The sequence below is a fragment of the Enterobacter sp. ZOR0014 genome, assembly GCF_000798855.1.
Classification (GTDB): Bacteria; Pseudomonadota; Gammaproteobacteria; order Enterobacterales; family Enterobacteriaceae; genus Enterobacter; species Enterobacter kobei.
The window spans coordinates 1-57307 of sequence record NZ_JTLF01000168.1 but is presented as its reverse complement, the minus strand read 5'-3'; the positions used below and the strand labels follow the sequence as shown (position 1 = coordinate 57307).

Genomic DNA, 57307 nt, shown 5'->3' with positions numbered 1-57307 from the left:
CCGGAGTTAAAGAAGATCAGGTCTTCGGCAAAGCGCGACAGATGCACCATCCCGATAGACGCATTGGAGAGCAGCTCCAGTACATGGTCACGGTCAGAGACGCTGTCCAGGCTGTTACGGGTGGCGGACGCAAAGCCCAGCCAGCCTGCGAGCTGTTCACGGTCGATTTCATACGCTGTACCAGCCAGCGCGCCGCTACCCAGTGGACTGACATCCAGACGTTTCAGGGTGTCCTGCAGACGGCTTTCGTCACGCGCCAGCATCTCAACATAGGCCAGACACCAGTGGGCAAAGGTCACCGGCTGCGCGCGCTGCAGGTGGGTATAGCCCGGCATCACGGCTTCCTGGTTGTTCTGCGCGGTCTCTACCAGCGCGCTCTGCAGCTGACGGTTAGCTGCCAGCAGCTCGCCAACGGTCTCTTTACACCACAGCTTCAGGTCGGTCGCAACCTGGTCGTTACGGCTCCGGCCGGTGTGTAGCTTTTTACCCAACTGACCGACTTTGTCGATAAGTTTGCCTTCCACCCAGCTGTGAATATCTTCGGCATCGCTCTGCAGGATTTGCTGCGGATCCAGACGCACCTCTTCCAGAAGGTTATTCAGCGCCTCTTCCAGTTGTAGCTGCTCCTCTGCGGTCAGCACGCCAACGGTCACCAGCGCTTTGGACCAGGCCACAGAGCCGACAATATCCTGTTCGGCCAGGCGGTAGTCGAAGCGCAAAGAGTCATTGAACTGTTTGAACCGCTGATCCGCTGCCTGTGTAAAACGCCCACCCCAAAGTGCCATAACATGCTTCCTTAATATCTTTGAATTTCATTGCCCGGTGGCGCTGCGCTTACCGGGCCTACAAAACATTAAATCGATTACGCTAAAATACGCGTGCCAATCGGCGTTCCGTTAAACAGCGCCGGCAGTTGTTCCGCGTGACGCCAGGAGGCGATATCCACCGGGCGACCCAGCGTGCGAGCGGCATCCAGCGCGGCGTTCACTTTGACGATCATGCCGTCAGTAATGATGCCCTGCGCGATCAGCTGTTCGGCTTTGGCCGCGGTCATTTCCGCGATGCGCTGGCCTTTGCCGTCCAGAATGCCGCTCACGTCGGAAAGCAGGATCAGGTCTGCGCCCAGCGTAGCCGCCAGAGCCGTTGCCGCCTGATCCGCGTTAACGTTCATTAGCTCGCCCTCTTCGGTCACGCCGATAGAGCTCACCACTGGCAGGAAACCACCTTCCAGCAGCGTGTTAATCAGCTTAGGCGAACCCGGCTGCGCCAGTCCAACGTGGCCGAGCTCTTCATCGAGCTGGGTCACTTTTACGCTGTCGCCATCCCCCAGACAGAGGCCAACGGAGGCAATATGATGTTTCTTCGCCCATGCCAGCAGCGTTTTGTTCGCCGTTCCCGCCAGCGCGCCGGTAATGATGTCAATCTGGTCAGCGGGCGTGACGCGCAGGCCGTTTTTCTTTTTCACCGGCAGGTTGAGCCCTTTCATCAGCTCATCTACCACGCAGCCGCCGCCGTGCACAATCACCAGCGGACGTTGGTGTGATTCACGATAGTTCACCAGCGCGGTAAACAGACGCTCCAGCGCTTCTTCGCTGTCCAGCAGTACACCACCGAGTTTGATAATTAATGGGTTCATCATCACACCTTAAATAAGAGCCTGCGTTTCAGGGAAGCCGAAACGAATATTTGCACACTGCATTGCCTGTGCGGCAGCGCCTTTGAGTAAGTTATCTTCTGCAGCGACCACAATCAGGTGCTCGCCCTGTACGGCAAAGCCGATGTCGCAGAACGGCAGCCCGACCACGTTTTTCAGCGCCGGCACGCCTTTGTCATACAGACGCACCAGCGGTTTATCCGCATACGCCTGCGTGAAGACCTCGCTCACCTGCTCTTTGGTCACTCCCGGTTTCAGGCGGCAGGTGATGGTTTCGAGGATGCCGCGCGGGAAGCTGCCCAGATGCGGCGTGAAAATGACGTCCGTACCCAGATGCGTCGTGATTTCAGGGTGATGGCGGTGATTAAACACGCCATACGGCTGAAGGCTCACTTCGCAGAAGCTATTAGAGATCGCCGCTTTGCGCCCTGCTCCGCTCACGCCGCTGGTGGCGTTGATCACCGGCCACTGGTTCAGATCCAGCAGACCTGCGTCGATCAGCGGTTTCAGGGAAAGTTGCGCCGCCGTCGGGTAGCAGCCCGGCACGGCAATCAGATCCGCTTCTTTCAGTTTGTCTGTGCTCCACTCCGCCAGGCCGTAAACCGCTTTTTCAAGCAGATCGGGGTGCTGATGGGTGAAACCGTAATATTTTTCGTAGAACGCGCCGTCGTTAACGCGGAACGCGCCGGAGAGATCGAACACCACGCAGCCGGCTGCCAGGAACTGCGGTGCCAGGTCATGACTGACTTCGTGCGCAGTGGCTAAAAACACCACGTCAACGCCGTCGGTGAACTCACTGATGTCAGACATCGGCTGCAGCGGCAGATCGACAATGCCCTTAAGCCACGGATGCAAATCGGAAATTAACTTTCCTGCATCATTGCTTTGCGCTGACACGGTCAAAGCGGTTATGGTCATATGTGGATGGCGATTCACGTAGCTTACAAGCTCTGCGCCCGCATAACCGCTAGCGCCTACAATCAGCGTATTCAACATCGGGTTCCTTTATGCTCAACGTTAATGTATTTTTATTCACATTTATTGCATGAATATTGATACTATCACGACCTAAGGTGTGTCAACAATGAAAATGAACTTACCGCCATTTATCGAGATCTACCGCGCCCTGATTGCCACACCGTCCATCAGTGCAACGGAAGAAGCGCTGGATCAAAGCAATGAGTCTTTAATCAATCTGCTGGCGGGTTGGTTTAGCGATCTTGGGTTTAACGTTGAGGTACAGCCCGTTCCCGGAACCCGTCATAAATTTAACCTGCTGGCCAGCACCGGAACCGGTGCGGGCGGCCTGCTGCTTGCCGGTCATACCGACACCGTGCCGTTTGACGATGGCCGCTGGACCCGCGATCCGTTCACCCTGACCGAGCACGACAACAAACTCTATGGTCTCGGCACCGCCGACATGAAAGGCTTCTTCGCCTTTATCCTCGACGCGCTGCGTGAAGTGGACGTGACAAAACTGAAAAAGCCGCTCTACATTCTGGCGACCGCCGACGAAGAGACCAGCATGGCGGGCGCGCGCTACTTCTCTGAAAACACGTCGATTCGCCCGGATTGCGCCATTATCGGCGAGCCGACGTCACTGCAACCGATTCGCGCGCACAAAGGTCATATCTCGACGGCCGTGCGCGTGCTGGGCCAGTCCGGTCATTCCAGCGATCCGGCGCGCGGCGTAAATGCGATTGAGCTGATGCATGACGCCATCGGCCGTATCATGACCCTGCGCGACTCGCTGAAAGAACGTTATCACTATGACGCGTTCACCGTGCCGTATCCGACCCTAAACCTCGGCAGCCTGCACGGCGGCGATGCCTCCAACCGTATCTGCGCCTGCTGCGAACTGCATATGGATATCCGCCCGCTGCCAGGTATGACGCTGAGCGATCTCGACGGCTTGCTGAATGAAGCACTGGCCCCGGTGAGCGAGCGCTGGCCGGGCCGCCTGACGGTCTCCGAACTGCATCCGCCGATCCCGGGTTATGAGTGCCCTCCGGATCACCAGCTGGTTGAAGTGGTGGAAAAACTGCTTGGTGAAAAAACCGACGTGGTGAACTACTGCACCGAAGCGCCGTTCATTCAGACGCTGTGTCCGACGCTGGTCCTTGGCCCTGGCTCCATTAACCAGGCGCACCAGCCGGATGAGTATCTGGAAACCCGCTTCATCAAGCCCACTCGCGAGTTGATTACCCAGGTTGTGCACCACTTCTGCTGGCATTAAAAACTGCCCCTCACCCTACCCCTCTCCCCTTTGGGGAGAGGGCAGGGTGAGGGGAGTAAATCCCGCGATCTCCGTCACATTCCCATAAGCATCTCTTATCTGACGCAATGCGAATTAAATTTCGTAAATTGCCCGCATTTATTCGTTTGCTGAACCGTTTTCGCAGCAATTGACGACGGGGGTTTTACGTGGCTTTATAAAGGGAGATGACAAAATATTGTCCAGCAGATTTTCGCATGGGCATAAACAAAAATGATGGGGTGACTGGGTTTTTATGAACGAACAATATTCCGCGTTGCGTAGTAATGTCAGTATGCTCGGCAAAGTGCTTGGAGATACCATCAAAGATGCGTTGGGGGAAAACATCCTCGAACGCGTTGAAACCATCCGCAAGCTGTCTAAATCTTCCCGTGCCGGTAACGAGGCCAGCCGTCAGGAACTGCTCACCACCTTGCAGAACCTCTCCAACGATGAGCTGCTGCCCGTTGCCCGTGCCTTCAGCCAGTTCCTGAACCTGGCCAACACCGCTGAGCAATACCACAGCATTTCGCCTAATGGCGAAGCTGCCAGCAACCCGGAAGTGATTGCCCGTACGCTGCGTAAACTGAAAGACCAGCCCGATCTCACCGAAGCCACCATCAAAAAAGCGGTGGAGTCTCTCTCGCTGGAGCTGGTTCTGACCGCTCACCCAACCGAGATCACCCGTCGTACCCTGATCCACAAAATGGTGGAAGTGAACAACTGCCTCAAGCAGCTGGATAACAAAGACATCGCCGGCTATGAACGCAACCAGCTGATGCGCCGTCTGCGCCAGCTGATTGCTCAGTCCTGGCACACCGACGAAATTCGTAAGCAACGCCCCAGCCCGGTCGACGAAGCCAAATGGGGCTTTGCGGTGGTGGAAAACAGCCTGTGGGAAGGGGTGCCGAACTACCTGCGCGAGCTGAACGAACAGCTGGAAGAGAACCTCGGCTACCGCCTGCCGGTCGACTTTGTGCCGGTACGCTTCACCTCCTGGATGGGCGGCGACCGCGACGGCAACCCGAACGTCACTGCGGAAATCACCCGTCACGTTCTGTTGCTGAGCCGCTGGAAAGCGACCGATTTGTTCCTGAAAGATATTCAGGTGCTGATTTCCGAACTGTCAATGGTCGAAGCGACGCCGGAACTGCGCGCGCTGGCCGGTGAAGAAGGTGCCAGCGAGCCGTACCGTTTCCTGATGAAAAAACTGCGCGGTCAGCTGATGGCGACTCAGGCCTGGCTGGAAGCGCGCCTGAAAGGCCAGCGTCTGCCGAAGCCGGAAGGCCTGCTCAGCCAGAACGAACAGCTCTGGGAACCGCTGTACGCCTGTTATAAATCACTCCAGGCCTGCGGGATGGGCATCATCGCTAACGGCGAACTGCTCGACACCCTGCGCCGCGTGAAATGTTTCGGCGTGCCGCTGGTGCGTATCGACGTACGTCAGGAAAGTACCCGCCATACCGAAGCGCTGGGTGAACTGACCCGCTATCTCGGCATCGGCGACTATGAAAGCTGGTCCGAAGCCGACAAACAGGCATTCCTGATCCGCGAACTGAACTCCAAGCGCCCTCTGTTGCCGCGCAACTGGGAGCCAAGCAACGAAACCCGCGAGGTGCTCAACACCTGTAAAGCGATCGTGGACGCACCGAAAGGATCGGTGGCCGCCTATGTGATCTCCATGGCGAAGACCCCGTCCGACGTGCTGGCCGTTCATCTGCTTCTCAAAGAAGCGGGCATCGACTATGCCCTGCCGGTGGCGCCGCTGTTTGAAACCCTCGATGACCTGAACAACGCCAATGACGTGATGACCCAGTTGCTGAACATCGACTGGTATCGCGGCTTTATTCAGGGCAAGCAGATGGTGATGATTGGCTATTCCGACTCCGCCAAAGATGCGGGCGTGATGGCGGCATCCTGGGCGCAGTATCAGGCGCAGGATGCACTGATTAAAACCTGCGAGAAAGCCGGTATTGAGCTGACGCTGTTCCACGGACGCGGTGGCTCAATCGGCCGAGGCGGCGCGCCTGCACACGCGGCACTGCTGTCGCAGCCGCCAGGCAGCCTGAAAGGCGGCCTGCGCGTGACCGAGCAAGGTGAGATGATCCGCTTCAAATACGGCCTGCCGGAAGTGACCATCAGCAGTCTGTCGCTTTATACCAGCGCCATTCTGGAAGCAAACCTGCTGCCACCGCCGGAGCCGAAAGCGTCCTGGTGCCATATCATGGACGAACTGTCGGCGATCTCCTGCGATCTTTACCGTGGCTACGTGCGTGAAAACAAAGATTTTGTGCCTTACTTCCGCTCGGCAACACCTGAGCAGGAACTGGGTAAACTGCCGCTGGGCTCGCGTCCGGCGAAGCGTCGCCCGACCGGCGGCGTAGAGTCACTGCGCGCGATTCCATGGATTTTCGCCTGGACGCAGAACCGTTTGATGCTGCCTGCCTGGCTGGGTGCCGGTGCCGCGCTGCAGAAAGTGGTGGAAGACGGTAAACAGAACGAACTGGAAACCATGTGCCGCGACTGGCCATTCTTCTCTACCCGTCTGGGTATGCTGGAGATGGTCTTCTCGAAAGCTGACCTGTGGCTGGCGGAATACTACGATCAGCGTCTGGTTAAGCCTGAGCTGTGGGCGCTGGGTAAAGAGCTGCGCGAACTGCTGGAAGGCGACATCAAAGTGGTGCTGGATATCGCCAACGACTCACACCTGATGGCGGACCTGCCGTGGATCGCCGAGTCTATCCAGCTGCGTAACATCTACACCGACCCGCTGAACGTCCTGCAGGCAGAGCTGCTGCACCGTTCTCGTCTGGCGGAAGAAGAAGGCAAAGAGCCGGATCCTCGCGTTGAGCAGGCGCTGATGGTGACGATTGCGGGCGTTGCGGCGGGTATGCGTAACACGGGCTAATCCGCTATGCCGGGGGGGTGCTTGCGCCCACCCGGCAATACCCCGGTATCCAAAACATGTTTCACGATATTACGCACATCCTCACGGCTCTGATTAAAGGCGCATTCCCCATGGATCAAGTGCACTTTGTCACGCCTGCCGAGAATAACCGCACATCACCTTGTCTCTCAGTTATCCTGGAAACCCGCTGCGAAGCCTTCTTTTCCGCATCCGGGAACGTCCCGCTGCATTCTTCAAACTCGCTCAGAATAAGCTTCGGCAAACAGCAGCTGGCGCTTCAGTTCTACCGGGGCAACGCTCTTATACAACAGCAGCAGATTGCCAGAAGAGGACCCCGGACGGGCGCGTTTCTCCTGCAAACGCTCAATGAGCTGCAGATGCAGCCAACTGAGCAGGACACGGCCAGGCTGGTGATATTAAGTCTGCTCAGCCACTGCCGCGATCTGCTTGGCAGTGATATCCACACTGATAGCCGCAGCCGCGCATTATTCGAAGCCGTTCGTCGCTTTATTGATGAAAACCATGCCTCGGCGCTGACCCGGGATTCCGTTGCCGGGGCATTTTATATTTCCCCTAACTATCTCTCTCACCTTTTTCAGAAGACCGGGAACGTCGGGTTCAATGAATACCTGACGCAGACCCGTCTGGAACACGCCCGCCAGCTGCTGAAAGGCTATGACCTCAAAATTAAAGATATCGCCGCACGCTGCGGATTTACCGACAGCAACTACTTTTGCCGTCTCTTTCGTAAGCACACCGAGCGCTCCCCTTCCGAATATCGTCGTCAGTATCACAGCCAGCTGATTGCCAAAAAATAGCATTGTGATCGTTCTCTCACTTCACTAAGGACATTACATTTGTCCAGTATTTGGCAAAATTGACCTGTATCCGCCGTACTCTGCCGCGCCTTATCCTTTATTCAACCTTTCTGACTTAAGGAAAAATAATGGAACTGTACCTGGACACCGCCAACGTGGCGGAAGTTGAGCGTCTGGCGCGGGTATTCCCGATCGCGGGTGTGACCACTAACCCGAGCATTATTGCCGCCAGCCGGGAGTCCATCTGGAGCGTGCTGCCGCGCCTGCAAAAAGCCATCGGTCCCCGGGGCACTCTGTTTGCCCAGACCATGAGCCGTGACGCTGGGGAAATGGTAGCGGAAGCCAAACGTCTCAGTAATGCCCTGCCGGATATCGTGGTGAAAATCCCTGTAACGGCAGAAGGACTTGTAGCGATTAAGGCATTGAAAAACGAGGGGATCACTACACTCGGGACGGCCGTATACAGCGCCGCACAGGGTCTGCTGGCTGCACTGGCGGGCGCGTCGTATGTCGCACCGTATGTGAACCGCGTCGACGCCCAGGGCGGTGATGGTATCCGCATGGTCCAGGAGCTGCAGTCTCTTCTGGAAATGCATGCCCCTGAGAGCAAGGTGCTGGCCGCCAGCTTCAAAACGCCACGTCAGGCGCTGGACTGCCTGCTGGCCGGATGCGACGCAATCACGCTTCCTTTAGATGTAGCGCAACAAATGCTCGGCACGCCGGCGGTAGAGTCAGCCATAGAGAAGTTCGAGCAGGACTGGAAAAACGCGTTTGGTAACCTCAACCTCTAAGGGAGAAATGTTATGGACCGTATCATTCAATCGCCCGGAAAATATATCCAGGGCGCTGATGTGCTTACCCGTCTCGGCGACTACCTAAAACCGCTGGCAACGCGTTGGCTGGTTGTCGGCGATAAATTTGTGCTGGGTTTTGCTGAAGAAACCTTGCGCCAGAGCTTTAAAAACGCAGAGCTGCATGCAGAAATCGCACCGTTTGGTGGCGAATGTTCACAAAATGAAATCGATCGTCTGAAAAAACTGGCCGATAGCGCCGACTGTCTGGCCGTGCTGGGTATCGGCGGCGGGAAGACGCTGGACACCGCCAAAGCGCTGGCACACTTTATGGACGTGCCGGTTGCGATTGCCCCGACCATTGCCTCCACCGATGCACCGTGCAGCGCACTTTCCGTAATCTATACCGACAGCGGCGAGTTCGATCGCTACCTGATGCTGCCGCACAACCCGAACATGGTGATTGTGGATACCAAAGTCGTCGCGGGTGCGCCGGCTCGTCTGCTTGCCGCGGGGATTGGCGATGCGCTTGCGACCTGGTTTGAAGCGCGCGCCTGCTCGCGTAGCGGTGCCACGACGATGGCGGGCGGTAAATGCACGCAGGCGGCACTCGCGCTGGCGGAGCTGTGTTACAACACGCTGCTTGAAGAGGGTGAGAAAGCCATGCTGGCGGCGGAACAGCATGTCGTAACGCCTGCGCTGGAGCGCATTATCGAAGCCAACACCTATCTCAGCGGCGTAGGTTTTGAAAGCGGTGGACTGGCTGCGGCACATGCGATTCACAACGGTATGACGGCGGTGCCGGATGCGCATCACTTCTATCACGGTGAAAAAGTAGCGTTTGGTACGCTGACGCAGCTGGTGCTCGAAAATGCGCCGGTAGAAGAAATAGAGACCGTCGCGGCGCTTTGCCACAGCGTGGGACTGCCGATCACGCTGGCGCAGCTGAATATTAAAGAGGATATTCCGGCCAAAATGCGGCTGATCGCAGAAGCGTCCTGTGCAGAAGGGGAAACTATTCACAACATGCCGGGCGGAGTAACGCCAGATCAGGTGTATGCGGCGCTGCTGGTGGCTGACCAGTATGGACAGCGGTTCCTGCAGGAGTGGGAGTAATAAAAAAGCCGGGCGGCGCTACGCTTACCCGGCCTACGAATGACATGCTTTTGCAAGCCGGGTAAGGCGTGGCCGCCACCCGGCACACTGGTTACTTCACGTCAAACCGATCCAAATCCATCACTCTCGCCCAGGCGGCAACAAAATCACGCACAAACTTCTCGTGTGCATCGCTGCTGGCGTAGACTTCAGCCAGCGCGCGCAGGACGGCGTTTGAACCAAACACCAGGTCCGCGCGGGTCGCGGTGTATTTCACTTCGCCACTGGCGCGATCGCTACCGGCAAACAGCTCGTTTGAGTCGTCGGTCGCCTTCCACTGGGTATTCATATCCAGCAGGTTCACGAAGAAGTCATTGCTCAGCACGCCCTCACGGTCGGTGAACACGCCATTCTTGCTGCCATCGAAGTTTGCCCCGAGTACGCGCAGACCGCCGACCAAAACCGTCAGTTCGGGTGCGGTCAGCGTCAGCTGCTGCGCTTTGTCGATCAGCAGTGATTCGGTGGTTGACGTATCCACCTGCGCACGGTAGTTGCGGAAGCCATCGGCAATCGGCTCGAGCAGGTTAAACATCTCGATATCCGTCTGGTCCTGGCGCGCATCCACGCGACCCGGCGTGAACGGTACGGTAACGTAAACGCCTGCCGCTTTCGCCGCCTGCTCAACGCCTACCACGCCCGCCAGCACGATGATATCGGCCAGGGAGGCTTTATTGGTGGTGCGCTGGATGGCTTCCAGAGCCGGTAATGCACGTACGGCAGCGGCGTTAACATCCCAGTCGCGCTGAGGCGCAAGCGCCAGACGCGCACCGTTGGCGCCGCCACGCTTGTCGCCACCGCGGAAGGTCGACGCAGACGCCCAGGCAACGGAAACCAGCTCACTCACGGAGAGACCCGAGGCAATGATTTCCGCTTTCAGGCTTTCAATGTCTTCTTTCGAAGGATTGAACACCGGCTGAGGCAGCGGATCCTGCCAGATCAGATCTTCTTTCGGCACTTCCGGACCAATGTACCGCGCTTTTGGGCCCATATCGCGGTGAGTCAGTTTGAACCACGCGCGCGCAAAGGCTTCGTTGAAAGCCTGCGGATCGTTCAGGAAGCGGCGAGAAATTTTCTCGAATTCCGGATCAAAACGCAGCGTCAGGTCGGTGACCAGCATCGTTGGTTTGCGTTTTTTCGACGGGTCGAACGGGTCCGGCATAATTTCTGGCGCATCCACGGCTTCAAACTGAATGGCACCTGCCGGGCTGCGGGTCTGGATCCACTCATATTTGAACAGGTTCTCGAAGAAGTAGTTGCTCCACTGGGTCGGTGTTTGTGACCAGATAACTTCCAGACCGGACGTAATGGCATCTGCACCAACGCCTGTACCGTGCGTACTCGCCCAGCCCAGGCCCTGCGCTTCAATCGGTGAGGCTTCAGGGTCGGTGCCCACATGTGCGGCTTCACCTGCGCCATGGGTTTTACCGAGCGTATGACCACCGGCGATCAGCGCCACGGTCTCTTCGTCGTTCATGCCCATATTGCCAAAGGTCGCGCGGATGGCTGCCGCCGCGGACAGTGGTTCACCACTGGCGTTTGGCCCTTCCGGGTTAACGTAGATCAGGCCCATTTCGGTTGCGGCCAGAGGACGCTTCGCCAGCGCTTCCGGGTCGCGGTGGGTCAGCCAGGCTTTTTCATCGCCCCAGTTCACGTCCAGATCCGGTTCCCAGACGTCTTCACGACCGGCACCGAAACCAAAGGTGCGGAAACCGGAGTTTTCCAGCGCCACGTTCCCCGCCAGGATGAACAGGTCAGCCCAGGAAATTTTTTGCCCATATTTTTGCTTGATGGGCCACAGCAGACGGCGCGCTTTATCCAGACTGACGTTATCGGGCCAGGAGTTCAGCGGTGCAAAACGCTGTTGGCCGCGTCCTGCCCCGCCGCGTCCATCAACGGAGCGATAAGTACCCGCGCCGTGCCACGCCATGCGAATAAACAGGCCAGCATAGCTGCCCCAGTCAGCAGGCCACCACGGCTGAGAGTCGGTTAAAAGCGCCTTGAGATCGCCTTTGAGGGCAGAGTAGTCGAGTTTGCTAAATTCTTTGCGGTAGTCGAAGTCTTCACCCAGCGGGTTTGAACGGTTGGAATGTTGGTTAAGAAGGTCAATGCGGAGTTGCTTTGGCCACCAGTCACGGCTGCTTGTACCTGCTCCCGCGCTGTGATCGGCGCCGCCGTGATGGAACGGGCATTTGCCGGCTGATGCTGCGTTATTGGTCTCGTCTGACGTGCTCATCGCTATGCTCCCTTTTACAGTGTTACCGTTACGATATACACCACTAGCAATAAGATATAGTTGAAATAATCCACAGATTCGATAGTTAATACCTTTTAACTATCTGTTTGATTAAAAAGCCCTCAATTTATAAGGGCTTTCTGTTTTTTTATGCCGGACGAACGCCCAGGGTGTGACAGATGGCATAGCTCATTTCCGCGCGGTTGAGCGTGTAGAAGTGGAAATCCTTCACCCCTTCGCGGCTTAAAATCTTCACCATGTCCATCGCGATGTTAGCGCCCACCAGCTTGCGGGTCTCCGGGTCATCGTCCAGCCCTTCATACATTTTGGACATCCACAGCGGAATGCGCACGTTGGTCATATCAGCAAATTTCTTCGCCTGTTTGAAGTTAGAGACCGGCAGGATCCCCGGGATTATTTCAACGTCGATGCCCGCGGAAACGCAGCGGTCACGGAAACGCAGGTAGCTTTCCACATCAAAGAAGAACTGGGTAATCGCGCGATTGGCACCCGCATCCACTTTACGCTTCAGGTTGAGCAGGTCCGCCTGGGCGCTTTTCGCTTCCGGATGAACTTCAGGATACGCGGCGACGGAGATATCAAAGTCGGCCACGTCTTTCAGCAGCGCGACCAGGTCGGCGGCATACATTTCCGGCTTACCGCTTCCCGGCGGCAGATCGCCGCGCAGGGCGACAATATGACGGATACCGTTGTTCCAGTAGTCCTGGGCAATGGCACGTAACTCGTCACGGGTGGCGTCGATACAGGTGAGGTGCGGCGCAGCTTCCAGACCGGTACGGTCTTTAATGCCTTTGATGATGCTGTGCGTACGGTCGCGCTCGCCGGAGTTCGCACCGTAGGTCACGGAGACAAACTTTGGCTTCAGGCTGCTCAGGCGATCGATAGAGCTCCACAGGGTTTGCTCCATTTCACTGGTGCGCGGCGGGAAAAATTCAAAAGAGACGTTAATCTGGCCGTTTACTTCGGCCAGGCTCTGATTCAGTGCTTCCCGCTGGTTGGCGTGAAAAAAGCTCATACCTTACCTCTATCTGTCGCGTGTCATTGTTTGTTGTATTGTGAACTTCTATACGTTTAGACGTCCAGATGTAAAAATGACGGAAAAGCGGAGGGACGTCAACATAAATAATCAACAATAACGGTGAGGTTTGCTCAGGGAAGATGAAGGAAATTCATGATGGGGTGAGCGCGGTCCGATGCCCTCTCCCACAGGGAGAGGGAAATGTAGACGTTACAGCAGTTTAGCCAGACGGTTGATGTCAGACTGGATCGCTCCGGCGGTGACATCGCGCCCCGCGCCCGGGCCACGGATCACCAGCGGGTTATCGCGGTACCAGCGGCTTTCGATCGCGAAGACATTATCGCACGGCAGCAGCGCCGCCAGCGGATGGTCAGGTCGCACCGCCTCGACGCCGACACGGGCTTTACCGTTGGCCTCAAAACGCGCCACATAGCGCAGCACCAGTCCCATCTCGTTCGCCGCTTCCAGACGCTGCACCATCTGCTCGTTAAGCTCTTCACCATTTTCAAAGAAATGGTCCACAGACCCTTCTTCACAGCCAGCAGGCACCAGGGACTCGACGCGAACGGCATCCGGCTCGATGTCGTAACCCGCTTCGCGCGCCAGAATCACTAGCTTACGCATCACGTCTTTACCGGAGAGGTCGACACGCGGGTCAGGCTCGGTTAAGCCCTGCTGCCACGCCTGATCCACCAGGTCGGTAAACGGTACGGTGCCGTCAAACTGCAGGAACAGCCAGGAGAGCGTGCCGGAGAAGATCCCGCTCAGCGCCAGAATGCTGTCGCCGCTTTCAATCAGGTCACGCACGGTGTGGTTAACCGGCAGGCCAGCCCCAACGGTCGCGTTATACAGCCAGTGGCGTCCTGTTTTTTCAAACGCGTCGTGGATCTGACGGTATTTATCGGTGCTGCTCGCCCCCGCCAGCTTGTTCGCACTGATAACGTGGAAACCGTGGCTGGCGAAATCAAGGTACTGATCCGCAAGCTGTTCGCTGGCGGTGACGTCCAGCACCACCAGATCGTCATACGGGTGCGCGCGCATCCACAGGAACAGCGACTCTTCATCCTGCTCGACGGCCTCATCGTTAAAGAAGGCCAGCGCCCGGCTGGCGTCCAGCCCTTCGTAATTCAGCAGGCTGCGGCGGCTGTCCACCACGCCTGCGAGAATGAATTCAAACCCGGTACGTGCCGAAAGCGTCACCTGCTCACGGGCGAACAGCTCCAGCCAGCGGGAACCGATGTTGCCTTTACCAAACAGCACCAGGCCGATGCGTTTTTCCGCGCGGAACAGGGAGGTGTGCAGACCCTGAATCAGGCTTTCGGTTGGCCCTTTACGCAGCACGGCGACCAGGCTGATGCCCTCTTCTGACTGCCAGGTAAATTCAACCGGCTGGCCTTTCAGCTGCTGCCAGAAGCGGTGGCAGTGCAGCGGGTTACGGGTGACGCCCGCCCCCACCATCGCCACCAGCGCCAGCCCCTGACGCAGGCGAAGCTCGCCCGGCAGGCCCGCTTCATCCAGAATCTTCAGGGCGCTGTCCGCCACTTCAGCGGTATAGCAGAACTGCAGCAGCTGGCGGTCGTTATGCACGCCAACGGCCAGCGGACGCACCTGGGCACGCTTTAACACCAGGTCGATATCTTTATGCGCCAGCTTGAAATCCTGACCCGCGGGCACCTGGAACTCAATCAGACAGATGTCATCATGACTGGTGACAATACGCGCCCCGGTACCGGACGCCAGCACGCGCTCGATACGCGTAGAGCCTTGATCCGGGGTATAGCTGCAACGCAGCTGCAGGTCTATATCGCTGCCGGACACCGGCTGCAACGTGCGCGCGTGCAGCACGGGCGCGGCCAGGCGAGCGAGCTCGCTGGCTTCGTCCAGACGCAGCAATGGCAGCAGGCAGGCATCTTTCACCTTGCGTGGGTCCGCGCTGTAAACGCCGGCCACATCGCTCCAGATGGTCACGCGGGACACGCCCGCCAGCGCACCGATTTGCGTTGCCGAATAGTCAGAACCGTTACGGCCCAGCAGCACGGTTTCGCCCGCGTTGCTGCGGCTGATAAAACCGGTGACAACAATACGTTTGCCGGGATGCTGCACCAGGAGCTGTTGCAGCAGCGGATAGGATAACCCTTCATCCACCTGCGGCTGTGCGGCGCGTTCGGCGCGGAGGAAATCACGGGCGTCGAGCCAGGCGGCATCCACACCCAGATGTTGCAGCACGGCAGCCATCAGACGTGCAGACCACACTTCACCGTGGCCCACCACTTCGGCATACACCGCGTCGGTGATCCCGCTGTCCAGCAGGGCCGCCAGACGTTCAAGATCGTGCGTAAAAGCGCTGATCAGCCCGTCGGCAACGTCCGCTGGCAGCAGGCCAGCAATCAGTTCGCTCTGATAGCGGCGTAAGGACTGTTGCACCTGATGCGCAGAAAGGCGATCGGTCTGGCTCAGTTTCAGCCAGCTAATCAACTGGTTGGTGGTGCTGCCCGCCGCGGAGACAACCATCATGTCACCCGGCTGTGAATACTCCGTCATGATCCCTGCAACGCGCAGATAACATTTCACATCAGCAAGACTACTACCACCAAACTTGTGCAGCTGACGACCCTTCGCCCCTGCCTGCGCTATCACACTCATGATTACCCCTTGGCTGCGACCCGGAAGCCATTTTCCAGATCGGCAATTAAATCTTCAGAATCTTCAATACCGGTCGAGATACGCAGCAGCGTCTCGGAAATCCCGGCGGCGGCACGTGCTTCCGGTGCCATACCGGCGTGCGTCATGGTTGCGGCGTGGGAGATCAAGCTTTCAACCCCACCTAATGATTCCGCCAGCGTAAACAATGACAGCCCGCTCAGGAAGCGACGCAGCGTTTGCTCGTCGCCGTCCAGTTCAAAACTTAACATCGCGCCAAACCCTTTCTGCTGGCGCGCGGCAATCTCGTGCCCCTGGTTTTCCGGCAGCGACGGGTGATAAAGCTTCTTCACCAGCGGCTGGGTTTTCAGGAAATCGACAATGGCCTGGGCATTGCGCTGCGCCACTTCCATACGCGGAGAAAGCGTACGGATGCCGCGCAACAGCAGGTAGCTATCGAACGCCCCGGCGGTGACGCCAATGTTATTGGCCCACCATGCCAGTTCCGTGACAACGTCGGGATCTTTTGCAATCACCACGCCCGCTACCACGTCAGAGTGGCCGTTCAGATATTTAGTGCATGAATGCAATACCAGATCAGCACCCAGTGCGAGTGGGTTCTGAAGGGCCGGACTGAGGAACGTATTATCCACTACACTTATCGCTCCCGCATCCCTTGCGAGCTGACAAATTTTCGCAATATCGACAACGCGCAACAATGGGTTGCTTGGACTTTCCACCAGAACGAGCTTTGGTTTCTCTGCCAGCGCCTGTTTCAGCGCCTGTTCGTCGTTTTGATCGACAAACAGCACGCGATAGCAGCCGCGTTTCGCCAGGCTATCAAACAGGCGATAGCTGCCGCCATAGCAGTCGTGCGGGGCTACCAGCAGGTCGCCCGGCTTCAGAAATACCGTCGTCACCAGGTGAATCGCAGACATCCCGGTGTTGGTCAATACGGCCCCTGCGCCCCCTTCCAGCTCGGCCAGCGCACGCTGGGTCACATCACGCGTAGGGTTGCCACGACGCGAGTAGTCGTGCGCGCGGGGTTCATTAAATCCGGTGAAATTGTAGGTACTGGAAAGATGAATCGGCGGGACAACGCAGCCGTACTGCTCGTCATCATTTAATCCGCTACGCACTGCAATAGTGGCCTGTTTACGCGTCATGGTGAGGGCTTCCTGGCGAATGAGGTGAAAAGTCAGGCACCAGAGTAAACATTCAAATTATGGACGTCAATACATCTGGACATCTAAACTTCTTTGCGTATAGATTGAGCAATGCGCAAATAGCCGTTAAAATTATATGCTTTAGTGCACGCTGCAGCGGCAATATCCGTGCCACGGTATCGTCTCTACGGTAAACTACGCAAGATTACGGTTCCAAACGGGCAGTGACCGGTTTGCACCTTTAGATTAATGACTGAGAGGATTAAAGGTATCTCATGGCTGAATGGAGCGGCGAATATATCAGCCCATACGCTGAGCACGGTAAGAAGAGTGAGCAAGTAAAGAAAATTACGGTTTCCATTCCTCTGAAGGTGTTAAAGATCCTCACCGATGAACGTACGCGTCGTCAGGTGAACAACCTGCGTCACGCGACCAATAGCGAACTGCTGTGCGAAGCGTTCCTGCATGCGTTTACCGGTCAACCGTTGCCGAACGATGACGATCTGCGCAAAGAGCGTAGCGACGAAATCCCGGAAGAGGCGAAGGTGATCATGCGTGAACTGGGTATTGACCCGGATACGTGGGAATACTGAGAAGCGGATACAAAAAAGGCACCTTGCGGTGCCTTTTTTTCGGGAAACTTATTTAGCGCCCGGGATGCTGAAACGCTTGTTGAAGCGGTCAACACGGCCACCGGTTGCAACATCACGCTGCTTACCAGTGTAGAACGGGTGGCATTTGCCGCACACGTCCAGGTTCAGATCGTGACCCACGGTGGAGCGGATCTGGATAGAGTTACCGCAAGAACAGTTTGCAGTAATCATTTCGTATTTCGGGTGAATATCTTTTTTCATGGGAGAACCTCAGTTAAGGCCGCGTCGCTCTTCCAGCCCTAACGCCAGACACCACGCGATGTTGAATGTAAGTTCTTTGGCGTAAAGTACACCAAAGGCGGCGAATCATACAGAATTTGACCAACGTATGCAAACTGATCCGCACGCCGCTTTCACTAATGTGTATACTAACGCGCCACTTTTCAAGTCAGGAAGATTCGATGCCCGTCGCTCACGTTGCCCTGCCCGTTCCGCTTCCCCGCACCTTTGACTACCTGCTGCCCGACAGCATGAGCGCCAAAGCGGGCTGTCGCGTGACCGTGCCGTTTGGCAAACAACAGCGTGTGGGGATCGTTGTTTCCGTCAGCGATAAAAGCGAACTCCCCCTTAATGAGCTGAAATCGGTCATTGAGGTACTGGACAGCGAACCGGTTTACTCCACCAGCACCTGGCGACTGCTACTGTGGGCGGCTGATTACTACCATCATCCGATTGGGGATGTCCTGTTCCACGCCCTGCCTATCCTGCTGCGCCAGGGTAAGAGCGCCAGCCATGCGCCGATGTGGTACTGGTTTGCCACCGAGCAAGGGCAAGCCGTAGACATTAATAGCCTCAAACGATCGCAGAAACAGCAGCAGGCGCTGGCCGCTCTGCGCCAGGGTAACATCTGGCGGCATCAGGTCGACGAACTTGAGGTGAGCGAAGCCGCTTTACAGGCCCTGAGAAAGAAAGGTCTGAGCGAGCTGGCAAGCCAGGCCCCAGCCCTTCACGACTGGCGCGACGGCTTCTCCGTTTCAGGGGATCGTCTGCGCCTGAATACCGAGCAGGCCACCGCGGTCGGCGCCATTCACAGCGCCTCGGACCATTTTTCTGCCTGGCTGCTGGCGGGCGTCACCGGTTCCGGTAAGACCGAAGTGTATCTGAGCGTGCTGGAAAACGTGCTCGCGCAGGGCAAACAGGCGCTGGTCATGGTGCCGGAAATTGGCTTAACCCCTCAAACCATCGCTCGATTCCGCGAGCGCTTTAACGCGCCGGTTGAGGTCCTGCACTCCGGTCTGAACGACAGCGAACGCCTCAGCGCCTGGCTGAAAGCGAAAAATGGCGAAGCGGCGATTGTGATCGGCACCCGCTCGTCGCTGTTTACGCCGTTTAAAAATCTTGGCGTGATCGTGATCGACGAAGAGCACGACAGCTCCTATAAGCAACAGGAAGGCTGGCGCTACCATGCCCGCGATCTGGCAGTTTATCGCGCCCACAGCGAGCAAATTCCGATCATTCTCGGCTCCGCCACCCCTGCGCTCGAAACCCTGCACAACGTGCGCCAGCGCAAATATCATATGCTGCGTCTGACGCGTCGTGCCGGGAATGCCCGTCCGGCCATTCAGCACGTGCTCGATCTAAAAGGTCAGCAGGTTCAGGCCGGGCTAGCACCCGCATTGATTATCCGCATGCGTCAGCATTTGCAGGCGGGCAACCAGGTAATTCTGTTCCTCAACCGCCGCGGATTTGCACCCGCCCTGCTGTGCCACGACTGCGGCTGGATTGCGGAATGCCCACGCTGTGACCACTACTACACCTTCCATCAGGCACAGCGCCACCTGCGTTGTCACCACTGCGACAGCCAGCGTCCGGTGCCGCGCCAGTGTCCATCGTGCGGGTCAACGCATATCGTGCCGGTCGGACTAGGAACGGAACAGCTTGAGCAGGCGCTGGCGCCCTTCTTCCCTGACGTTCCAATCTCTCGTATCGACAGAGACACCACCAGCCGCAAGGGCGCGCTGGAACAGCAGCTCGCGGAAGTACATCGCGGCGGGGCGCGCATTCTGATTGGTACCCAAATGCTGGCAAAAGGGCACCACTTCCCGGACGTCACGCTGGTCGCCCTGCTGGACGTGGACGGCGCGCTGTTCTCTGCGGATTTCCGCGCGGCCGAGCGTTTTGCCCAGCTTTATACCCAGGTGGCCGGACGGGCAGGGCGCGCAGGCAAACAGGGCGAAGTGGTTCTGCAGACGCACCACCCTGAGCACCCGCTGCTGCAAACCCTGCTGCACAAAGGCTATGACGCTTTTGCCGAGCAGGCGCTGGCCGAACGACAGACCATGCAGCTACCACCGTGGACCAGCCACGTCATCATCCGCGCGGAAGATCATAACAACCAGCAGGCACCGATTTTCCTGCAGCAGCTGAGAAATCTCCTGCAGGCCAGCCCCCTGGTGGATAATCAGCTGTGGATCCTGGGGCCAGTACCGGCGCTGGCGCCGAAACGCGGCGGACGTTTCCGCTGGCAAATTTTGCTCCAGCATCCTTCGCGGATCCGTTTACAGCACATTGTTAGCGGCACGCTGGCGCTGATCAACACCCTGCCTGAAGCACGTAAAGTGAAGTGGGTGCTGGACGTCGATCCCATCGAAGGCTGAAGACGGATCGAAAAATTTAACGCTCCTCACACTTTTTATGAAAATTCTGTAACCGATTCCATTAACTATCTGTAAAAATGGTGATGTCAGAAGTTCGGTGTTCAGGCGAGGAGAAGACGTTGAAGTCCAGGAAAGAGGTTGCCACGGCGACCATGAAAGACGTTGCCGAGAAAGCACAAGTCTCAACGGCAACCGTGTCCCGCGCATTAATGAACCCGGATAAAGTCTCCCAGGCGACCCGCAACCGGGTAGAGCAGGCTGCGCTTGAAGTGGGTTATTTCCCACAGGCGATGGGGCGCAACGTCAAACGCAATGAATCACGCACAATCCTTGTGATTGTGCCGGACATCTGCGATCCCTTCTTCAGTGAGATTATCCGCGGTATCGAAGTGACTGCGGCGGAACAAGGCTACCTCGTTCTGATTGGCGACTGCGCCCATCAGAACCAGCAGGAAAAAACCTTTATCGACCTCATTATTACCAAGCAGATCGACGGCATGCTGCTGCTTGGCTCGCGCCTGCCGTTTGACGCCAGCATCGAAGAACAACGCAATTTACCGCCGATGGTCATGGCCAATGAGTTTGCCCCTGAACTGGAGCTACCGACGGTCCATATCGATAACCTCACCGCCGCATTCAACGCGGTGAACTATCTTCAGGAGCTGGGGCATAAGCGCATTGGCTGTATTGCCGGGCCAGAAGAAATGCCGCTGTGCCACTACCGCCTGCAGGGCTACGTTCAGGCACTGCGCCGTACTGGCGTTACCGTCGATCCGCACTACATTGCCCGCGGTGATTTTACCTTCGCAGCCGGTGGCCAGGCGCTGGAGAAGCTTCTGGACCTGCCTGAACCGCCCACCGCCGTATTTTGTCACAGCGACGTGATGGCGCTGGGCGCGTTATCATACGCCAAACGCCGCGGCCTGCGCATACCGAAAGATTTATCCATCATCGGATTCGATAATATTTCGCTTTCAGAATTTTGCGATCCGCCGCTCTCAACGGTCGCGCAACCGCGCTATCAAATCGGTCGCGAAGCGATGCTGCTTCTGCTGGATCAGCTTCACGGTCAAACAGTTAGCAGCGGCTCGCGGTTGCTGGACTGCGAACTGATAGTCCGGGGCTCTACCCAGGCATTGACTTAACGTAAACGTCTTTAGGACACCCTTATCTGGTCAAAGCCCCGCCGCTTAAGTAACATGGCGGGCTGACGAACGAATAAATACAGCGAAACGATAGTGGCACAACGAGATTATGTACGTCGCGGCCAGCCGGCACCTTCGCGACGCAAAAAGAGTAGCTCAAGGAAAAAGCAACGTAGCCTGCCTGCTGTCTCGCCAGCAATGGTCGCTATTGCTGCGGCTGTTGTCGTCGCCTTTATTGGTGGTCTGTACTTCATCACGCACCATAAAAAGGAAGAGTCCGAGGCGCTTCAGGCCAGTAAAGTGGCCGGTAATGGCCTTCCTCCGAAACCTGAAGAGCGCTGGCGCTATATCAAAGAGCTGGAAAGCCGCCAGCCTGGCGTGCGTGCGCCTACCGAGCCCTCTGCCGGTGGCGAGGTGAAGAATGCCGATCAGCTGACGGACGAGCAGCGCCAGTTGCTGGCACAAATGCAGGCCGATATGCGCCAGCAGCCGACGCAGCTGAACGAAGTGCCATGGAATGAACAAACGCCAGCGCAGCGTCAGCAAACGTTGCAGTTGCAGCGTCAGCGCCAGGCTCAAATTCAGCAGCAGCAACAGCAGCAGTGGACGCAAACTCAGCCGGTACAGCAGCCGAAGGCACAGCCTTACCAGCAACCGCAGCAGCAGACGCGTACGGTACAATCTCAGCCTGTTCAGCAGCAGCCAAAAGCACAGCCGCAAAAACAGGCGGCTCAACCGTATCAGGATCTGCTCCAGACGCCAGCGCATACCACCGCACAGCAGCCTAAAACGCAGCAGGCTGCGCCGGTGACCAAAGAGACCGAAGCGCCGAAGCAGACGGCGGAGAAAAAAGACGAACGTCGCTGGATGGTACAGTGCGGTTCGTTTAAAGGTGCGGAGCAGGCCGAAACCGTGCGTGCTCAGCTGGCATTTGAAGGGTTTGATTCACGCATTACCACCAATAACGGCTGGAACCGCGTGGTGATTGGCCCGGTCAAAGGCAAAGAAAACGCCGATGGCACCCTTTCTCGTTTGAAAGTGGCCGGCCACACAAACTGCATTCGACTCGCCTCCGGGGGTTGAAACCCCCAAAATCTCCCCCATCTATCATTTAATTCAGCCCTGAGCACAGGCTCAGGGCTTCTGTTTCCCGAATTTGTAACCAGGGGGTCTGCTCGTGACAACAATAGTAAGTGTACGCCGTAACGGCCATGTGGTAATCGCCGGTGATGGCCAGGCCACGCTGGGTAATACCGTCATGAAAGGCAACGTGAAGAAAGTCCGTCGTCTCTATAACGACAAAGTGATCGCCGGTTTTGCAGGCGGTACAGCTGATGCCTTCACGCTGTTTGAACTGTTTGAACGCAAGCTTGAAATGCACCAGGGTCATCTGGTGAAAGCGGCCGTTGAGCTGGCAAAAGACTGGCGTACCGACCGTATGCTGCGCAAGCTCGAAGCGCTGCTGGCGGTAGCCGATGAAACCGCTTCGCTGATCATCACCGGTAACGGTGACGTCATTCAGCCGGAGAATGACCTGATTGCCATTGGCTCTGGCGGCCCTTATGCCCAGGCTGCAGCCCGCGCACTGTTGGAAAATACCGACATGAACGCACGTGATATCGCGGTGAAGGCGTTGGATATTGCAGGTGATATCTGCATCTATACCAACCATAACCACACCATCGAAGAATTGACCTCCAAAGCGTAAGGATCTCCCATGTCTGAAATGACCCCACGCGAAATTGTCAGCGAACTGAACAAACACATTATCGGCCAGGATAACGCCAAGCGCTCCGTGGCTATCGCTCTGCGTAACCGCTGGCGTCGTATGCAGCTTGACGAAGAGCTGCGCCATGAAGTGACGCCGAAAAACATTCTGATGATCGGCCCAACCGGTGTCGGTAAAACCGAAATTGCCCGTCGTCTGGCGAAGCTGGCGAACGCGCCTTTTATCAAAGTCGAAGCTACCAAGTTCACCGAAGTGGGCTATGTGGGTAAAGAGGTGGACTCCATCATCCGCGATCTGACCGATTCGGCGATCAAAATGGTGCGCGTCCAGGCGATTGAGAAAAACCGCTATCGCGCGGAAGAGATGGCCGAAGAGCGCATTCTCGACGTGCTGATCCCACCGGCGAAAAACAACTGGGGCCAGGCTGAGCAGCAGGCTGAACCGTCTGCCGCGCGTCAGGCATTCCGCAAAAAACTGCGTGAAGGCCAGCTGGATGATAAAGAGATTGAGATCGATCTTGCTGCCGCGCCAATGGGTGTAGAAATCATGGCACCTCCTGGCATGGAAGAGATGACCAGCCAGCTGCAGTCCATGTTCCAGAACCTGGGCGGCCAGAAGCAGAAAGCACGTAAGCTGAAAATCAAAGACGCGATGAAGCTGCTGATTGAAGAAGAAGCGGCGAAGCTGGTGAACCCGGAAGAGCTGAAGCAGGATGCTATCGACGCGGTTGAGCAGCACGGCATCGTGTTCATCGACGAAATCGACAAGATTTGTAAGCGCGGCGGCAACAGCTCCGGCCCGGACGTGTCCCGTGAAGGCGTTCAGCGCGACCTGCTGCCGCTGGTTGAAGGCTGCACCGTCTCCACCAAGCACGGTATGGTGAAAACGGACCACATCCTGTTTATCGCTTCCGGCGCGTTCCAAGTTGCCAGCCCGTCTGACCTGATCCCGGAACTGCAGGGTCGTCTGCCGATCCGCGTTGAACTGCAGGCGCTGACCACCGAAGATTTCGAACGCATCCTGACCGAGCCAAACGCCTCTGCGACCGTACAGTACAAAGCGCTGATGGCGACCGAAGGCGTGAACCTGGAGTTCACCGAAGACGGTATCAAACGTATCGCCCAGGCCGCGTGGCAGGTTAACGAAACCACCGAAAACATCGGTGCGCGTCGTCTGCACACCGTGCTGGAACGCCTGGTGGAGGATATCTCTTATGATGCGAGCGACCTTAACGGTCAAACCATTACCATTGACGCTGAATATGTGAGCAAACATCTTGATGCGTTAGTGGCAGATGAAGATCTTAGCCGTTTTATCCTATAATCGCGGTTATTGCATTCTCATCACCGTTAATGGGGGCTAATGCCCCCATTTTTATTGGCTAAATACTTATGACTGATATCAGCCGTACTCAGGCGTGGCTCGAAAGTCTACGCCCTAAAACGCTTCCTCTGGCCTTTGCCGCCATTATCGTCGGCACGGCACTTGCCTGGTGGCAAGGTTATTTTGATCCTCTGGTCGCTGCGCTGGCATTGATTACCGCAGGGCTGCTGCAAATTCTCTCCAATCTCGCTAACGACTACGGTGATGCGGTGAAAGGCAGTGACAAACCTGACCGTATCGGACCGCTGCGCGGGATGCAGAAAGGGGTGATTACCCAGGCACAGATGAAGCGCGCGCTGATTATCACCGTGGTACTGATTTGTTTATCGGGTCTGGCACTGGTGACGGTCGCCTCGAAAACCACCAGCGACTTCATCGGCTTCCTGGTGCTGGGCTTGCTCGCAATTATCGCGGCCATTACCTACACCGTCGGTACGCGTCCTTACGGGTATATTGGCCTCGGGGATATCTCCGTGCTGGTGTTCTTCGGCTGGCTGAGCGTGATGGGGAGCTGGTACCTGCAGGTGCATACCGTTATCCCTGCCCTTTTCCTGCCCGCAACCGCCTGCGGTCTGCTGGCGACCGCGGTACTCAACATCAATAACCTGCGCGATATCGACAGCGACCGTGAGAACGGTAAAAACACGCTCGCGGTACGTCTGGGGCCGGTCAATGCGCGCCGCTATCATGCCTGCCTGCTGATTGGTGCCCTGGTTTGTCTGGCACTGTTTAATCTGATCTCGCTGCACAGCGTATGGGGCTGGCTGTTTATACTCGCCGCGCCGCTGCTGATTAAGCAGGCCCGCTTCGTCATGCGTGAACTTAGCCCGGCCGCGATGCCGCCGATGCTGGAACGAACGGTAAAAGGCGCCCTGCTGACTAACCTGTTGTTCGTCATTGGGATTGTCTTAAGCCAGACGCTCAGTTAGCTGACAAATATCAATTAACAATTGATGATTTTGCCAACAACGCATTTAGCACGATATACTGAACACATTCGCAGCAACTGAGCGGTAAACCTATGAAATACGATACCTCCGAGCTTTGTGACATCTACCAGGAAGATGTCAACGTCGTTGAACCGCTGTTCTCCAACTTTGGTGGACGGTCGTCGTTTGGCGGACAAATCGTCACGGTGAAATGTTTCGAGGACAACGGGTTGCTGTACGATCTGCTCGAACAGAACGGTCGTGGCCGCGTTTTGGTCGTCGATGGCGGCGGTTCCGTGCGTCGCGCTCTGATAGATGCAGAGCTGGCCGGCATTGCCGTGCAGAACGAGTGGGAAGGCATTGTGGTGTACGGTTCCGTGCGCCAGGTGGACGATCTCGAAGACCTGGATATCGGGATTCAGGCGATTGCGGCCATTCCGGTAGGCGCAGCGGGTGACGGCATCGGTGAAAGCGACGTCCGCGTCAATTTTGGCGGCGTGACCTTCTTCTCCGGCGACCATCTTTACGCTGATAACACCGGGATTATTCTTTCGGAAGATCCGCTGGATATTGAGTAAACCAGGAAGGCCATTTGATGTTCAGATGGCCTTCTTCATTTTTATTCATCCATATCATAGTGAATAACTCGTATCTCCAAATCCCCGTTTGATTTCTCTACTGAAACACTGATCATTTCGTGGCGTTGCGGATAAGTGTTCGCCCACACCTCAAGCTGCTCAACGAGTGCATCGGCATCGCTTTCTTTTATATTTGTAAAAATTATCTCATTGGTTCTTAAACCACTTCCCTCATCTGTCTGACTCAGGAAATACCATCGGTTCGATACTCTAGGAACCCTTTTAACAAGATCGGGGGTCATTAGATGATAACGGAAAAAATCGTTTTGTGTATAACATTCTGGTACAAAAACTCGTGCAGCCAAAAATATGTACCCTGCCCCTATCACAATTAAAAAAAAACTAATAAGAAACAGCTTCGATATTTTCATAAGGTTAACTCACGAACGTACGCTGGATTAGCCTGAGGTGTGATCGAACTCATAAATGCAGGTAAATTTCCCTGGTAAGGTCTAAGATTATCTTTTTTTTCATAAGGGTCAGGAAACAGAAGAGGAAGCACGCTTTTATTTTTGTATTCACCCACGGGTCCATAATGGTCCCAAATGCGGTACGCTTTCTCTTTCGGACATATATTCAGAAAAGAAGTATAATCCGCATAATTCACCGCCTGGCAAAAACCGAATAAATTTGAAACAAGATCTTCAGCGCTATATCCACTATCGGTTAAAACAATATAAGGCCAGAAGTCCTGAATTGATTCAAACTGATGAGATGTCGCCATAAATATTGATAGTGCCACACCCTGTAAAACACGCTCACTAAGTCCTCGGCGGACTAAAAATCGTCTGTATATACCGGTAGTAATGCTTATTCCAACAAAATGAGTGGACATACTCTGGTGATAATTGACTTCGAACCATGTGTCATCTCCGCCATGCGGGATAACCATTTGCTGCCACAACCTTTCGGCTCCTGCTGGGTTAGCATGGCCAAGATCGATCCATCCTAAATTTTCTGTATAGACGAGACCTTTAGGCGTATCACGGCTTATGTATCGATCTGAATTATCAATAATATCGCTTCGTTTCGTCATCTCGCGTTCCGTGTGAGTTGTCGTATCAAGCGAGTCTATTTCGATGGAATAAAAAAGGCACGCATTTAGCGTGCCTTTTGTACGAATTCGGAATTACACTTCTTCCATACGTCCCAGCAGCGCCTGCAGGCGATCCTGCCAGCCGTTCTGCTGTTCGCGCAGCTGGTTGTTTTCACGCTCCAGTTCTTCGCGGCTGTGCTGCGCGTTCTGCACTTCCTGCGCCAGGCTGTTGTTTTTCTCTTTCAGCTCTTCAATTTCCATTTGCAGCAGCGTGATGGTGTCAATCGCCTGCTGTACTTTCGATTCCAGTTTCTCAAACACTTCTAAAGACATGATGCTACCTCTCCTGAATTGCAAGGCGACGCTTTAACGTAAACGCGCACGACATATTCCATCGATTGTATGGAGCGCGGCGCTCTGTGTCCAGCGACACGCCGCGCAGATCGCGGTTTGCAACACTTTTCGGTCTCGTCCTGGTGCGTTCGCGGCATATACCACTAAGTTGTTAACTCATTCGTTAATGAAATGATTCAGCTCACATTCCATTTCTGATGCAAAAACGCGCTTTATGGCGCGAAAACGCTCATTTTATTGACGCAGACCACACATTTTGATTTCGATATTTCTCGTTTTTGCTCGTTAACGATAAATTAACACTATGTCTACAGGGCATCGTGGCTGTCACGGGCGACCACGCTAACAATAAACATCAATTTCTTCAGGATTCCGATTATGAGTCAGACATCAACCTTAAAAGGCCAGTGCATTGCCGAGTTCCTTGGTACCGGGTTGTTGATATTCTTCGGAGTGGGCTGTGTCGCTGCACTGAAAGTGGCGGGTGCCAGTTTTGGTCAGTGGGAAATCAGTATCATCTGGGGTCTGGGCGTGGCGATGGCCATCTACCTGACTGCAGGGGTTTCTGGTGCACATCTTAACCCGGCGGTGACTATCGCACTGTGGCTGTTCGCGTGCTTCGACGGACGCAAAGTTGTTCCCTTCATTCTTTCTCAGTTTGCCGGCGCGTTTTGTGCAGCGGCGTTAGTTTACGGGCTTTATTACAATCTTTTCATCGACTTCGAACAGACGCATCATATGGTGCGCGGCAGCGTCGAAAGTCTGGATCTGGCAGGCATCTTCTCAACCTATCCAAACCCGCATATCAATTTTGTGCAGGCGTTCGCAGTTGAAATGGTGATTACCGCTATTCTGATGGGCGTTATCCTGGCGCTGACCGACGACGGAAACGGCATTCCGCGTGGCCCGCTGGCACCTTTGCTGATTGGTCTGCTGATTGCGGTGATCGGCGCATCCATGGGCCCGCTGACCGGGTTTGCGATGAACCCGGCGCGTGATATCGGACCGAAAGCCTTCGCGTTTATCGCGGGATGGGGCGACGTGGCCTTTACTGGCGGGAAAGATATCCCTTACTTCCTGGTACCGCTGTTTGCGCCGGTGGTTGGGGCTGCGCTGGGCGCGTTTAGCTACCGCAAATTAATTGGTCGCCACTTACCGTGCGACACCTGTGTGGAAGAGGAGAAGGAAACGACTTCTACCGCACAACAAAAAGCTTCGCTGTAATCTGACTACGGGACACATACCATGACCGAAAAAAAATATATCGTTGCGCTCGACCAGGGCACTACCAGCTCCCGCGCTGTCGTAATGGATCATGACGCGAACATTGTCAGCGTGTCTCAACGTGAATTTGAGCAAATTTACCCTCGTCCAGGCTGGGTAGAACATGACCCAATGGAGATCTGGGCTTCACAAAGCTCAACGCTGGTTGAAGTACTGGCGAAAGCCGATATCAGTTCCGACGAGATTGCCGCTATCGGTATTACCAACCAGCGTGAAACGACGATTGTCTGGGAACGCGAAACCGGTAAGCCTATCTACAACGCTATCGTTTGGCAGTGCCGCCGTACTTCAGAAATCTGTGAACAGCTGAAGCGTGACGGGATGGAAGAGTACGTGCGCAGCGCCACCGGTCTGGTGGTTGACCCGTATTTCTCCGGCACCAAAGTGAAGTGGATCCTCGACCACGTGGAAGGTTCACGCGAGCGTGCAAAACGCGGCGAGCTGCTGTTCGGAACCGTTGATACCTGGCTTATCTGGAAGATGACCCAGGGACGCGTTCACGTCACCGACTACACCAACGCCTCGCGTACCATGCTGTTCAACATCAACACCCTGGAGTGGGATGACAAGATGCTGGACGCGCTGGATATCCCACGCGCGATGCTGCCTGAAGTGCGCAAGTCTTCAGAAGTCTACGGTCAGACCAACATCGGCGGTAAAGGCGGCACCCGTATTCCTATCGCCGGTATCGCCGGTGACCAGCAGGCGGCACTGTTCGGCCAGCTGTGCGTCAAAGAAGGGATGGCGAAGAACACCTACGGCACCGGCTGCTTTATGCTGATGAATACCGGTGAGAAAGCGGTGAAATCAGAAAACGGCCTGCTGACCACCATCGCCTGCGGCCCTCGCGGTGAAGTGAACTACGCCCTGGAAGGTGCGGTGTTTATGGCGGGTGCATCTATTCAGTGGCTGCGTGACGAGATGAAGCTGATTAGCGATGCCTTCGACTCCGAATACTTTGCGACCAAAGTGAAGGACACCAACGGTGTGTACGTGGTGCCAGCGTTCACCGGCCTGGGCGCACCGTACTGGGATCCCTATGCACGCGGTGCGATTTTCGGTCTGACGCGTGGTGTGAACTCGAACCACATTATTCGCGCCACCCTGGAATCCATTGCCTACCAGACGCGCGACGTGCTGGAAGCGATGCAGGCAGACTCCGGCATTCGTCTGCACGCCCTGCGCGTGGACGGCGGTGCGGTAGCGAATAACTTCCTCATGCAGTTCCAGTCCGACATTCTGGGTACCCGCGTTGAGCGCCCTGAAGTGCGTGAAGTCACGGCGCTGGGTGCGGCGTATCTTGCCGGTCTGGCGGTAGGCTTCTGGCAGAACCTGGACGAGCTGCAGGAAAAAGCGGTTATCGAACGCGAGTTCCGCCCGGGCATCGAAACCACCGAGCGTAACTTCCGCTACAGCGGCTGGAAGAAAGCAGTGAAGCGCGCTCTGGCGTGGGAAGAGCACGAAGAGTAATTATCTATTCCCTCTCCCATGGGGAGAGGGAGAGGGAGAGGGAGAGGGGCCCAGACAGCACCGGTCCCCTCTCCCCTCCCCACTCTGTGATAAACTTCGTGCAATTCCTTTTGATTGCACGAGTACCTCATGAAACGTGAACTTGCTATCGAGTTTTCCCGCGTCACCGAAGCAGCCGCCCTCGCAGGCTATAAATGGCTGGGGCGTGGCGACAAAAATACCGCGGACGGTGCTGCTGTCCATGCCATGCGCATTGTACTTAACCAGGTCAACATCGACGGCACTATCGTCATCGGCGAAGGCGAGATCGACGAAGCGCCAATGCTCTATATCGGTGAAAAAGTCGGTACCGGCAAAGGGGATGCGGTGGATATCGCCGTAGACCCGATTGAAGGCACCCGCATGACGGCGATGGGCCAGGCCAACGCGCTTGCGGTTCTGGCCGTGGGCGATAAAGGCTGCTTCCTTAACGCGCCGGATATGTACATGGAAAAGCTGATAGTCGGTCCTGGTGCGAAGGGCGCAATCGACCTCAGCCTGCCGCTGGAAGAGAACCTGCGCAACATCGCCAGAGCTTTGGGCAAACCCCTGAGTGAACTGACCGTGACGATTCTGGCAAAACCGCGCCACGACGCCACCATCGCGCAGATGCAAAAGCTCGGCGTGCGCGTGTTTGCCATTCCGGATGGCGATGTTGCCGCCTCAATTCTGACCTGCATGCCGGACAGCGAAGTAGACGTGCTGTACGGCATCGGCGGTGCGCCGGAAGGCGTGGTCTCGGCGGCGGTGATCCGCGCGCTGGACGGCGATATGCAGGCGCGCCTGCTGCCCCGCCATGAGGTGAAAGGCGACAGCGACGAGAACCGCCGTATCGGTGAAAACGAGCTGGCACGCTGCGAAGCAATGGGTATCGAAGCCAATAAGGTTCTCGCGCTGAATGAAATGGCACGCAGCGACAACGTTGTCTTCTCCGCCACCGGCATCACCAAAGGTGACCTGCTGGACGGCATCACCCGCAAGGGCAATATGGCGACCACCGAAACGCTGCTGATCCGCGGTAAATCGCGCACCATTCGCCGCATTCAGTCCATCCACTATCTCGATCGTAAAGACCCGGACGTACAGACGCACATTCTGTAAAACCGTTTGATCGATAGAGCTTTCCGGCCCGAAGGGGCTGGAAATGTTTCCCACAAGTACGGAAGATAGAACAGAGAAACAGCACAGGAGAAGATCATGGCGGACTGGGTAACAGGTAAAGTCACAAAGATAGAGTTCTGGACCGATGCGCTATTTAGTCTCACCCTGCATGCTCCCGTTCACCCGTTTAAGGCCGGGCAATTTGCGAAGCTGGGGCTGGATGTCGACGGCGAACGCGTGCAGCGCGCCTACTCTTACGTTAACGCGCCGGATAATCCGGATCTTGAGTTCTATCTGGTGACCGTCCCGGACGGTAAGCTCAGCCCGCGCCTTGCCGCCCTTAAGCCCGGTGACGATGTGCAAATTGTGAGTGAAGCAGCAGGTTTCTTTGTACTCGAAGAGATCCCTGATTGTGACACGCTCTGGATGCTGGCAACCGGCACGGCCATTGGCCCCTACCTCTCCATTCTGCAATATGGCAAAGACCTTGAGCGCTTTAAAAACATCGTGCTGGTGCATGCTGCGCGCTACGCCGCAGACCTGAGCTACTTGCCACAGATGCAGGCGCTGGAACAGCGATATGGCGGGAAGCTGAAAATTCAGACCGTCGTCAGCCGCGAAACCGTAGCAGGTACGCTGACCGGTCGCGTGCCGGCGTTAATTGAGAGTGGTGTGCTGGAAAACGCAGTGGGTTTGCCGATGACTGCCGACACCAGCCACGTCATGCTGTGTGGTAACCCGCAGATGGTTCGGGATACGCAACAGCTTCTGAAGGATACCCGGCAGATGACGAAACATCTTCGCCGCCGACCGGGTCATATGACCGCCGAACACTACTGGTGATCAGCGGTACTTCACCTCAAGGGTGTCTTTACCGTATTTATTTTCGCTCTGGGTGCCGATAAACGCGCCCAGATCGACAATCATCATCACGAAGATAACGGACGGCAGCAGTCTGCCCACCACCCAGGGAAGAATGGACGGCAGCATCCCCCAGTTCCCTGCGACCAGCATCCACGCCAGAATAATCAGAAAGGCCCACGCGCCGGAACGGCCACGATCGTGAAGACGTTTCACCACCACGGCCGCCGTTGGCCACAGCAAACAGACCAGCGCAAAAGCCGCCGTTTGCGTGCTCAACCAGGCATTGTACGCAACGAAAAACAGAAGCAGCATGGCGACAACCCACGTCACCATCCAGACCCAGAAATCACGGCGTCCGATACGCCCTTTGAATGAAAACAGCCACTGCTGTATGGTCATGTAAGGTTCCTTATTATCATTTAGTCCGCATTTTACCCTGGAGTTGTGACCTTTTGACAAGCCGGGCAGATATCGTTTTAATCATGAGCACTTACGGCCAGGGGCAATGTTGATGAAAAGTTCGGCACACACTCTCTTCCTGTGTATAGCGATGCTTGGCGCGGGTTTTCCGCTGCACGCCGCCGACACGTCGGCCCCTACCACGGCACCCTATTTGCTGGCAGGCGCGCCGTCGTTCGATCAATCCATCAGTCAGTTTCGTGAAACCTTCAATCAGACCAACCCTACGTTGCCGCTGGATGAGTTTCGCGCGATTGATAGCTCTCGTGATACCCCAACCCTGACCCGCGCGGCGAGCAAGATAAACGAAAACTTGTATGCCTCCACGGCGCTGGAGCGTGGAACGTTAAAAATCAAAAGCATGCAAATCACCTGGCTACCGATCCAGGGACCAGAGCAGAAAGCGGCAAAAACGAAGGCGCAGGAGTACATGAGCGCGGTATTACAGGCGTTTACGCCCGCGCTGACGAAAAAGCAAAGCCAGCAAAAGCTACAAAAGCTGCTGGCCGCGGGTAAAAACAAGCGGTACTACGCCACAACTGAAGGGGCAATTCGCTATGTGGTGGCGGATAACGGCGAAAAAGGACTGACCTTCGCAGTTGAACCGATTAAGCTGGCGCTATCTGACACCCTCGGCGGGGCGAATTAATGACAAAAAGCAAAGCCTTTCGAGGGAAAATCTCTATACTGATTCACAGACCATGCTGCCCGACAGGGCGGCCATATTCCTTAATTCGCTTATTTAGCGTGGAGAATTGAAATGCGACATCCTTTAGTGATGGGTAACTGGAAACTGAACGGCAGCCGCCACATGGTAAACGAACTGGTTGCGAACCTGCGTAAAGAGCTGGCTGGCGTAACGGGCTGCGCGGTTGCTATCGCTCCGCCGGATATGTACCTGGACCTGGCTAAACGCGCCGCTGACGGCAGCCACATCATTCTGGGTGCACAGAACGTTGACGTTAACCTGTCTGGCGCGTTCACCGGTGAAACTTCCGCTGAAATGCTGAAAGATATCGGCGCAAAATACATCATCATCGGCCACTCAGAGCGTCGCACCTACCACAAAGAATCCGACGAGTTCATCGCGAAGAAATTCGCTGTGCTGAAAGAGCAGGGTCTGATCCCGGTTCTGTGCATCGGTGAAACCGAAGCGGAAAACGAAGCGGGCAAAACCGAAGAAGTGTGCGCACGTCAGATCGACGCGGTTCTGAAAACGCAGGGCGCAGCAGCGTTCGAAGGTGCAGTCATTGCTTACGAGCCAGTCTGGGCGATCGGTACCGGCAAATCTGCAACGCCAGCGCAGGCTCAGGCCGTGCACAAATTCATCCGTGACCATATTGCTAAAGCTGATGCGAAAGTGGCTGAGCAAGTGATTATCCAGTACGGCGGTTCCGTAAACGCATCCAACGCTGCTGAGTTGTTCACCCAGCCAGACATCGATGGCGCGCTGGTTGGCGGTGCATCCCTGAAAGCTGACGCTTTCGCGGTGATCGTTAAAGCGGCAGAAGCGGCTAAACAGGCGTAATTGCCTTTGCGGCGGGTGGCGCTTCGCTAACCCGCCCTACGCTCTTCTCCTCCCTCTCCCTTCGGGAGAGGGTTGGGCGGACTACACTTTCCCCAGCAAGCTAAACCACAGATAATCCAGCGGCAGCAGCACCAGATACGTCGCAACGGCCAGCGCCAGACAGAGCATCATCCCCGCCTTTGCAGGCACCTTCCCTAGCCCCATCGCCACAACAATCGGCGACGCCTGATACGGCAGCAGCGGCGTGGAATAACCCAGTACCTGAATCATAATCACCGACAGCAGCGGGAAGCCGGTGGCATCTGAGAAGCTCTGTGCCAGGGTGGTATACAGCGCCGGAACGCCGTTAGCAGTCATAATGAAGTTGAGCGCGGTGGTGATACCGGTCAGCGCCAGGAAACTGGTGAACGGTTTGTCTGCGTCCAGCGGCATAATGCGGAGCAACGCTTCGCCCACTGCCGTGCCGATACCGGTTTGCGTAACAGTAATCGCCAGCCCAAGAATGCCCGCGACGTAAATGCAGGTACGCATATTCACCCCCGCAGAAAACTCTTCCCCGGTGATAAAACCAACGCGCGGCAGCATAACGATGACGGACGCCGCCAGCCCAGTCCATGCCGGCCCAATACCATGCCAGCTCTCCGTGACCCACATCACCAGCACCACCGCCAGCAGCCAGGCGAGGCGCTTTTCATCCTGCCCCATGGGTTCAGCTGGCGCCAGATCCTTCGGCGGTTTTGGGCTGCCGGGGAATAACCAGCAGATGAGGCCAATCAGGATCAGTCCTTTGAGAATGCCCAGCACTGGGGTGTGCAGCAGCAGATACGGAACATAGTTCAGGTGGATGCCGTACGAGCCTTCCGCCGCACCGCTCATCACCAGGTTAGGGACGTTAGCAGGCAGGATAGTTGCTGAGAGCTGGAAAGTGCCGAACCCCACAGCCAGCGCCAGACCAAACCAGGCGCGGGAACCGTCAGGGATACCGGCACGTTTCGCCATCGCCGCAACAATCGGCATCAGCAGCGCAATACGCCCCATATTCGACGGCATCACAAACGCCAACGCATAGCTCAGCAGCACCACACTCGCCACCATCAATATCCAGGAATCGGTAAGCTTTGCTGACAGCGCCCGGGCGGCCCTGTCAGCCAGACCGGTTTTACGGATCGCCACCCCCAGTACAAAACCGCTGAATACCAGCCAGAAAGCCGACGAGGCAAAGCCGCCGAAAATGACTTCCGGCGGGGCGATTCTGGCGGCCATCGCTGCCGTGAAAAACAGCAGCGCGGTGATAAATTCTGGCAATAGCGACGTCGCCCATAGCACGATGGTGACGCCAACAATCAACGAAGGCAGCAGCAGAGGATGAGATAACCAGAGCGACATACCTGTCTCCTGTAGATTTTTTCAGCAAGTCTACGGCGACAGGCAGGACGAGTAAACGCTATTTATGGTGGGGTCACTTCAGGATAGTGCATTGATGATCCTGCAATTCCTCAGCCGAGGCGCGGTTAAGCATGAGCAGGTTTCGCTCGGTCGCCAGCAAAACAAACGAACCATCCGACTGCTGCGCCATAGCCAGCGCAAAGCGCCCCATGTGGTCGCGCGCTTCGGGTAGCTCTTCCGCCAGCATCATAAACGGGCTGCGCTGGACCAGTTCATTCTCCGTTACCCGTCGGGCAAGATACTCGTGCCCCTCCAGCCCACCGGGCAGAGGTAGCCACTGGGTGCTAATGTCGCCCTGTGCCGCATTGAGTTTCTCACGTACGTCCGGGCGCAGACAGGAGATATGAATATGGAAATGGTTCTGCGTACGGCCAGTCGGCGAGTTAATCGTCAGTGAAATGGCGCTGTCAGGCACCTCAGATCCCCGCTTCAGGGTCATAAAGCTGCGCGACTGCCACGCCAGCCAGAAGAAATTTGGCGTGTTAGGCTCGGTCAGGAGCGGGCTTTCGGTTCCATTAATGCGGTATGTCGGCATCAGCAGATACTGCAACGGCCCGTTGCGGTCTTTAAATACGACATAGCCCGCATCAGGCTTCACCTGTGCGCAGGGTGCCGGGTTACGGTGTTGCAGTTGATTAGGCAGGCACTGGTCGAGAACGATATGACGCAACGCATTCGGATTACCCGCTTTTATCCAGTACACGCCGCCAGCGGCAAGGGCGATGATAATAAGGATCAATAAGATAATTTTTTTCACAACGCGTTCCCTGTTTTCGATAGAGGCGAAAGAGTAACGCAAAATGATGACCAAATAAAAAACCCGGTGGATTTCTCACACCGGGTCACCGTGCCGTTTGATAACGCTTAGCGCTGGCTAATCTGGTCGAAGGTGCCGCCATTAGAGAAGTGCTCTTTCTGCGCTTTCGTCCAGCCGCCGAACACATCATCAATGGTGAAGAGTTTCAGTTTCGGGAATTCCCCTTCATATTTCTTCGCAACAGCCGCATCGCGTGGACGATAGTAGTTTTTCGCCGCAATTTCCTGGCCTTCAGGCGAGTAGAGATATTTCAGGTAGGCTTCCGCCACCGCTTTTGTCCCTTTCTTATCAACCACTTTGTCGACGACAGAAACGGTCGGCTCTGCGAGGATGGATTCGCTGGGGGTGACGATCTCGAACTTGTCTTTACCCAGCTCGTGGGTCGCCAGCAGGGCTTCGTTTTCCCAGGCGATCAGCACGTCGCCGATACCACGCTCAACGAAGGTATTGGTGGCGCCACGCGCGCCGGAGTCCAGCACTTCGACGTTTTTGTACAGCGCTTTCACGAACTCCTGCGCTTTGGCCTGGTCACCGTTGTTGTGATGCAGCGCGTAACCCCAGGCCGCCAGGTAGTTCCAGCGAGCGCCGCCGGAGCTTTTCGGGTTTGGTGTAATCACTGACACGCCCGGTTTTACCAGGTCGTTCCAGTCTTTAATCTGTTTCGGGTTGCCTTTACGTACCAGGAAGACGATGGTCGAGGTGTATGGCGCAGAGTTATCCGGCAGGCGTTTGATCCAGTTTTTGTCGATACGACCGCGCTCGGCAATGGCGTCGACATCGTAGGCCAGCGCCAGGGTCACCACGTCGGCTTCGATACCGTTGATGACGGAGGTCGCCTGTTTACCGGAGCCGCCGTGAGACTGGCGAACCACGACATTGTCGCCAGTTTCCTGTTTCCAGTGCGCCGCAAATGCTTTGTTGTACTGCTCGTACAGCTCACGCGTCGGGTCGTAAGACACGTTCAGTAACTGGATGTCCTTCGCCAGAACGCTGGTCGATGCCAGCAATAATGTTAAACCCACGCCCCATTTATTCATCGCCCGGCTCTCTTGTGTAGTGTTTTGATGAATGCAGCGTGCCAGAAAGCGATTCGATGATTAAAGAATAAAAAAAGATTGGCTATAACGTAGAGGAATAAAAAGAAGAATGTGAGCAGCCAGATGCCCTCACCCCAACCCTCTCCCACGGGAGAGGGAGCAAACATAAAAAACGGTAACCCAAGGGTTACCGTTTTGCATTTACCTTGCCACCGGGCAACAGAGCCGATCAGTACAGTTTTTTCGCGCAGTCCAGCCAGTCACCTTTGAACGGACGCTTCATGTTTTCAATCGCGTCGATGATGTCATGGTGAACCAGTTTTTCGTTCTGAATACCGACGCAACGGCCGCCGTGACCCTGCAGCAGCAGATCGATAGCGTACGCGCCCATACGGGACGCCAGAATACGGTCGTAAGGGCCAGGGGAACCGCCACGCTGAATGTGACCCAGTACGGTCGCGCGGGTTTCGCGTTTGGTTTCGGCTTCGATGTACTTCGCCAGCTCGTCAACGTCACAGATGTGCTCGGTGATAGCCACGATCGCGTGTTTTTTACCTTTCGCGATGCCCGCTTTGATTTCAGCCACGAGATCTTCACGGCTAAATTCGACTTCTGGCACAACGATAAATTCGCAACCACCCGCAATGGCTGCCGCCAGCGTCAGGTCACCGCAGTAACGGCCCATCACTTCAACGATAGAGATACGCTGGTGAGAAGACGAGGTATCACGCAGACGGTCAATCGCTTCAACAACGGTACCCAGTGCAGTAAAGAAGCCGATAGTGTAGTCAGTGCCTTTGATGTCGTTGTCGATGGTGCCCGGCAGACCGATGCACGGGAAACCCATTTCGGTCAGACGTTTTGCACCCATGTAAGAGCCGTCACCGCCGATAACCACCAGCGCGTCCAGACCGCGTTTTTTCATGTTCTCGATAGCCACTTCACGGATGTGTTCGTCACGGAATTCCGGGAAGCGCGCAGACCCAAGGAAGGTACCGCCACGGTTAATCATGTCGGACACGCTGTAACGGTCGAGCTGAACCATACGATCTTCATACAGACCCAGGTAACCATCATAGATACCAAAAACTTCCAGACCTTCCGTCAGCGCTGCACGGACAACACCACGAATTGCCGCGTTCATGCCCGGCGCATCACCGCCGCTTGTCAACACACCGATTTTCTTAATCATGACTACCTCTGAACTTAGGAATGCAAAATTGAAATCTGTTGCCGGAAGAAACTTATCGACCAACGAATACTGCAAATAGTATATCAATCCCTTCCAGCTGAATTGATTCAGGTCAGACCAAATGGCGGTAATTTATACACAAAATGCTGGCCTGGCTCACTTTTTTACAACCAATTACGAAAGCCCCACGTGTCCGGGTACAACCGAGCAGGGATCCTGGTGAATAATGACGTCTGAACCAGGAAAACGCTGCAAAATTGCCTGCTCGACCTGCTCAGCAATCACGTGAGCCTGTACCAGTGGCAGGTTGTCTTCCATTTCAATATGAATCTGAATAAAGCGGGTCGGCCCTGACTGCCGCGTTCGAAGATCGTGTGCACCGCTGACGCCAGGCCAGGAGGTCACAAGAGAAAAAATTTCATTGCGCTCTGCGTCCGGAAGGGCCCGGTCAAGCAACGATTGCACCGCGTCATACCCCATCCGTAAGGCGCTATACAAAATATAGATGCCGATACCTAACGCAAATAGCGCATCGGCCCGGTGCCAGCCATACCAGGCCAGGCCCAGCGCAATAAGAATTGCCCCATTCATCATAACATCAGATTGATAATGAAGCATATCCGCCCGTACAGCCTGGCTTTGCGTTTTGCGAACCACCCAGCGCTGGAACGTTACCAGAACAAGTGTGCTTATAAGTGCAACGACCGTCACCACTACGCCCACGCCGGGATCGTTCATCGGTGTCGGCGAGACGAGATGCTGAATGCCGGTCAAAAACAGGAACAGTGCAGAACCGGAAATAAACATGCTTTGCGCCAGCGCGGCCAGCGACTCCGCTTTACCGTGCCCAAACGTGTGCTCTTCATCCGCGGGCTGCAGTGAATAGCGCACCACCAGCAGGTTGGTTAGCGAGGCGGCAATATCCATTAGCGAATCCACCAGCGCCGCCAGAATACTGACCGAACCGGTATACCACCAGGCAAAGATTTTAATCAGTAACAGGCCAGACGCCACAACGGTTGCCGCAATAGCGGCCCGGCTTACCAGCCTTCCATAGGATTGATTCATAAACGCTCCTGTCATGTCTTGCCGCTAGTATAACGGAAGCATAGGGGGACGGAGGATGAATAAACGGTTAACAAATCAGAAGGCGGGGCAAAAAAAACCCCCACATCATGTGGGGGAAGACAGGGATGGTGTCTATGGCAAGGAAAACAGGGTTTACTGGTTACTACGGGTACTGCTATTGCTACTGAAAAGCGTCGCATCCAGGCTTCGCTGCATCCGTGCAACCTCACGCAACTGGTCCATTCGTTGCTGATGTCGGGTGTTCAAAACCGCTTGCTGCTCGGGCGTTAGCAGGTGGAACATCTGGTTACGGACCTTCGCCATCTCTACCTGGCGGGCAACCTGTTCCTCTGCCATTTTTTCGGCCTGAGCGCGTACAGCGCTTTCGTCAAAATTTTCTGCGGTGACAAGGCGATGCATTGTCTCCATTTCGCTAACATTAACAGGGGGCTGGTCGTGTCGTGCCCTCTGCATCAGATCTCGCATCTGTTGACGCTGATGTTCGGTTAAACTTATGCCGTCAAACATATGGCTTTGGCTACTGAGCTGCGTTGCGCCCTCTGGTGAGGGACCGGTATCGCCGTTGATAGCTACAGCGGCCTGGCTAAACGCACTGAACGCCAGCGTTGAGGCCATGACGGCAGCGGTAACTTTGCGCATCACTTGCTCCCAAAATCTTTCGTGTCGCGATTCAACGAGAGACAGTCTACGATTCAGGCTGCAAACATGCGTCAGGGGGTGTAAAACAACGTAAAGTCATGGATTAGATAGCCTTGATGTCGTAATTTCTGCCTCGGAGGTATTTAAACAATGAATAAAATCCTGTTAGTTGATGATGACCGAGAGCTCACATCCCTTTTAAAGGAGTTGCTCGACATGGAAGGTTTCAACGTCCTGGTTGCCCATGATGGCGAGCAGGCGCTGAGTCTCCTTGACGACAGCATCGATTTACTTTTGCTCGACGTCATGATGCCGAAGAAAAACGGTATTGATACGCTGAAAGAGCTTCGCCAGACACACCAGACCCCCGTTATCATGCTGACCGCCCGCGGCAGCGAACTTGACCGCGTTCTCGGCCTTGAGCTGGGTGCGGATGACTATTTACCGAAACCGTTCAACGATCGTGAACTGGTGGCCCGTATTCGCGCTATCCTGCGCCGTTCCCACTGGAGCGAGCAGCAGCAGAATACCGACAACAGCTCACCCACGCTGGAAGTGGACTCCCTGAGCCTGAACCCAGGTCGTCAGGAAGCGAGCTTCGACGGTCAGACCCTGGAGTTGACCGGCACAGAGTTCACCCTGCTTTATCTGCTGGCGCAGCACCTCGGCCAGGTGGTATCGCGTGAACACCTGAGTCAGGAAGTGCTGGGCAAACGTCTTACCCCGTTTGACCGCGCCATCGACATGCACATCTCTAACCTGCGCCGCAAGCTGCCGGAGCGTAAAGACGGTCACCCATGGTTTAAAACCCTGCGTGGTCGCGGCTATCTGATGGTTTCCGCTTCATGATAGGCAGCTTAACCGCCCGCATCTTTGCCATCTTCTGGCTGACGCTGGCCCTGGTTTTAATGCTCGTGTTGATGTTGCCAAAACTCGACTCACGCCAGATGACGGAGCTTCTTGACAGCGAGCAACGTCAGGGCGTGATGATCGAGCAGCATGTTGAAGCGGAGCTGGCAAACGATCCGCCGAACGATTTGATGTGGTGGCGCAGGCTGTTTCGCGCTATCGACAAGTGGGCGCCGCCCGGGCAACGCCTTTTGCTGGTCACCAGCGAAGGCCGCGTCATTGGGGCCGATCGCAATGAAATGCAGATTATCCGTAACTTTATTGGCCAGGCGGATAATGCCGATCACCCACAGAAAAAGAAATATGGTCGGGTAGAGATGGTCGGTCCTTTCTCGGTACGGGATGGGGAAGACAATTACCAGCTCTATTTGATTCGCCCTGCGAGCAGTTCCCAGTCCGATTTCATCAACCTGCTATTTGACCGTCCGCTCCTGCTGCTGATTGTTACCATGCTGGTCAGCTCGCCGCTGCTGTTATGGCTGGCATGGAGTCTGGCAAAACCCGCACGTAAGCTGAAAAACGCCGCCGATGAAGTGGCGCAGGGTAACCTGCGACAACACCCTGAGCTGGAAGCGGGGCCACAGGAATTCCTTGCCGCCGGGACCAGTTTTAACCAGATGGTCAGCGCGCTCGATCGAATGATGACCGCACAGCAGCGTCTGCTATCGGACATCTCGCACGAGCTGCGCACCCCGCTTACGCGTTTGCAGCTTGGCACCGCGCTGTTGCGCCGCCGCAGTGGGGAAAGTAAAGAGCTGGAACGTATTGAAACGGAAGCTCACCGCCTGGACAGCATGATTAATGACCTGCTGGTGATGTCACGCAACCAGCAGAAAAACGCGCTGGTCAGCGAAACGGTGAAAGCCAATCACCTGTGGCATGAGGTGCTGGACAACGCGGCGTTCGAAGCGGAACAGATGGGCAAATCGTTCACCGTCAACTTCCCGCCGGGTCCATGGCCGCTGTACGGCAACCCCAACACGCTGGAAAGCGCGCTGGAGAATATTGTGCGTAACGCTCTGCGCTACTCGCATACCAAGATTGAGGTGGCGTTCTCGGTAGATAAAGACGGGATCACCGTTATCGTGGATGACGACGGTCCTGGCGTCAGCCCTGAAGATCGGGAGCAGATTTTCCGTCCGTTCTACCGTACTGACGAAGCGCGCGACCGTGAATCCGGCGGTACAGGTTTGGGTCTGGCAATTGTTGAAACCGCCATGCAACAGCATCGCGGCTGGGTGAAAGCTGACGACAGCCCGCTGGGCGGGTTGCGGTTAACGCTGTGGCTGCCGTTGTATAAGCGTTCGTAACGGTATGTGCCGGGTGGCGGCTTCGCCTTACCCGGCCTACTTTCTGCGGAGCACTATTTTCCCCACAATCTCCGCGAATTATCTTCGATCTTGTTGCTTAACCGCCGCTTCTGCATCGTTCTGGTCCAGCTGGTCGATAACCCCGCCGCAGACAGCAACCGATGATATTGTTCATCATCAAACGGCATATGCCAGGCGATGGCGCAGGCGTCATACACCGACACGTCGCTCAGGCGCGAAACCAGCTCAAGCGGCGCATCCGCCGAAACCTGCCCGGCCAGCACCACCCGGTACAGCCAGCCGGTTTTACCCGCGCTTTGCAGCTGGGCCGACATATCCTGAATGCCGAAGTGGTAGTTGAGCTTGAAGCACGGCGAGCGAGGCTGCGTCACCTGAATCAGGGCGTCGCCCCAGCGATAAATATCGCCGATAAACACATTCTTTTCCGTCAGCCCTTCCGTCGAGAGATTCTCACCAAATGCAGGCGCGACGAAGAGGTCCGCCTGGTCAGTAAATTCGGTTTTCCAGTGCTGATAGTGCTCGCGAGGATAGTGACACAGCGCGCGATCCGGCCCGCCGTGGATTTTCTTTTCGGCCTGCTCATCGCCTGCCAGCCCAAGGTCGGTTAAGGTCAGTTCACCGTCAACCTGCACTTTCGCGATGGCGCTCGGGCGGCTGCCGTCGTACTCCCTTACCTTGCCTGTAAACACATTCACCGGGTAATGCATCGCTGCCTCCATTACGCAGATACAAAAAAAGCGAGTCATCAGACTCGCTTCTCACAGGCGTCAATGCAACCTTATTTTTTAGCGGCGAAACGCGCTGCTGCTTCGTCCCAGTTCACCACATCCCAGAACGCTTTGATGTAGTCAGGGCGACGGTTCTGGAACTTCAGGTAGTAAGCGTGTTCCCACACGTCCAGACCCAGGATCGGGAAGCCGGATGCGCCAGAGATCGCTTCACCCATCAGCGGGGAGTCCTGGTTAGCAGTGGAAACCACCGCCAGTTTGTCACCTTTCAGAACCAGCCACGCCCAGCCAGAGCCGAAACGGGTTGCAGCGGCTTTTTCGAATTCCGCTTTGAAGTTGTCAACGGAGCCGAAGTCGCGCTCGATAGCCGCTTTCAGGTCGCCCTGCAGGGTGGTACCGGTTTTCAGGCCTTTCCAGAACAGGCTGTGGTTAGCGTGGCCGCCCGCGTTGTTACGCAGAACGGTTTTCTTGTCCGCTGGCAGCTGGTCCAGTTTAGTGATCAGTTCTTCAGCAGACAGGTTAGCGAACTCTGGCAGGCTTTCCAGCGCAGCATTCGCGTTGTTCACATAGGTCTGGTGGTGTTTAGTGTGATGGATTTCCATCGTCTGCTTGTCGAAATGCGGTTCCAGTGCGTCGTAGGCATACGGCAGGGATGGCAGTGTATAACTCATAATCCTCTCCATTATTGTCGGGCGGCACAGCTGTTAATGCCGCGTAAGCAGTTGGTTCATTATAGTTAATTAAATGATATTGAAAATGATTATCAATGCCGTAGTTTTTGTAAGGTCATTCCTTTTCTGATGAAGCGTGAAAATGTGAATCTGCTCACCCGCTTAACGCGTTGATTGCCATTTAAAACCAAAGTGCGGCAGCCTCCCGAAGGTGGTCGTTCTGCTTAATTTTTACACTCATCGGGTCGGTGGGATGCCATTGACCGATAAAAACGATGAGGACGTAAACATGAATCATGCGATTACGATGGGTATTTTCTGGCATTTGATAGGTGCGGCCAGTGCAGCCTGCTTCTATGCTCCGTTTAAAAAAGTCAGGCAGTGGTCATGGGAAACCATGTGGTCGGTTGGCGGTGTGGTCTCCTGGATCCTGCTTCCCTGGGCTATCAGCGCCATGCTACTCCCGGATTTCTGGGGCTACTTCTCCTCTTTTAACGCCTCCACTCTGCTGCCGGTGTTTCTGTTTGGTGCCATGTGGGGCATCGGCAATATTAACTACGGCCTCACCATGCGCTATCTCGGCATGTCGATGGGGATCGGCATCGCGATTGGCATCACGCTGATTGTCGGCACTCTGATGACGCCCATCCTCAACGGTAACCTCGACGTGTTACTGAATACCGAAGGCGGCAGAATGACGCTGCTGGGCGTGCTGGTAGCGGTTATTGGCGTCGGAATAGTGACCCGCGCGGGCCAGTTGAAAGAGCGCAAGATGGGCATTAAAGCCGAGGACTTTAACCTGAAAAAGGGTCTGCTGCTGGCGGTAATGTGCGGCATCTTCTCCGCCGGAATGTCGTTTGCCATGAACGCCGCCAAACCGATGCACGAGGCGGCCGCCGCGCTGGGCGTCGACCCGCTGTACGTGGCGCTGCCCAGCTACGTAGTGATCATGGGCGGCGGCGCACTGGTTAACCTCGGCTATTGCGTAATTCGTCTGGCAAAAGTTGAGAGTTTGTCGCTAAAAGCCGACTTCTCACTGGCAAAACGGGTCATCATCACCAACGTACTGCTTTCGGCACTCGGCGGACTGATGTGGTACCTGCAGTTCTTTTTCTACGCCTGGGGACACGCCAGCATCCCGGCACAATATGACTATATGAGCTGGATGCTGCACATGAGCTTCTACGTGCTGTGCGGCGGACTGGTGGGTCTCATCTTGAGGGAGTGGAACAATGCCGGACGCCGACCGGTGGGCGTTCTGAGCCTGGGCTGCGTGGTGATTATCATTGCGGCCAACATTGTCGGCCTCGGTATGGCGAACTGATTACGCCGCCCTGCGACTGTGATGACGCCATTGCACCGGCGTCATCCCTACCTCGCGATTAAAGACCACCGAAAAGTAGTTACTGTCCTCAAAGCCGCAGCGCATTGCCACGTCACTGACCATGAACTCTGTATGCTGGAGCAAATACTGGGCGTGGCAAATGCGCAGCTGGCGCAAATAGTGATTTACCGTCATGCCCGTCTGGGTACGGAACTGCTGACGCAGGGCACGTTCGCTGCACTGCTCCTGCTCGCAGAACTTTTCCAGAACAAAGCTTTTATTCAGGCTGGCCGCCAGCGTGGCAATCAGCTTATCGAGAAGGGTCTCCTGCTGCGTTGCGGAGGGGTTATCCGTCTCGTAGCGATGCCGTTTAAGCATCATCACCAGCTGTGCGAAGAGGATCTCGGCCATCGGATTAGCCAGCGGATCGATTTTATAGCTCTCCTGTTCAAGGAGGGAAATGGCCTGACGGATGGCAGTCATGCCGCTGCTGCTTAAACGCCAGTGCGGCGAGCCTTTCGCACCGTTGAAGCCGGGAATGCATGCTGCCCAGTCAACGTTAAGGCTGAGCCGATCGGGGCAGTAGATAACGTTCTGTAAAACCAGGTCATTCACCGAGGCGTAGGCGTGTTTATCTTCGGCACGAATGTAAAACAGATCCCCCCGGGTAATGCGGTAAGGCCGATCGTTGAGAATGTGCAGACCGTTGCCGCGCCACACCAGCACCAGCTCATAAAATTCGTGCGTGTGTTCAGCAAAGACGTTTTGCGGATAGCGATCCGCCACCGCAACAGCTTGTTCAGCGGAGGCAAAAAAGTCATCTTTGCGAAGAATTAACGGTGCGGCCACATCACCACCTCAACGGCGAAAACCTGACATTATTACCCGCTTTACGGCAGCAAAACGTTGACTGGGCTCGCGTTACTGTAGTGAGGTGTCCCTCCCCTGGCGAATATCACGCGGAGACCAGCTGAACTCCCGACGAAACAGCGTCGAAAAGTGGTTACTGTCGCCGAAACCGCAGCGATAAGCGATATCCGTGACGCTTTCATCACTGTGGCGAAGCAGGTGGCGCGCTTTTATCAGCCGCAGTCGGTTAAGGTAACGCTGGGGCGTATGCCCGGTTCGCTGCTTAAGCTGGCGGTGCAGGGTGCGCAGGGAAAGTGAAAAATGACTCGCCAGCATTTCCCAGCAGATATCCTCGGCAAAATGTTCCTCCAGCCAGGCCATCAGCTGGTTCAGGCGGGCTTCGCTGCTCTCCCCCTCCACCGGGTTACTGCGGCGCAACGCCACCAGCAGCTGCATAAACAACATCTCGCGCGTGGCGAGCGCATGCATCTCCTGTCCGTCCTGACTCTGCTCCATCTGGAGCAAAATCTGGCGAACCTGCTGCAGCGTGGCCTGATTCACGCGCCAGTGCGACGGATAATGTCCTTCCTTCTCCTGCGGCAGTAGCTGATGAAGCCCCGCGAGAAACTGGAATGCGTCCGGGGATCGATAGAGCACGTTCGTCAGGCACAGGTTGTCGGTATGCTCATACAGATGCCGATCGTGGTCGCGCACAAAGCAGACTGTGCCGCCGCTGATGGTGTAGGGCTGACCGTTAAAGACATGGATGCCCGTGCCATGCTCAACAATCACGATTTCATGAAAATCATGATGATGCTCCGGGAAAGCCGCCTGCGGCAGCCGCGGCTCTATCGCCACAGGCGAGCCACCCGCCGGAAAAAAGTCCACGCTGTGCAGTATGGTCATAACGCCCCCCACCAATGAGAAATGTTCTCAAAATAGTAAATAAGGCCTCTCACCCTCACCTTAAATTTTCGACAGCAAACGCCGCAAAACCTGCCTGTTTTTCAAGAATAAGCGGGAAAGATCCGGAATTGCGGGCAACGTCACAGTGGCTGAACGGCGCGCCTTCGCGGAAAAGTGTGAACCCCCTCACGTTCATCTTTGCTTTCTTGCCAGCACGGGTTGCGGACTGTCAGTGGCGAGAAGGTGGTCTTTTCGCCCCTTTTTTACACTCAGCGCTAATGATTTCAAGAAGGATCCGACCATGACCTTTCGCCATTGTGTCGCTGTGGATTTAGGCGCATCCAGCGGCCGTGTAATGCTCGCCACCTGGGACTGCGACCAGCACACCCTTTCCCTTCGCGAGATGCATCGTTTTGCGAACTGCCTGCAAAAACAGGACGGCTTTGATACCTGGAACATTGATGAACTTGAGACGGAGATCCGTACCGGGCTCAAAAAAGTCTGCGATAGCGGGATCCTCATCGACAGCATCGGCATAGATACCTGGGGCGTCGATTATGTCTTGCTGGACAGCAGCGGCGCTCGCGTTGGCCTGCCCGTCTCCTACCGCGACAGCCGCACGGATGGCCTGATGGCGCAGGCCATCGCCCGGCTCGGTAAGGATGATATCTACGGGCGCAGCGGCATACAGTTTCTGCCGTTTAACACGCTGTATCAGCTGCGCGCGCTGGTCGAGCAGCAGCCAGGGCTGGCAGCAGACGTTGCCCATGTGCTGCTGATCCCGGACTACCTGAGCTATCGCCTGACCGGCAACATGAACTGGGAATATACCAACGCCACCACCACCCAGCTGGTCAACATCAACTCGGATAACTGGGATGAGCACCTGCTGGCCTGGACGGGCGCATCCCCGGCGTGGTTCGGTACGCCGACCCATCCCGGCAACGTCATCGGCCAGTGGGTGTGCCCGCAGGGGAATGCGATCCCGGTCGTTGCCGTGGCGAGCCACGATACCGCCAGCGCGGTTATTGCCTCACCGCTTTGCAGTAAAGATGCCGCCTATCTCTCTTCCGGCACCTGGTCGCTGATGGGCTTTGAAAGCAAAACGCCTTACGTCAGCGAGGAGGCAATGGCCGCAAATATCACCAACGAAGGCGGGGCCGAAGGGCGCTATCGGGTGTTAAAGAACATTATGGGGTTGTGGCTGCTCCAGCGGGTGCTTAAGGAGCAGAAAATTACCGATCTGCCCGGGCTTATCGCCGACACCGAAAAGCGCAAAGCCTGTACGTTCCTGATTCATCCCAATGACGATCGCTTTATCAATCCGGCGCACATGAGCACCGAGATCCAGGCCGCCTGCCGCGAGGCTGGACAGCCTGTACCATCAAGCCCGGCCGAACTGGCGCGCTGTATTTTTGACAGTCTTGCCCTGCTTTATGCGGATGTGCTGAGCGAGCTGGCCAGCCTTCGCGGCAGACCGTTCGACACGCTGCATATTGTTGGCGGCGGTTGCCAGAACGCGCTGTTAAACCAGCTTTGTGCCGATGCCTGCGGCATCACCGTGGTGGCGGGCCCGGTCGAGGCCTCCACGCTCGGCAATATCGGCATTCAGCTGATGACCCTTGACGAACTGGCCAGCGTGGACGATTTCCGCTCGGTAGTCACCGCCAGCGGCAGCCTGACCACGTTCCTTCCCGATCCCTGCCATGAAATTGCCCGCTACCGGGAGCAGTTTCAGCAAAACCGACTGACTAAGGAGCTTTGCGCATGACCACTCAACTTGAACAAGCCTGGAACCTGGCTAAACAGCGTTTCGCCGCCGTCGGCGTGGATGTCGAAGCGGCACTGCGTCAGCTCGACCGTCTGCCGGTCTCCATGCATTGCTGGCAGGGCGATGACGTCGCCGGCTTCGAAAACCCAGGCGGTTCCCTGACGGGGGGTATTCAGGCAACCGGTAACTATCCCGGAAAAGCGCGCAACGCGACCGAACTGCGCGCCGATCTGACGCTGGCGCTCAGCCTGATACCCGGTCCGAAGCGCCTGAACCTGCACGCGATTTATCTGGAATCCGACGAGCCGGTCGCGCGTAATGAAATCCAGCCGAAACACTTTAAAAACTGGGTGGCGTGGGCAAAAGCCAACGGTCTGGGCCTAGACTTCAACCCGTCCTGCTTCTCGCACCCGCTCAGCGCTGACGGCTTTACCCTTGCTCACGCCAACGATGAAATCCGTCAGTTCTGGATCGACCACGTGAAGGCCTGCCGCCGCGTTTCAGCCTGGTTTGGTGAACAGCTTGGTACCCCGTCGGTGATGAATATCTGGATCCCGGACGGCATGAAGGACGTCACCATTGACCGCCTCGCCCCGCGCCAGCGCCTGCTGGCTGCACTGGATGAAGCCATTAGCGAGAAGCTTAACCCGGCGCACCATATTGATGCCGTGGAGAGCAAGCTGTTCGGCATTGGCGCGGAGAGTTATACCGTCGGCTCGAACGAGTTCTATATGGGTTACGCCACCAGCCGCCAGACTGCCCTGTGTCTGGATGCCGGGCACTTCCACCCGACGGAGGTCATCTCCGACAAAATCTCTGCCGCCATGCTCTACGTGCCGCGCCTGCTGCTGCACGTCAGCCGTCCGGTGCGCTGGGACAGCGACCATGTGGTGTTGCTGGATGACGAAACGCAGGCCATTGCCAGCGAGATCGTTCGCCACGACCTGTTCGACCGCGTTCATATTGGCCTCGACTTCTTTGACGCCTCCATCAACCGCATCGCGGCGTGGGTTATCGGCACCCGCAACATGAAGAAAGCGCTGCTTCGTGCCCTGCTGGAGCCCACTGAAGCACTGAAACAGCTGGAGCAGGAAGGTGACTACACGGCCCGCCTGGCGCTGCTGGAAGAGCAGAAATCGCTGCCGTGGCAGGCCGTGTGGGAAATGTACTGTCAGCGCAACGACGTACCAACAGGCAGCCAGTGGCTGGAGAACGTGCGGGCGTATGAGAAAGACGTGTTGAGCACACGCGGGTGATTCAACCCTCCCCGCAGTATAAGTAGGCCGGGTAAGCATAGCGCCACCCGGCATTTTCAAAGGAACCACAGTATGCAGACCATCACCCATTCCTGGTTCGTCCAGGGCATGATTAAAGCCACCTCTGACGCCTGGTTGAAAGGGTGGGATGAGCGTAACGGCGGCAACCTGACGCTGCGCCTGGACGATGCCGACATCGAGCCGTACACCGCTGATTTCCATCAAAAACCGCGCTATATCGCCCTGAGCCAGCCGATGCCGCTGCTCGCTAACACGCCGTTTATCGTCACCGGATCCGGCAAGTTCTTTCGCAACGTCCAGCTCGACCCGCAGGCCAGTCTCGGCGTCGTGAGGGTGGACAGCGACGGCGCGGGCTACCACATTCTTTGGGGGCTCACGGACGAGGCAGTACCCACCTCTGAACTGCCAGCGCACTTCCTCTCGCACTGCCAGCGCATCAAGGCGACCCACGGTAAAGACCGCGTCATCATGCACTGCCACGCCACCAATCTGATTGCCCTGACCTACGTGCTGGAAAACAACGCCGATCTCATCACCCGCAAGCTGTGGGAAGGCAGCACCGAGTGCCTGGTGGTCTTCCCGGACGGCGTCGGCATTCTGCCGTGGATGGTGCCCGGTACCGACGAGATCGGCCAGGCAACCGCCAAAGAGATGCAAAAGCATTCTCTGGTGCTGTGGCCGTTCCACGGCGTTTTCGGCAGCGGCCCGACGCTGGATGAAACTTTCGGCCTGATCGATACCGCTGAAAAATCAGCTGAAGTGCTGGTGAAGGTCTATTCCATGGGCGGTATGAAGCAGACCATTACCCGGGAAGAGCTGATTGCACTCGGTAAACGCTTTGGCGTTACGCCGATGCAGTCGGCACTGGATTTGTACCCATAGCCGTCCGCGAAAGCGAATGGAGGCATGATGATCCGCAAAGCGTTTGTGATGCAGGTAAACCCGGACGCGCACGAGGAGTATGCGCGTCGCCATAACCCCATATGGCCCGAGCTTGAAGCGGTGCTGAAAGACCACGGCGCGCACCGCTACGCCATTTATCTCGACAAAGCACGCAACCTGCTGTTTGCGACCGTGGAGATTGAATCGGAGGAGCGCTGGCGCGCGGTAGCGAATACCGACGTTTGCCAGCGCTGGTGGGAACATATGGTCGACGTTATGCCGTCAAACCCGGATAACAGCCCGGTGAGTACGGAGCTTACCGAAGTGTTTTACCTGGACTGATGTGTTAACGCTGCTGCCCCCGAGGCGGCAGCAATCTCCTGCCTGCTGCTCAACGTAAACGCCGACACCACCGTAATTGCCAGCACGAAACAGCCCAGCATCAAATACGTCTCCTGGAAACCGATCCGGTCATACATATTTCCGGCAAAGGCAGAAAGGAAAATCGCCGCCGACTGTTTGGCAAACTGGAAGCCGATCAGATAGATAGTCGCCGACAGTCGGGTATCAAACACCCCGGTGATGTACTTAAAGGCGCCCACCAGCAGGAACGGGACTTCCAGCGCGTGCAGCATCTTCAGGGCAATCACCTCCACGGCGGTGGTGGCGAACGACGAGCCGATAATACGCGTCGCCATTATCACCCCGGCGATCAGCAGCGTATTTTTCGCGCCGATACGGTTAATGATCCACGGCGAGCAGAACATGATGATGGCGTTACAGATTTCCCCCGCCGTGGTGGCAAAGCCAAAGGCGCGAGTGCCTTCCTGCGGCGTGGCGAAGAAGGTTTTAAAGAAGGTGGCAAACTGCTGATCGAAAACGTCATACACGCAGGCAACGCCAATCACGTACAGAATGAACATCCACATTCTGCGCTGGCGGAACAGCTTAAAGACGGTTCTGGCAGTGATCTGCGGCTGGTTGGCTCCCAGGGCGTTCATCACCTGCGCCGTCTGGTTGGGCTTCGGCTTCGCGACCACCAGCAGCAGCATCAACAGCAATGCGGCCCCTGATCCCATCCAGAATACATACGACGGATCGATGCCGAACAGGATGCCGCCCGTAGACGCGCATAGCCCCCAGCCGAGACAGCCGAACATGCGCGCCTTGCCGTATTCGAAGAAGCTGTTGCGGCTCACGCGTTCGATGTAGGCCTCGATTGCGCCCGATCCCGCCGAGAAGACAAAACCGATATACAACCCGCCGCTCAACGCCCCCAGCCAGATACTGGTTTTCAGCAGGGGCGCGAAGACGTACAGGAAGAACGGTGCGAACAGGAATAACAGCACCGAGATTATCCACAGCAGGTGTTTTTTCAGCCCCAGCTTGTCCGAAATCACCCCCAGCACCGGCTGGAACGCAATGGCCGACAGCGAGATGCAGGAGAAAACAATCCCGGTATGGGTTTTATTCAGGCCGATGATATCCGACAGCCAGATCGGCAGGAACGGAAAGCAGGTGGCCATGATGAAGAAGTAGAGAAAGAAGAACAGCCCGAAGATCCAGAAATTTGGGTTGTCTTTGTGGGTACAGGTTGTTGTATTCATTATTTTTATCCTCAACGGAGGGCCAGTTTCCCGGCCCATCACCTTTACACGCGTTCCACGCCAATCAGAATGGCGGTTTCCGGATCGAGAATCGGCAGCGCAATGCCCGCCTGCATCAGCCACTCACCGCTCACCGTTTGCGGTGTTTCCATCCACGCCGGCAGCTTGCGCATGGTGTGCCCGCCTTCGCCCGTAATTTGAATATTCGGGTGATCGAGCAGCGCGACGCGGTACTGCGCGCTGGCCTCCAGCCCCGGCATGCGCAGCGGCATCATCAGGCTGTAATCCGGCATCGCGAGCTGGCTGACCATAAATAGCCCCTGCGCCTTGTCTTCGCTCACAATCCCCTGCGCCAGCGTGGTGGCGTCCGGCATATCAATCCGCCATTGGGTGCCGTGGTGGATCACCTCTCGCCACTGCTTGTGCAGCGCGGCGTAATGTCGATACCCCTCGCGCTCCTGCGCGTCCACGGTGAGCGGATCCAGCTCCAGCCCCATATGGCCAAACAGCGCCGTCAGGCCGCGAAATTCAATGCTGTGCTGGCGGAAGGTGGCGTGGCATTTATGATGACCGATATGCGCCCCCATCACCTCCGGCGGGAAAAAATAGCTCATGCCACGCTGGATGGTGCTGCGCTCCAGTGCGTCGTTGTTGTCGGACGCCCAGAAGCGATGGCTCCGGCTCAGCACTTCGTAATCAATGCGCCCGCCGCCGGAAGAGCAGGATTCGAATTCAATATGCGGGAAGCGCTCGCCCAGCACGTCCAGCAGCCGGTAAAACTGACGGGTCTGGGCGTCGGCGGCGGCTTTACCGTTGTGTCCCGGCTGCACCAGCTCGCGGTTCATGTCCCATTTCACGTAGTCGATCGCATGCTCGCCCAGCAGCCAGCTCATGCGTTCCACAAGATAATCAAAAGCCTGCGGAATGTTGAGGTTGAGCACCAGCTGATGACGCCCGGTCGCTTGGGCATAGCCCGGCAGCGCCAGCACCCAGTCAGGATGCGCGCGATACAGATCGGAGTCCGGGTTGATCATCTCCGGCTCAACCCAGATACCAAACTCCATGCCGAGCCGTTTGACGTGGTCAATCACCGGCGTCAGGCCATTCGGATATTTTTTCTCATCCAGATACCAGTCGCCCAGCGCGGCGTGGTCGTCATTGCGGCCTTTGAACCAGCCGTCGTCAATAATAAAGCGCTCCACGCCCAGCGTGGCGGCCTCGTCGGCCATGCGCATGATGTAATCCGGATCGTGGTTGAAGTAGATCCCCTCCCAGGTATTGAGGTGTACCGGACGCGGTTTATTTTCCGGGAAGCGGATGACGTTGTCGCGCAGGTAGCGATGGAAAGACTGGCTCATGCCGTTCAGGCCCCGCGGGGAGTAGCTGGCATACAGGCGCGGTGTCCAGAGCGTATCGCCCTCTTCTATCGCCATTTCCCCCGACAGGTAGAGCGCTTCGGCCTGAATATAACGGCGACCGTCGGTTTTCGCTTCCGCGCGCAGGCGATGGTTCCCGCTCCAGCCCAGATGCACGCCCCAGACGTCACCCTGCATTTCGCTGAACGATGGCGTACCGGCTATCAGTGCAGGAAAGTGTTCGTGGGAGGTTTTACCCCGGCGGTTTTCAATCACAACGCTGTCGTGCTCAAGGTTTACGCGGTGCGGCTGGAACTCTCTGATCCAGCGTCCGTGGAAGGCCATCACCTCCCGGGCGCGCTCGGCCACCGGCAGCGTGACGGCAAAGCGGTCAACCTGCCAGGGACGTGCTTTCAGGTTCGTTAAACCGTGACGAACCACCAGCACGCCGCTGTCGTCCAGCGCCAGCTCGCTGGTCAGACGCAGGCCCGCATAGTCATCTTCAGCGGTAATCGTCAGGGTGTTTAATTCCTGCTGTACCCGCGTAGTTCTGAATACCGGGGAACCGTCCAGCCCCTGTCGGTGCCCCTCAATACCCGGCGAGCCAAACAGGCCATGCCCGAGTTCAGCCATCAGCGTAACCGGAGAATCGACATCCAGCCTGCCGTTAGCAACGGGCCGGGAAAGGGTTTCAGCATTTTGTGGCGAAAAGTACTGAAGATGCGGCCCCCAGTAAATAATTTCGGCGAACGGGCGCGTTTTTATCACCACATCTACCGTCGCGCTTTCAAGTCGTAAAATAGAATCTTGCATCAGACATCTCCTGTCATGGGATGCCTTGAGTTTTGATCCGAAACGTTTCGGATACAAACCAAAACGTTTCGGATTTGTGATCGGGTTTAGAAAATGGAGATATTCAGGCCGTCTGGCCGGGGGAGAATTCCGGTTGCCAGAGCACCTGAAGCTGCGCAATATCGTCGCCGTTAATCAGCCGGCGGACCATGTCGGCAATCTGTTTTCCGACACCCTGACGGGTGGACTGGATCACCGACGCCACGTCGGTATCGACGATACTGTCCTGCGGCAGTCCGTCGTAGACCACCAGCGACACGGGGTTGTCGCCGGATAAACGCCCCAGCTGTTCAAGCGCCATCGCCGCCCCGTCGCCGTGGGTGTTGCAGTCAGTAATGATCGCCGTGGGCGGTTGCGGCAGAGCAAGCAGTTCTTTTGTGGTGGCATATCCCATGCGGCGCGACGGCGGCATGGCGCGCAGCCATTCGCTGGAAAGCCCGGCTTCCCGCAGAGCGTCCAGATAGCCCTGACGGCGCTGGGTGATAAATGCCTGATTATTGCTTTCGCCGAGCAGCGCAATACGCTGATGGCCTTTCTCAATCAGCCAGCGGGTAGCATTGTACGTACCGGCATAGTTATCGAAATCAAACCACGCGTAAGGCTGCGGCAGCTGGCTGCGCCCAAGCGCCAGGAAAGGGAACCCGGCGGCCTGCAGCTGCTCAAGCCGCGGATCGCGATCCAGCGTATGCGCCACAATCAGCGCGTCGACGCGCCGGCTTTGTACCATGCGCATATAGCTGTGCTTATCCGCCAGATCGTCATCGGCAATGAGCAGTAAGTCGATCTCATGTCGCGCCAGTTCGTGGCTAATTTCGCCGACCATGTCCATAAATACGCTGTTATTGAGCGGAACAGGATGGACGGGAAACACCAGCCCGACCGCGTCAATTTTGCCCATCTTCAGGCGGCGGGCGAAGGTGTTAGGTCGGTAACCACGGCGCTGAGCCTCGGCTTCCACGCGGGCGCGCGTCTCAGCAGAGACGTCGTCATAGCCGTTGAGGGCGCGGCTGACGGTCGTAATGGAGAGTCCCAGCTCTTTGGCAATGGCTTTAAGCGACATGATTTTCCGTATCTACGTTAATTTTGTTCCGCCACCAGCAACGCATGCGTGTCTGGCTCCAGCGCCTTAAAAATGTGCGGCTGGTCGGCGGGGTAACAGATGTAATCCCCGGCGGCGAGCTCTTCTGCCGCATCCAGCAGGCCGACCAGGGCCCTTCCCTGCATGACGATAATATGTTCTACCGAGCCTGGCGAATGCGGCTGAGAAATGCGGTCTGCACCCGGCTGGGTCATCAGGAGATAGACATCCCGTCGCGCGCCTGGCGGGCACGCCGCCAGCAGTATGGCTTCATAGTTTGCCTGTCCGGCAACCACTTTCGTTCCTTCACCACGGCGGATCACCTGCGTGCTCGGCAACTGCGGCTCCAGCAAACGGGCGAAGGGAATATCCAGCGCCACGCAGAGCGACCACAGCGTCTCCAGGCTGGGGTTGCCGTTACCGGATTCCAGCTGGGAAAGCGTGGATTTAGCGATCCCGGCACGGCGGGCAATTTCCGCCAGTGAAAGCCCGGTTCGCAGGCGTTCTCGCACCAGGCTTTTGGCGATTACGCTAATTGGCTGCGTCATATAACGGCCCTTTTTGTTCTATAAATCGAACGAATCGTTCGTCTTGAAAAACAGCTTTGTTGCGTTCATTATAATGGATACACGTTCGATATGGCTAAAATTGTATGAAGCATCATCTCTCCTGCCTTAAAGGCGACACGATAAAAGCAATCATCCTGGTTTGCCTCGCGGTCGGCGTGGTCGGGATGTCTTACGGCTCACTGGCGATGGCCTACGGTTTCCCGCTTTGGGTGCCGTTTGTTCTCTCGCTCACCGTCCTCGCGGGCGCATCGGAATTTATGTTTATCGGCATTGTGGCCAGCGGCGGTAACCCTCTGGCGGCGGCGGCAGCCGGTTTGCTGGTCAACGCACGCCATGTGCCGTTTGGCGTGACGGTGCGTGAACTGGTAGGCAAGCGCGGCCTGAGCCTGTTGGGCTGCCACATTATGAATGACGAAAGCGTGGTGTTTGGCCTGTCGCAAAAAACGCCCGAGCAGCGTAAGGCGGCGTACTGGTTATGTGGTTTAGGCGTGGCAATTATCTGGCCGGTGGGCGCCTTGCTGGGCGCCATGGTCGGTAAGCTGCTCCCGGCCCCGGAAACCATCGGGCTGGATGCGGTCTTTCCGGCCATTCTGCTGGCGTTAGTGGTTCCCGCGTTTAAAAACCGTACCACATTAATCCGCGCCTGTAGCGGTGCCGTGCTATCCCTGGCTGCCGTACCGTTTGCCCCGGTGGGATTACCGGTGCTGCTCTCTTTACTCGGTCTCGCTGCGAGGAAGAAATAATGGGAAATATGACGATTTTTATTCTCGGCATCGCCATTTTGTCTGCGGGAACCTATTTGATGCGTCTCGGCGGAGCAAAACTCGGCAACCGACTGGCACTCTCTGAACGATCTCAGGCGCTGCTGTCAGATGCGGCAACGGTGTTGCTGTTTTCTGTGGCACTGGCGACCACATTTTATGAAGGGGAACATTTCGCCGGGATGGCGCGCGTGCTGGGCGTGGCGTTTGCGGTATTTCTGGCGTGGCGAAAAATGCCATTGATTGTGGTGATCATCGCGGCGGCAGTAGTGACGGCGCTACTGCGCGTGGCGGGTATAAACTAAAAAAAGCGCCCCGGGGGCGCTCTTTCGACGGTGTGACTGGCTTAT

At 56.3% G+C, this 57307-nt stretch carries 54 protein-coding genes (1 of these 54 cut by a window edge); 28 read left to right on the top strand and 26 right to left on the bottom strand.

Going from position 1 to position 57307, the window contains the following annotated elements:
* The 3 genes from argH to argC form a co-directional block, all read right to left on the bottom strand.
* Positions 1-785 carry the 5' portion of an argininosuccinate lyase gene (gene argH, locus L977_RS08765; protein WP_047625606.1) on the bottom strand. 589 nt of this gene lie to the left of the window's left edge, so only the first 785 of its 1374 coding nucleotides appear in the window; its start codon is at positions 783-785; its stop codon lies beyond the left edge, outside the window.
* A gap of 77 nt (positions 786-862) precedes the next feature.
* Complete coding sequence (gene argB / locus L977_RS08760) at positions 863-1639, bottom strand: acetylglutamate kinase (protein WP_086527814.1); 777 nt, start codon at positions 1637-1639, stop codon at positions 863-865.
* Positions 1640-1645: 6 nt separating this feature from the next.
* The gene (gene argC, locus L977_RS08755; RefSeq protein ID WP_047625605.1) at positions 1646-2650 is read right to left on the bottom strand and encodes an N-acetyl-gamma-glutamyl-phosphate reductase; all 1005 of its coding nucleotides are present in this window, start codon (positions 2648-2650) and stop codon (positions 1646-1648) included.
* A gap of 88 nt (positions 2651-2738) precedes the next feature.
* Between argC and argE the strand changes: the two genes are divergently transcribed.
* The 5 genes from argE to gldA all read left to right on the top strand — a co-directional run bounded on the left by argE (position 2739) and on the right by gldA (position 9541).
* Positions 2739-3890 (top strand): acetylornithine deacetylase, encoded by a 1152-nt coding sequence (argE, locus tag L977_RS08750; RefSeq protein ID WP_047625604.1) that lies wholly within the window; start codon positions 2739-2741, stop codon positions 3888-3890.
* A 274-nt stretch (positions 3891-4164) separates the two neighbouring features.
* The gene (gene ppc / locus L977_RS08745) at positions 4165-6816 is read left to right on the top strand and encodes a phosphoenolpyruvate carboxylase (RefSeq protein WP_047625603.1); all 2652 of its coding nucleotides are present in this window, start codon (positions 4165-4167) and stop codon (positions 6814-6816) included.
* A 56-nt stretch (positions 6817-6872) separates the two neighbouring features.
* On the top strand, positions 6873-7634 hold the full coding sequence (locus L977_RS08740) for an AraC family transcriptional regulator (RefSeq protein WP_047625602.1): 762 nt from the start codon (positions 6873-6875) through the stop codon (positions 7632-7634).
* Positions 7635-7762: 128 nt separating this feature from the next.
* Complete coding sequence (fsa, locus tag L977_RS08735) at positions 7763-8425, top strand: fructose-6-phosphate aldolase (RefSeq protein ID WP_047343697.1); 663 nt, start codon at positions 7763-7765, stop codon at positions 8423-8425.
* 12 nt (positions 8426-8437) lie between these two features.
* Positions 8438-9541, top strand: a complete 1104-nt coding sequence (gene gldA, locus L977_RS08730; RefSeq protein ID WP_014885694.1) for a bifunctional L-1,2-propanediol dehydrogenase/glycerol dehydrogenase — start codon at positions 8438-8440, stop codon at positions 9539-9541.
* A gap of 91 nt (positions 9542-9632) precedes the next feature.
* Here the strand turns inward: gldA and katG are convergent, their stop codons facing one another.
* The 4 genes from katG to metB all read right to left on the bottom strand — a co-directional run bounded on the left by katG (position 9633) and on the right by metB (position 16658).
* Complete coding sequence (gene katG / locus L977_RS08725) at positions 9633-11813, bottom strand: catalase/peroxidase HPI (RefSeq protein ID WP_047625601.1); 2181 nt, start codon at positions 11811-11813, stop codon at positions 9633-9635.
* 148 nt (positions 11814-11961) lie between these two features.
* On the bottom strand, positions 11962-12849 hold the full coding sequence (gene metF / locus L977_RS08720) for a methylenetetrahydrofolate reductase (protein ID WP_023331596.1): 888 nt from the start codon (positions 12847-12849) through the stop codon (positions 11962-11964).
* A gap of 213 nt (positions 12850-13062) precedes the next feature.
* Positions 13063-15495: a bifunctional aspartate kinase/homoserine dehydrogenase II gene (locus L977_RS08715; RefSeq protein ID WP_023338878.1), complete on the bottom strand. Its 2433-nt coding sequence runs from the start codon at positions 15493-15495 to the stop codon at positions 13063-13065.
* Positions 15496-15497: 2 nt separating this feature from the next.
* Positions 15498-16658, bottom strand: a complete 1161-nt coding sequence (gene metB, locus L977_RS08710; RefSeq protein WP_014885697.1) for a cystathionine gamma-synthase — start codon at positions 16656-16658, stop codon at positions 15498-15500.
* Positions 16659-16933: 275 nt separating this feature from the next.
* Between metB and metJ the strand changes: the two genes are divergently transcribed.
* Positions 16934-17251 (top strand): met regulon transcriptional regulator MetJ, encoded by a 318-nt coding sequence (gene metJ, locus L977_RS08705; RefSeq protein ID WP_006179183.1) that lies wholly within the window; start codon positions 16934-16936, stop codon positions 17249-17251.
* A gap of 48 nt (positions 17252-17299) precedes the next feature.
* Here the strand turns inward: metJ and rpmE are convergent, their stop codons facing one another.
* Positions 17300-17512: a 50S ribosomal protein L31 gene (gene rpmE / locus L977_RS08700; RefSeq protein ID WP_003862040.1), complete on the bottom strand. Its 213-nt coding sequence runs from the start codon at positions 17510-17512 to the stop codon at positions 17300-17302.
* A gap of 200 nt (positions 17513-17712) precedes the next feature.
* Between rpmE and priA the strand changes: the two genes are divergently transcribed.
* From priA to rraA, 7 genes are all read left to right on the top strand, one after another.
* Positions 17713-19908, top strand: a complete 2196-nt coding sequence (gene priA, locus L977_RS08695) for a primosomal protein N' (RefSeq protein ID WP_047625600.1) — start codon at positions 17713-17715, stop codon at positions 19906-19908.
* Positions 19909-20027: 119 nt separating this feature from the next.
* The gene (gene cytR, locus L977_RS08690) at positions 20028-21053 is read left to right on the top strand and encodes a DNA-binding transcriptional regulator CytR (RefSeq protein WP_014885699.1); all 1026 of its coding nucleotides are present in this window, start codon (positions 20028-20030) and stop codon (positions 21051-21053) included.
* A 93-nt stretch (positions 21054-21146) separates the two neighbouring features.
* Positions 21147-22136 (top strand): cell division protein FtsN, encoded by a 990-nt coding sequence (gene ftsN / locus L977_RS08685; protein WP_014885700.1) that lies wholly within the window; start codon positions 21147-21149, stop codon positions 22134-22136.
* A 94-nt stretch (positions 22137-22230) separates the two neighbouring features.
* Positions 22231-22761 (top strand): ATP-dependent protease subunit HslV, encoded by a 531-nt coding sequence (hslV, locus tag L977_RS08680; RefSeq protein WP_008501802.1) that lies wholly within the window; start codon positions 22231-22233, stop codon positions 22759-22761.
* Between the two features lie 9 nt (positions 22762-22770).
* Positions 22771-24105, top strand: a complete 1335-nt coding sequence (gene hslU, locus L977_RS08675; protein ID WP_010436948.1) for an HslU--HslV peptidase ATPase subunit — start codon at positions 22771-22773, stop codon at positions 24103-24105.
* Positions 24106-24173: 68 nt separating this feature from the next.
* Positions 24174-25094, top strand: coding sequence for a 1,4-dihydroxy-2-naphthoate polyprenyltransferase (menA, locus tag L977_RS08670; RefSeq protein ID WP_014885701.1), 921 nt, complete (start codon positions 24174-24176; stop codon positions 25092-25094).
* A 92-nt stretch (positions 25095-25186) separates the two neighbouring features.
* Positions 25187-25672: a ribonuclease E activity regulator RraA gene (gene rraA, locus L977_RS08665; RefSeq protein ID WP_014885702.1), complete on the top strand. Its 486-nt coding sequence runs from the start codon at positions 25187-25189 to the stop codon at positions 25670-25672.
* 41 nt (positions 25673-25713) lie between these two features.
* On the opposite strand, the gene L977_RS08660 is transcribed toward rraA, so the two are convergent.
* From L977_RS08660 to zapB, 3 genes are all read right to left on the bottom strand, one after another.
* Positions 25714-26103 carry a hypothetical protein gene (locus L977_RS08660; RefSeq protein WP_047625599.1) on the bottom strand — a complete coding sequence of 130 codons (390 nt, stop codon included), beginning with the start codon at positions 26101-26103 and terminating at the stop codon, positions 25714-25716.
* Positions 26100-26768, bottom strand: coding sequence for a hypothetical protein (locus L977_RS08655; RefSeq protein WP_047625598.1), 669 nt, complete (start codon positions 26766-26768; stop codon positions 26100-26102). Before L977_RS08655 ends, L977_RS08660 begins: the two co-directional genes overlap by 4 nt.
* A gap of 93 nt (positions 26769-26861) precedes the next feature.
* Positions 26862-27101 (bottom strand): septal ring assembly protein ZapB, encoded by a 240-nt coding sequence (gene zapB, locus L977_RS08650; protein WP_008501806.1) that lies wholly within the window; start codon positions 27099-27101, stop codon positions 26862-26864.
* A 399-nt stretch (positions 27102-27500) separates the two neighbouring features.
* On the opposite strand from zapB, the gene L977_RS08645 reads away from it, so the two are divergent.
* The 4 genes from L977_RS08645 to fpr all read left to right on the top strand — a co-directional run bounded on the left by L977_RS08645 (position 27501) and on the right by fpr (position 31859).
* Positions 27501-28346, top strand: a complete 846-nt coding sequence (locus L977_RS08645; RefSeq protein ID WP_014885705.1) for an MIP/aquaporin family protein — start codon at positions 27501-27503, stop codon at positions 28344-28346.
* A gap of 21 nt (positions 28347-28367) precedes the next feature.
* Positions 28368-29876, top strand: coding sequence for a glycerol kinase GlpK (gene glpK / locus L977_RS08640; protein WP_023309688.1), 1509 nt, complete (start codon positions 28368-28370; stop codon positions 29874-29876).
* A gap of 129 nt (positions 29877-30005) precedes the next feature.
* Positions 30006-31016, top strand: coding sequence for a class II fructose-bisphosphatase (glpX, locus tag L977_RS08635; protein WP_023331601.1), 1011 nt, complete (start codon positions 30006-30008; stop codon positions 31014-31016).
* 96 nt (positions 31017-31112) lie between these two features.
* The gene (fpr, locus tag L977_RS08630) at positions 31113-31859 is read left to right on the top strand and encodes a ferredoxin--NADP(+) reductase (protein ID WP_014885708.1); all 747 of its coding nucleotides are present in this window, start codon (positions 31113-31115) and stop codon (positions 31857-31859) included.
* Here the strand turns inward: fpr and L977_RS08625 are convergent, their stop codons facing one another.
* Positions 31860-32279: a DUF805 domain-containing protein gene (locus L977_RS08625; RefSeq protein ID WP_023331602.1), complete on the bottom strand. Its 420-nt coding sequence runs from the start codon at positions 32277-32279 to the stop codon at positions 31860-31862.
* A 112-nt stretch (positions 32280-32391) separates the two neighbouring features.
* Between L977_RS08625 and L977_RS08620 the strand changes: the two genes are divergently transcribed.
* Both L977_RS08620 and tpiA read left to right on the top strand, forming a co-directional pair.
* Positions 32392-32988: a DUF1454 family protein gene (locus tag L977_RS08620; protein WP_014885710.1), complete on the top strand. Its 597-nt coding sequence runs from the start codon at positions 32392-32394 to the stop codon at positions 32986-32988.
* Between the two features lie 111 nt (positions 32989-33099).
* Positions 33100-33867 carry a triose-phosphate isomerase gene (gene tpiA / locus L977_RS08615; RefSeq protein ID WP_003862019.1) on the top strand — a complete coding sequence of 256 codons (768 nt, stop codon included), beginning with the start codon at positions 33100-33102 and terminating at the stop codon, positions 33865-33867.
* A gap of 81 nt (positions 33868-33948) precedes the next feature.
* Here the strand turns inward: tpiA and L977_RS08610 are convergent, their stop codons facing one another.
* The 6 genes from L977_RS08610 to cpxP all read right to left on the bottom strand — a co-directional run bounded on the left by L977_RS08610 (position 33949) and on the right by cpxP (position 40087).
* On the bottom strand, positions 33949-35253 hold the full coding sequence (locus tag L977_RS08610) for an SLC13 family permease (RefSeq protein WP_047625597.1): 1305 nt from the start codon (positions 35251-35253) through the stop codon (positions 33949-33951).
* A gap of 73 nt (positions 35254-35326) precedes the next feature.
* A complete protein-coding gene (locus L977_RS08605; protein WP_047625596.1) occupies positions 35327-36070 on the bottom strand; it encodes a CDP-diacylglycerol diphosphatase in 744 nt (247 codons plus the stop codon).
* 107 nt (positions 36071-36177) lie between these two features.
* The gene (locus L977_RS08600) at positions 36178-37167 is read right to left on the bottom strand and encodes a sulfate ABC transporter substrate-binding protein (protein ID WP_047625595.1); all 990 of its coding nucleotides are present in this window, start codon (positions 37165-37167) and stop codon (positions 36178-36180) included.
* A gap of 229 nt (positions 37168-37396) precedes the next feature.
* Positions 37397-38359: a 6-phosphofructokinase gene (gene pfkA / locus L977_RS08595; RefSeq protein WP_047625594.1), complete on the bottom strand. Its 963-nt coding sequence runs from the start codon at positions 38357-38359 to the stop codon at positions 37397-37399.
* 174 nt (positions 38360-38533) lie between these two features.
* Complete coding sequence (gene fieF / locus L977_RS08590) at positions 38534-39427, bottom strand: CDF family cation-efflux transporter FieF (protein WP_014885715.1); 894 nt, start codon at positions 39425-39427, stop codon at positions 38534-38536.
* A gap of 153 nt (positions 39428-39580) precedes the next feature.
* On the bottom strand, positions 39581-40087 hold the full coding sequence (gene cpxP, locus L977_RS08585) for a cell-envelope stress modulator CpxP (RefSeq protein ID WP_047027628.1): 507 nt from the start codon (positions 40085-40087) through the stop codon (positions 39581-39583).
* 150 nt (positions 40088-40237) lie between these two features.
* Here cpxP and cpxR point away from each other — a divergent pair, with 150 nt between their 5' ends.
* The gene (gene cpxR / locus L977_RS08580) at positions 40238-40936 is read left to right on the top strand and encodes an envelope stress response regulator transcription factor CpxR (protein ID WP_006179159.1); all 699 of its coding nucleotides are present in this window, start codon (positions 40238-40240) and stop codon (positions 40934-40936) included.
* A complete protein-coding gene (gene cpxA / locus L977_RS08575) occupies positions 40933-42306 on the top strand; it encodes an envelope stress sensor histidine kinase CpxA (RefSeq protein WP_014885717.1) in 1374 nt (457 codons plus the stop codon). The genes cpxR and cpxA overlap by 4 nt, the downstream gene beginning before the upstream one ends.
* Before the next feature lie 53 nt (positions 42307-42359).
* Here the strand turns inward: cpxA and yiiM are convergent, their stop codons facing one another.
* Positions 42360-43034 carry a 6-hydroxyaminopurine reductase gene (yiiM, locus tag L977_RS08570; protein ID WP_047625593.1) on the bottom strand — a complete coding sequence of 225 codons (675 nt, stop codon included), beginning with the start codon at positions 43032-43034 and terminating at the stop codon, positions 42360-42362.
* A gap of 71 nt (positions 43035-43105) precedes the next feature.
* Positions 43106-43726 (bottom strand): superoxide dismutase [Mn], encoded by a 621-nt coding sequence (gene sodA, locus L977_RS08565; RefSeq protein ID WP_004203668.1) that lies wholly within the window; start codon positions 43724-43726, stop codon positions 43106-43108.
* 289 nt (positions 43727-44015) lie between these two features.
* Between sodA and rhaT the strand changes: the two genes are divergently transcribed.
* Positions 44016-45050, top strand: a complete 1035-nt coding sequence (rhaT, locus tag L977_RS08560; RefSeq protein ID WP_014885719.1) for an L-rhamnose/proton symporter RhaT — start codon at positions 44016-44018, stop codon at positions 45048-45050.
* Here rhaT and rhaR read toward each other — a convergent pair whose 3' ends face one another.
* Both rhaR and rhaS read right to left on the bottom strand, forming a co-directional pair.
* Positions 45051-45899, bottom strand: a complete 849-nt coding sequence (rhaR, locus tag L977_RS08555) for an HTH-type transcriptional activator RhaR (RefSeq protein WP_023331609.1) — start codon at positions 45897-45899, stop codon at positions 45051-45053.
* Between the two features lie 72 nt (positions 45900-45971).
* Positions 45972-46805, bottom strand: coding sequence for an HTH-type transcriptional activator RhaS (gene rhaS / locus L977_RS08550; RefSeq protein WP_047625592.1), 834 nt, complete (start codon positions 46803-46805; stop codon positions 45972-45974).
* Positions 46806-47106: 301 nt separating this feature from the next.
* On the opposite strand from rhaS, the gene rhaB reads away from it, so the two are divergent.
* The 4 genes from rhaB to rhaM all read left to right on the top strand — a co-directional run bounded on the left by rhaB (position 47107) and on the right by rhaM (position 51077).
* Positions 47107-48576: a rhamnulokinase gene (gene rhaB, locus L977_RS08545; RefSeq protein ID WP_047625591.1), complete on the top strand. Its 1470-nt coding sequence runs from the start codon at positions 47107-47109 to the stop codon at positions 48574-48576.
* Positions 48573-49832 carry an L-rhamnose isomerase gene (rhaA, locus tag L977_RS08540; RefSeq protein WP_047625590.1) on the top strand — a complete coding sequence of 420 codons (1260 nt, stop codon included), beginning with the start codon at positions 48573-48575 and terminating at the stop codon, positions 49830-49832. Before rhaB ends, rhaA begins: the two co-directional genes overlap by 4 nt.
* A gap of 72 nt (positions 49833-49904) precedes the next feature.
* Positions 49905-50735: a rhamnulose-1-phosphate aldolase gene (rhaD, locus tag L977_RS08535; protein ID WP_047625589.1), complete on the top strand. Its 831-nt coding sequence runs from the start codon at positions 49905-49907 to the stop codon at positions 50733-50735.
* 27 nt (positions 50736-50762) lie between these two features.
* Entirely contained in the window at positions 50763-51077 is a 315-nt protein-coding gene (rhaM, locus tag L977_RS08530) for an L-rhamnose mutarotase (protein WP_014885726.1), read from the top strand.
* Here the strand turns inward: rhaM and L977_RS08525 are convergent.
* The 4 genes from L977_RS08525 to L977_RS08510 form a co-directional block, all read right to left on the bottom strand.
* Entirely contained in the window at positions 51065-52342 is a 1278-nt protein-coding gene (locus L977_RS08525; protein ID WP_014885727.1) for an MFS transporter, read from the bottom strand. The two genes, rhaM and L977_RS08525, sit on opposite strands and share 13 nt — an antisense overlap.
* Positions 52343-52386: 44 nt before the next feature.
* Entirely contained in the window at positions 52387-54510 is a 2124-nt protein-coding gene (locus tag L977_RS08520; protein ID WP_023336472.1) for an alpha-galactosidase, read from the bottom strand.
* Between the two features lie 103 nt (positions 54511-54613).
* A complete protein-coding gene (locus L977_RS08515) occupies positions 54614-55609 on the bottom strand; it encodes a LacI family DNA-binding transcriptional regulator (RefSeq protein WP_047625588.1) in 996 nt (331 codons plus the stop codon).
* Between the two features lie 17 nt (positions 55610-55626).
* Positions 55627-56175, bottom strand: coding sequence for a helix-turn-helix domain-containing protein (locus tag L977_RS08510; RefSeq protein WP_014885730.1), 549 nt, complete (start codon positions 56173-56175; stop codon positions 55627-55629).
* Between the two features lie 104 nt (positions 56176-56279).
* Between L977_RS08510 and L977_RS08505 the strand changes: the two genes are divergently transcribed.
* Entirely contained in the window at positions 56280-56939 is a 660-nt protein-coding gene (locus L977_RS08505; protein WP_014885731.1) for an AzlC family ABC transporter permease, read from the top strand.
* Positions 56939-57262 carry an AzlD domain-containing protein gene (locus L977_RS08500; RefSeq protein ID WP_032635181.1) on the top strand — a complete coding sequence of 108 codons (324 nt, stop codon included), beginning with the start codon at positions 56939-56941 and terminating at the stop codon, positions 57260-57262. The genes L977_RS08505 and L977_RS08500 overlap by 1 nt, the downstream gene beginning before the upstream one ends.
* Positions 57263-57307: the final 45 nt, after the last annotated feature.

What these genes read in the sequence shown, in the direction of transcription:
- argB (WP_086527814.1), bottom strand. Translation starts at nt 1,639, where the DNA reads ATGATGAACCCATTAATTATCAAACTCGGTGGTGTACTGCTGGACAGC.
- argC (WP_047625605.1), bottom strand. Translation starts at nt 2,650, where the DNA reads ATGTTGAATACGCTGATTGTAGGCGCTAGCGGTTATGCGGGCGCAGAG.
- argE (WP_047625604.1), top strand. Translation starts at nt 2,739, where the DNA reads ATGAAAATGAACTTACCGCCATTTATCGAGATCTACCGCGCCCTGATT.
- ppc (WP_047625603.1), top strand. Translation starts at nt 4,165, where the DNA reads ATGAACGAACAATATTCCGCGTTGCGTAGTAATGTCAGTATGCTCGGC.
- L977_RS08740 (WP_047625602.1), top strand. Translation starts at nt 6,873, where the DNA reads ATGTTTCACGATATTACGCACATCCTCACGGCTCTGATTAAAGGCGCA.
- fsa (WP_047343697.1), top strand. Translation starts at nt 7,763, where the DNA reads ATGGAACTGTACCTGGACACCGCCAACGTGGCGGAAGTTGAGCGTCTG.
- gldA (WP_014885694.1), top strand. Translation starts at nt 8,438, where the DNA reads ATGGACCGTATCATTCAATCGCCCGGAAAATATATCCAGGGCGCTGAT.
- katG (WP_047625601.1), bottom strand. Translation starts at nt 11,813, where the DNA reads ATGAGCACGTCAGACGAGACCAATAACGCAGCATCAGCCGGCAAATGC.
- metF (WP_023331596.1), bottom strand. Translation starts at nt 12,849, where the DNA reads ATGAGCTTTTTTCACGCCAACCAGCGGGAAGCACTGAATCAGAGCCTG.
- L977_RS08715 (WP_023338878.1), bottom strand. Translation starts at nt 15,495, where the DNA reads ATGAGTGTGATAGCGCAGGCAGGGGCGAAGGGTCGTCAGCTGCACAAG.
- metB (WP_014885697.1), bottom strand. Translation starts at nt 16,658, where the DNA reads ATGACGCGTAAACAGGCCACTATTGCAGTGCGTAGCGGATTAAATGAT.
- metJ (WP_006179183.1), top strand. Translation starts at nt 16,934, where the DNA reads ATGGCTGAATGGAGCGGCGAATATATCAGCCCATACGCTGAGCACGGT.
- rpmE (WP_003862040.1), bottom strand. Translation starts at nt 17,512, where the DNA reads ATGAAAAAAGATATTCACCCGAAATACGAAATGATTACTGCAAACTGT.
- priA (WP_047625600.1), top strand. Translation starts at nt 17,713, where the DNA reads ATGCCCGTCGCTCACGTTGCCCTGCCCGTTCCGCTTCCCCGCACCTTT.
- hslU (WP_010436948.1), top strand. Translation starts at nt 22,771, where the DNA reads ATGTCTGAAATGACCCCACGCGAAATTGTCAGCGAACTGAACAAACAC.
- menA (WP_014885701.1), top strand. Translation starts at nt 24,174, where the DNA reads ATGACTGATATCAGCCGTACTCAGGCGTGGCTCGAAAGTCTACGCCCT.
- rraA (WP_014885702.1), top strand. Translation starts at nt 25,187, where the DNA reads ATGAAATACGATACCTCCGAGCTTTGTGACATCTACCAGGAAGATGTC.
- L977_RS08660 (WP_047625599.1), bottom strand. Translation starts at nt 26,103, where the DNA reads ATGAAAATATCGAAGCTGTTTCTTATTAGTTTTTTTTTAATTGTGATA.
- L977_RS08655 (WP_047625598.1), bottom strand. Translation starts at nt 26,768, where the DNA reads ATGACGAAACGAAGCGATATTATTGATAATTCAGATCGATACATAAGC.
- zapB (WP_008501806.1), bottom strand. Translation starts at nt 27,101, where the DNA reads ATGTCTTTAGAAGTGTTTGAGAAACTGGAATCGAAAGTACAGCAGGCG.
- L977_RS08645 (WP_014885705.1), top strand. Translation starts at nt 27,501, where the DNA reads ATGAGTCAGACATCAACCTTAAAAGGCCAGTGCATTGCCGAGTTCCTT.
- glpK (WP_023309688.1), top strand. Translation starts at nt 28,368, where the DNA reads ATGACCGAAAAAAAATATATCGTTGCGCTCGACCAGGGCACTACCAGC.
- glpX (WP_023331601.1), top strand. Translation starts at nt 30,006, where the DNA reads ATGAAACGTGAACTTGCTATCGAGTTTTCCCGCGTCACCGAAGCAGCC.
- fpr (WP_014885708.1), top strand. Translation starts at nt 31,113, where the DNA reads ATGGCGGACTGGGTAACAGGTAAAGTCACAAAGATAGAGTTCTGGACC.
- L977_RS08625 (WP_023331602.1), bottom strand. Translation starts at nt 32,279, where the DNA reads ATGACCATACAGCAGTGGCTGTTTTCATTCAAAGGGCGTATCGGACGC.
- L977_RS08620 (WP_014885710.1), top strand. Translation starts at nt 32,392, where the DNA reads ATGAAAAGTTCGGCACACACTCTCTTCCTGTGTATAGCGATGCTTGGC.
- tpiA (WP_003862019.1), top strand. Translation starts at nt 33,100, where the DNA reads ATGCGACATCCTTTAGTGATGGGTAACTGGAAACTGAACGGCAGCCGC.
- L977_RS08610 (WP_047625597.1), bottom strand. Translation starts at nt 35,253, where the DNA reads ATGTCGCTCTGGTTATCTCATCCTCTGCTGCTGCCTTCGTTGATTGTT.
- L977_RS08600 (WP_047625595.1), bottom strand. Translation starts at nt 37,167, where the DNA reads ATGAATAAATGGGGCGTGGGTTTAACATTATTGCTGGCATCGACCAGC.
- pfkA (WP_047625594.1), bottom strand. Translation starts at nt 38,359, where the DNA reads ATGATTAAGAAAATCGGTGTGTTGACAAGCGGCGGTGATGCGCCGGGC.
- fieF (WP_014885715.1), bottom strand. Translation starts at nt 39,427, where the DNA reads ATGAATCAATCCTATGGAAGGCTGGTAAGCCGGGCCGCTATTGCGGCA.
- cpxP (WP_047027628.1), bottom strand. Translation starts at nt 40,087, where the DNA reads ATGCGCAAAGTTACCGCTGCCGTCATGGCCTCAACGCTGGCGTTCAGT.
- cpxR (WP_006179159.1), top strand. Translation starts at nt 40,238, where the DNA reads ATGAATAAAATCCTGTTAGTTGATGATGACCGAGAGCTCACATCCCTT.
- cpxA (WP_014885717.1), top strand. Translation starts at nt 40,933, where the DNA reads ATGATAGGCAGCTTAACCGCCCGCATCTTTGCCATCTTCTGGCTGACG.
- yiiM (WP_047625593.1), bottom strand. Translation starts at nt 43,034, where the DNA reads ATGCATTACCCGGTGAATGTGTTTACAGGCAAGGTAAGGGAGTACGAC.
- sodA (WP_004203668.1), bottom strand. Translation starts at nt 43,726, where the DNA reads ATGAGTTATACACTGCCATCCCTGCCGTATGCCTACGACGCACTGGAA.
- rhaT (WP_014885719.1), top strand. Translation starts at nt 44,016, where the DNA reads ATGAATCATGCGATTACGATGGGTATTTTCTGGCATTTGATAGGTGCG.
- rhaS (WP_047625592.1), bottom strand. Translation starts at nt 46,805, where the DNA reads ATGACCATACTGCACAGCGTGGACTTTTTTCCGGCGGGTGGCTCGCCT.
- rhaB (WP_047625591.1), top strand. Translation starts at nt 47,107, where the DNA reads ATGACCTTTCGCCATTGTGTCGCTGTGGATTTAGGCGCATCCAGCGGC.
- rhaA (WP_047625590.1), top strand. Translation starts at nt 48,573, where the DNA reads ATGACCACTCAACTTGAACAAGCCTGGAACCTGGCTAAACAGCGTTTC.
- rhaD (WP_047625589.1), top strand. Translation starts at nt 49,905, where the DNA reads ATGCAGACCATCACCCATTCCTGGTTCGTCCAGGGCATGATTAAAGCC.
- rhaM (WP_014885726.1), top strand. Translation starts at nt 50,763, where the DNA reads ATGATCCGCAAAGCGTTTGTGATGCAGGTAAACCCGGACGCGCACGAG.
- L977_RS08525 (WP_014885727.1), bottom strand. Translation starts at nt 52,342, where the DNA reads ATGAATACAACAACCTGTACCCACAAAGACAACCCAAATTTCTGGATC.
- L977_RS08520 (WP_023336472.1), bottom strand. Translation starts at nt 54,510, where the DNA reads ATGCAAGATTCTATTTTACGACTTGAAAGCGCGACGGTAGATGTGGTG.
- L977_RS08515 (WP_047625588.1), bottom strand. Translation starts at nt 55,609, where the DNA reads ATGTCGCTTAAAGCCATTGCCAAAGAGCTGGGACTCTCCATTACGACC.
- L977_RS08510 (WP_014885730.1), bottom strand. Translation starts at nt 56,175, where the DNA reads ATGACGCAGCCAATTAGCGTAATCGCCAAAAGCCTGGTGCGAGAACGC.
- L977_RS08505 (WP_014885731.1), top strand. Translation starts at nt 56,280, where the DNA reads ATGAAGCATCATCTCTCCTGCCTTAAAGGCGACACGATAAAAGCAATC.
- L977_RS08500 (WP_032635181.1), top strand. Translation starts at nt 56,939, where the DNA reads ATGGGAAATATGACGATTTTTATTCTCGGCATCGCCATTTTGTCTGCG.